Origin of the sequence: Acinetobacter sp. MYb191 (assembly GCF_037572605.1) — a bacterium.
GTDB classification, from domain to species: Bacteria; Pseudomonadota; Gammaproteobacteria; order Pseudomonadales; family Moraxellaceae; genus Acinetobacter; species Acinetobacter johnsonii.
Window position 1 is genome coordinate 176891 of the sequence record NZ_JBBGZP010000021.1, and the last position, 56475, is coordinate 233365.

The following is a 56475-nucleotide window of genomic DNA, read 5'->3' on the forward strand; positions in this document are numbered from 1 at the left end:
TACGTGTGATGTGTGGATCGGTCATTTTGATCACTTGGCCATTCGGTTTTACTGTTGACCCAATACCCTGAGTCACAACGCCACCAGTATCTTTATAAGGCTTTGCCGAATAGCCTTCGTGTATTTCTAAAGACGTAAAAAAAGCAGCCGAAGCTGCCAGTCCATACGCCAGATATTTAGTTTTTGACATCGCATTCCCCATTTCGTTTGCGCTTTTCAAGTTCGTGAATTTCTTGTTCGCGTTTGTCTTTGCGTTTTTGGAATTGCCGATTGGAAAGGAAGTTCATTAAGCTGATAAGCAAGCCAGCTAAACCAATACCCACACCAATTAAAAAACCCCAATCCCATGTTGCTGCCCAAGACAGAAGCGTTACCCCCGTGCCTGTATATGTTGTTACCTTTCCCGCAATTGCCGCTGAAGTTTCAGCTACCACCGCTGTTGTTTCAGACATTTCGCCCCCTAATTTTTGGCAATAAAAAAGCACCTTTCGGTGCTATATACTTTTCTAAACTTAAACTTCGATTTGAATCACTTCACCCAATGGTGCGAGTCGTGTAATATCACCACCAGATACAAATAAGGTTGCTCCTAAGTTGTAAAATGTTTAGCTGGTGACCAGGTTTAAACCTGACCCACCTACTACCAACACTTTATAGTTGGGGTGATCCACACTGGTAATCGTTCCTACAAACTCTGCAGCTGTAGGAAGTAAATCAATTAAACGCTGTAATGCATTACTCACGATTCACACGCTCCACTTTCACGGTTTGATTGACCAGCGCATGGCTGAACGAAACGCTGACACTATCTACAATGCCCCACCATTCAGCATTAAATGCCAACACCTCTCCTGGTACACATTCACCCACTTCAGGTGAAATCGGCATGCTGTAGGTATGGGTTTCGACCATCCCAGCTTTGGCAAGTTTGGCTTTACCATATGCCCCCATGCTGACATGGTTAAACAATGGATTGTTTTCAGGCTGAAGTAAGGTGTCCGCACTGGTTCCAGTACGTTTTACTTGAGAGACTAATGCTTTACGATCATTGGTCAGCGTGATGCCGTTGTAATCAGGATAGATTTGATAATCCGTGGACTGACTCACCACCGCAGACTCAGGCAACAAGCGATCATATTCAGCGATCGACAACACATCCCAAAAGGTCTTTTTATAAAGCGGTTTAATGGTGAGGGTATTGCTGCCCTTTTCGCTATAGATAAACCCACCGCCACTTTCAACCACCATCTTGATGGCATCCATCGGTGCTAAGTTGGAGTAGCTCAAACATTCACGCTCAACGATCCAGCCCAGCGCATCGATCAACTGCCAATTGAGTTCTGTATCGCTAAACACGCGATCCAGCTCTGCCTGACATAACTGGACAGAGGTTCGATCATTTTCTTGTAAGAATGAACGTAAAGGCGCAGTCGGTGCAGCAAGGAGTGCGGTTTGACTGCGACCAATCAAGGTGTAGGTGTCTTGGGCAAACCTGCGAGAACGTCGGCGGTTCTCAAGCAACATTTGATGCTCGGTACCATTCACTGTAATTTTTAAAATCACAGGTTGGCCATTGATCGGTTCGAGTTTGCCAATCTCAGATGCAGGTACGGTCAAACTATAAGACCAACACCAGCAGCTGCGATCGGTACTGTAATTCCCATCATAAACTTCAATCGCTACGCCATTGTCGAGGCGTGTCACAGATAAACTATTCAATATGTACCACCAATTACGATTTGGTATGCCAGGTATGCAATCGTCTGCACCGAAGTTGAGAACAACATTGTGCACATCCGGCTCATGACACAGGCATACAAACTCAAGATCGCCCGTACCTTCATATTGAGGAATTTCAGGCTCTGGCCATGGTTCAATCGGATGCTTGCGATAATGAATGGCTTTGGCTTTATCCCAAGGGATCTCATCCTGTGTGACCAGCTCTAAGCCTTTGTCCCAATCAAAGCTAAAGCGCTTTTCAAAGACATGCGCGACCTCATGTGAAAATGAGATGTTGCGGCGTTTACGGATCATCTCCTGATGAGTCAGTTCACGGTTCAATCGAAGCTTGATCGATTCATCAAAATACAAATCACGTGCAATCTGGATCTTCAGATTTTCTTGCCAGCGCACACTTTGGTTTCGACTGAGCTTCGCGCCCTGGTCAAGCGCCGCATGGATGGATTCAGATAAAGTTCGTCCACGATGAAATCCCATGTCATTGCCATGGTTCACCACCAATCCACGGTCGTAAAAAAAGGTGTCATTTGACACCCTGAGTACTGGTTTCGCCCATGGTATTTCTGTAGATCCGAGCTGTGTGATTGCACGCTCAAAGACAGTACTGAATCTCAGTTCAACGCCGAGCTGATGGTTGATATCAAACAAGGCCTCAAAGGCGGGATTGAATGACGTATTGATCACTGCATCAAGTGCACAATACGCATTAATCCCCACCACGTTCAGCTCAGGGATAAAACCTGTATTGATGGTGGCTTCAAGCTGCGCAGTTTGCCCTGATACGGCATGAAACTCAGCTTGAAATAAAACCTCAATTTCTACTTCAAGTGCATTGAAATCTAAACGCTGTGCCTGAAACAAAGCCCAAAACGTGGTATCAATCGTGGCTTCTAGTGATGCGAGATTTTGTTCATCCGCACCAAAGTTAAGATCGGTAGAGCCCGTTACAATGTCTTTAAAATTAAGATTTACATGATGTGCATCAGGTGGAATATAGTTCGCCACATGTCCACCTCTTTTATGTAGATGGTTTGAGGATCAATGAGTTCATCATTAAGGTGCTGCCTAAAACCAATTCAGGATTGGCCAGCTCTATATCCGTACCCACGGTAAAGTCAGCAACAGCTTCACCGGCACCATTGAGTAATCGTGCCCAAGTTGCAATACCCGCTTTCGTTACTGTTGCAGCATCAGTTTGATTGAGCTCCATTCGGTCAGCATGCATCGTCTTTATGCATGGCTTTGGTAAAGTCAGGATCACCAGTTTTGCGGCATTGTTCGCTGCCACTGAGACCGAGGCGGGTTTCGTATCATCATAAAAAATAAAGGAAGCATTTGCGCTTCCTTGATCGAGGTATGTGGCCAGTGCTTGGAGTTGTGCAAGACTGGCTTTTAAGGAGGGTTGAATCATTTGGCCACCAATTTATCTGAGATGACTGCGTTATATTGTCCATTAGGATCAAAGGCCACCACAAAGCACTCCAGTCCCACCGCAATATTCCGAAACGAATAAGTGCCATCTGGCTTTGAAACTGTTTCCCAAAGCAACTGCCGAGTACTTCGCTTAAAACAACATACAGGCACAGGTGAGTAGTTTTGACCGAGCTTTTTTGTTGTTCCCTTGATCACTCCAAAGCCCTGATTAGTTCCAATAGGTGTAATTAATGATTTGTTTATTCTAATTTTTAAATAACCCATATCCTGTAGTTTGATGTTATCTGGCTGATACCCTCCACTAAAAACTCTTAAAATCTTAAGCAATTTTAATCTCCTCAATGGGTACAGCAAAATGTGTAGAACCAGTCCCAACGTAACCAGCTGACATATAATGCATGAAAGTCAATGATGTAAGATCAATGTCATATGTAAATGATGGCGATGTGCTGTGAGTAGCTGGAGGATAATTTACACTATCGTAATTGCATATATACATTCCATAAGCCACACCAAGAATTTGCCTTGTTGTGTATTCATAGATTTGAATATTGGATGCTGTCGTTGTATTAAATGAATCAATGGATGAAGGTAAAAATGATTGCGGGGCATATGGAAACGTAATCAATTGATTATTATTGGATATATTATGTAAAATCACACGAATATTACCAAGATAGGCTTGAGCTTGATTTAATTGATAAGAATATAAATCTGAAGTTACAGAAAAAGATTCACCAACCAACATTGGATAATTAATCTGGTTATAATTTAACGTAGATGCTGGCAAAAACCCACATATCCGACCGATACCATTTGTATTTAAAGCATTATGCAAAGATAGAAAATGGTACAAACTCCCGATAATTATACCCTTACCAAATTGACTATAGCCTTGCGCATAAGTGTAGTTATCAAAAGTAGCTCCTGTAGGATAACCAAATTCCCATTTAAAACCATTGTGTGGTGTTGTAACTTGCCTAGTTTCTGAAAGTGATAACGTGTCTGTAATAAAACCTGTAGCTAAATCGAATGACTTTCCTATACATGGTGAAATACAGTTTCTTCGCCCCAACTGGTTTTGGAAACATAACCGTAAGAATAGATCGGACTCATCCAAGGCTTTAAATTTATAAACATGCACATTGCCTTGTTCATAAACCAATGAATAGCCCAGTGAAGCAATCTTGGTCGTAAACCCACCAGTAATTGATGTCGGTGCATTATCAATGGTCAAAGTGACTGAATTTGCTGTAACAACATCAATCCAAAACTCTCCACCATTAATCGCAGCTAATATCCCAGAGTTCACCTTTAACACGCGATCAGCTGTATAGCCATGTGTTACACCATAATTCAGCGTCACTTGATTCCCTGATACGGAAACGCTAGCTACAGTCTGTTCGTTATAGCCTTGTGACAGCATTTTCTTAAAGCGATCAGGAAACAGGTTTTTAGAACCTGAACAAAAGTCCAAGCCTACATCTGCAAAATCAAAAAGCTTGGTCTGTGTTTGCTTCATTGCCATTATGTTTTACCCATAAAAAAGACCGCCGAAGCAGTCATATTTGAATTAAAAGTTAAGCAGCTAAACTTTGAATAATGCGGTCAATATCACCGCGTAGCATGATTTGGAATGAATCAGACAATACGGTAGGTTCCGATTGCTTGACTGTACGAATTACCCAGATCGGATGATTGGCTGCAACGGTATTGAAACGCAGTACGTTGCCACTCGCCCAGCCATTGCCCCAACCTTCTTTTTTGATGGTGAAGTAAGGCGCATTGGTGTCTGGATTCATGGGGGAGCAATCATCCGTCGTCACGCCCGTTCCAATCTGGCCAGAAGTTTCACCAATGATTCGAAATGAAGTATTACCTGTAAAAACAATCGCCCAACGTTCTTGCATGTTGCCCTTATTAGTGACAGCAATCGGATACAGGGTGTCGTTGTAATTCGCTGAGATCGCTGCACCCACCGCCTCATCCTTCCAAATGCTATCCCACGTCGACTGTACAAACTTACGTGTATAGCGAGCTCGCATATCACCAATCACCAGTGCTGAACCGACAATGGTATGCGCTGGATCATAGTTGTGCGTCAGAGGCTTAGTGAAGGTCACTTGGCCATTGATTTTGACATCACGCACTAAACCCATGTCCTGATAGCGGTACTTGGCAGCAAGTGGTCCAGTCAAATTACCCAAGGCAAAATCACCATTCAAAGTCACTTTACCGTAGTCATAATCAACCACATACATATCAAATGGAATTTTAATGCCATCGGCATCTTCAAGTTCACACCAGGAGATCCGTGCATCATTCAATGGGTAGGTCTGGCCAGAAATATAATCAGGTAATTCCTGCGACTTACTTGCACTCACAATCCCAATCTCTCCTGATCTAAAAATCGGGACTCGGCCATCAATCGGCAAACGCACTGCAGACAATCCAAGCAACTCTGCATCAATCGGGATATAGCTATAACCGACTGCACTGTATTTGATGGTTTCAGGCAAGACCATAATGGGCTTGTGAATCCACTGCTTGGCGTCTTTGGTGTATTCCAGCTCTGCTACATACCAATCCTGTGCCATAATTTCAGCACGGTTAGCAGAAGTCACTTCAATCTTTTGACGAAAAACAAACTGGCCATAGCCTTGATCAAAGTTAAAGAAGCCATCGCACTCTGCTGTATCGATCGTACCCGAACCATCAGGCGTGATATTTAATACCCCGCCCTCCACCTTGGTTGCTGATAAGGTTAAGGACTGTGCCCGGATCGGGATCATTGGTGCACGGTATGACACTTGGTTGGTTTGCACGCTTTCCAGTTGCGTCACCAAAGTCTCCAAGTCTGGATTATTCGCCCCACCTACATCCCAAGCGGATAACTCTACGGCTCCATTTCCATAATGGATCTGGCCAGCTACCGTTCCCGCACCCGTAGTTATTGATGGGTTACGATACAGCGATCCTAGTTTATCGACATAGGTTGAGCTGGCTAAGGTAAAGCGAACCGAACCTGCAAGAATCTGCTCAGCAAAACCTTCGGTTAAATCCGTTTTAAGCACAGAGCCAATGATGGTATCCGACCACGACTGAGCCGCTGAACTATCACGATACGAGACACTCACCGTCACCGCAGTTGCTACTTCATTCAGGCTTAGAGTATGCGTCTCACTGGTATTTTCATACTTAATGGTCATCCCTAACATGCCTGCAGCAATCGCTTCTTGATCGGTATTATATTTGCCATAAAACGGCTGCATAATCTTCTCGCGTTCGATCGCTTCAAGTGTGGTGCTTGGGGTGATACTCATGGTCCGAGATGCATAATTGATGGTGCCTTGTTGCTGGCCTGCACCATTGATTAAACGCCCTGTGATGGCATCAATCGGCATATCGCGCAGCTCAACCTCACCTAAGTAGCTCATATACTTGACAGGTACACGGACTTTCACAGACTTGGGGATCAACGCAGCAGATCCATTGTCCAATTCAATTGAGATCGCACCGCTGCTGGGTACCGCAGTCACTTGAATTGAAGACTTAGTCCCTTTCTGACCTGATACATTAAACGTGGTACCGCCATTGGGTAATAAGGTCGGCATCAACTTCGCTACACCATCTGCATAATCAATCGTACCTGTAGCATCACCTGTAAATTGCCCTTGGCCGTTATCGGTTGCAGACTTGGTGAGCCCATTCAATAACCAGTCAACGGTTAAGGTACCTGCCACAATCGAATCATTTACAGGGATTTCGACATAGGCTTGATTGATGGTTAATCCTGAACGCTCCTGAGCCGTGATCATATTGCTCCACGTCATCAGGATCGCACTGCCGACATCGGCGAGTTCACCTGTCGTGAGTGCCATGGTACCCGTGTCGTAATCAATACTGCCTGAGCCAAAGGAAGAATCAGCACCGCGTAATTGCCCTGCACCATTGTCTCGAAGCGTGTAGACCTGATTCTGTACCAAGTATGAGACTTGCAAACTGCCCGGTGATGGCAACGGAACCAAGTTACGGATCCAGTTAAAACCGATGTTCTCTTGATTAACATAGATCAGTTCAGATTCAACAGGTGCTGTTACGGCTGCCGCCGGCATAAAGTTAATCGTGAGGTTGGTGGTACCTGTCCCCGCGCTTGCATTCCAAGCTATAGAGCCGTTTTGATAGTTGATGGTGCCAATGGATGTACCGGCGGCATTTTTAAGTTAACCGCCGACATCGGTGATCGCGGAGCCAAATAATGTGAACTCTACCGATTTCGGCATGACCGATGAGCCGAGATATAAGCTCGACACAGTATTGATCGTGACATTGTTAAAAGTCTTGGACAGAACCCCATCTTTAGCTTTAACAAACGCCACAGAGTCACCTGCAGCATTGATATTCACCATAGGGGTTTCAGTCTGTGCAGAGGGAACCAGCTGCGTATAAACATCCTCCGCAACCACCGAATAATCACCGACTTGTGCAGCTTCTTTGAGATTGGCACTGGAGTAATACTTACCCGTATCCGCTACAATGGTGTCACGAATAATGGTGGTACTCTTTTCACCGCTATACCATTGCTTCGCAGATAGCCCCACAAAATCGGCTTTTAACGCATCACTCAGGCCATAAGTGGCAATCTTATATTCCACTTGCTTTTGATCAACAACCATAAATGCTGTACGTGTAGACACTTCAGTGATCCGCAGGTATTGCTCAATTTCTAAGTCTTTGCCTTCATTCGAGATCAATACAATTGACTTACCGATCGATGTTTCAGACTCTTGGGGAAACATGGCCACTTGTAGTGACTTCATGCCTTTCCAATGTGTATCGAGTGGTGTGCCGGCAATCTGTGCACCTTTGGCATTATAGTTTTCAATACGGTTCTGCGCTTCCTTACGCTCGTCCGTCCAGCTATCGGTACTGAATAACACGGCGGAGACATTCGGATCTTGTGCATTTTGAGAGATAAATACTGTCGCACCCATCAATGCATCGGTATCTGCTGTATCGACTGCAGCATATATCTTTTGAATAGAAGTACGACCGGTAGTGCGGTCCATCTCAGAAATATCATTGAACAGGTTATTGCTTTGACCGTCGACAATTTCACGGCCTGAGTATTTTCCCCCGCCATCTTCAGCATCTGTACGAATGCGTTCTGACTCAAGGAGCTTTAAATTATGAGTTTCAATTGTCATCGCTTACCTCTGTAAAACGCATGGTGACCACGTAATAGTCGTCCTCGGAAACGGTTGGAAATTCCTTAACAGGCTTAGCTTCAATCGCACCCGCTTCATGATTGAAAATCACATTAAAGCGGCGTTGATCATGAAGGTATTCAAATTCAATCGTGAATTGCTCGCCTAATGCTGACCATTCCAAAATGGTCCGTAGATGCTTTCGCTTAATCCAACCTTGACCCGATGAAGGTGGAACTAAAGTGATTGGTCGACCTGAAAGTTTTTTGCCTTCTTGAATAATCAAAGCACCACTAATTGAACGCTCTTGCTTTTGCTCAACTGGCTTCCAATCAAATTCATCTGTCCATAAAAAACCGTCCTCAAGTGGGACGGTTTCTGATGTCAGTTTTCGTATAAGTTTCATTACATGCTCCGCTTAAGCGTCTCAAATTTTTGAAGCATCTCTTCAACACTATCCACCGCTTCTGGCGTGCCCTGTAGTTCGGCTGACTTGCCTCCAGATTGAATCTCTAGAATTTTCTTTTCAGTTGGCTGCATAGTTTCAATCCCCTCTATATCAAATGAGCTTGCAATCATTGGAGCCTCGGGGGCAACAGGGATTTGCTGAGCCAATTGGCTATTACCAGACAATAACGATCCAACACCACCACCTGTACCACGTGCTTGTGATTTCGCATTCATTGCATCAGTACGCGCTTTCATCTTGGACTTGAAGTCATCCCAATGATCGTTTGTGGCTTGTTGTTCAGCACTTACTTCAGGTTGAGTTGAAGATGTTACTGAGCTTTGACCTACCTGACTCACAGTACGTTGAGTAGCAACAGCGGCTTGCTGGATCTCACCCAGTTTAGTGACTGTGGCTTTGCCAGTAGAATCAACCTGAACATCAAGATCAAGCATATAGGCTTGTGTTGTAATAGTGCTATCCGCAATACCTTTATTTGCTGCAATGGCTTTTTCGGCATATTGCTTGAAAGCTTCTTGCTGCTGGTGAAGTGTGGCTTGACCACTATTCTTCATTTCAGTAAAGGCTTGTTTGTACTGCTCAGCAACACCTTTAAGCTGCTCAGGAGTTTTCATGCCAAAAAGTGAAAAGGCCTCAGCAGTGGAGTTGATTCCAGATCGAGCCTCATCAGCTTTATTTTTGACATCAATTAGCTGCTGCCCTGCTTGTTGCAACAATCCATCAGCCACTTTACTTCCAAGTACTCCGCGCAAGCCTTCAATCTTAAGTTTTAGCGCATCTAATTCTTGCTGATTGGTGGCTGTATTGATTGCATTTGAAATACTTGCATCTAAAGCGCGACCAACATCTACCCCTTTATTCTTCAGCTCATCCATATTATTAGCAACAATACTCACATCACTAGATGCTTTCTCAAATGCCTTGGTGGATTTACCTTGTAATTCCTCATAGCTCAAACCAGTACGACGGATCGCTTCATCAAGCACGGCGCCCTGGACCATGGCGGCAGACTTTACTGAATTGGCGTATTGAACATTCAGGGCGGTTGCTTCGGCCTGTAGCTTGCTGATATCACCCTGAAACTTACCGACCTCCTTGATCCAAGCCTGATATTCCATATCCTGATTAGCTTTCTTCCATGCATCTAGTTCAAGTTGCTTAGCTTTAATCTTGGCATTAGTTGCCTCAAGTTGCTTATCAATATTGACTGAGATAGCTGCTAAACGACCTTGAAACTTAATTAGATCCTCATCAGAAAGTATACCCGTTAGGGCTTTTCTAATCTCTTCTGCGGTGGCTTTACCTTGAGTCTGAAGCGCCAGTAAAGCGGTGAGCCCATCATTAATTCCTGTAGTGGCACTAAAATTAAAAGATTTTGCAATTTGCCCCAAAACATCTGAAACCTTGGCACCTTCCTTGACAAGTTTCTCAAATTCCACAACTGTTGCTTTGGATGCCTCGTTAAGACCAAGAGAGGCATTTTTAAGCATTTCAGTGCGTTCGGCATTTTTTGCTTTTGCGGCCGCAACCTCCTCCTGCTTCTTACGTGAAGCCTCTTCAGCTGCAATAAATTCCTTTTCTTGATCTACTAAAGACTTAGTACCAGTATATCTAGATACAGCCCAATCAATGAAATCAGACCCTTGCTTTAATAGCCACTCATCTGTTTTCTTAAATCCATCAACAATTAAATCACTAGCTAAAATAACCCCCGCTGCTGCTGCTCCATATGCACCAAATCGAGATAGAACCCCTGCAATACTCCCCTTTAAACCATTTGCAGCAGTCGATACTCTTCCAATAACCCCCGATGCCGCTACATTCGCTGTATTGCATGCATTTGTAGCGGCTGTGAGTTGATTTTTTGCAACAATTGCTATCTGAGTTGCTCGGGTATTTACTAACTGTGCTTGGGTGTTTGTAACGATGGACGCTGTTTCTGTGGCAATAGCGGCTTGCGCAATTTTCACAGCATTTGCTTTTTCTAGAAAGCTTGCTGCAATACCAAGTGCTTTATAGGCAACATACGCTTGAGCCACTGTTGTGAGAGTTGAAACTAAAACTTCGAGGTTCTCAGCTACAAATTTGATTGCTTCAGCTACTTTTGTGCTTGCCCCGGTAGCAGCATCTACCTCCCCGATATACAAAGTCCAAGCTGTTTTGAGATTTTCAATCGACTGCCCAATAGTAATAGGCATTTTAGAAAACTCATCATTTAGTGCTTTAGATTGACTTTCTAATGCCTTAACAATGACACTCGATGTAAGCTGTCCCGTGTTGGCCATTTCACGCAACTTACCAATATTCACACCCAAGCCATCTGCAAGAGCTCTGGCTAGCCTTGGAGCTTGTTCCATGACGCTATTGAATTCCTCGCCACGAAGAACACCGGACTGCAAAGCTTGGTTAAATTGATAAATTGCTGCTTCGTTTGAAGCTGCTAAACCACCACCTACAATTAATGACTTGTTAACCAAATCCGTTAAATTTAATGCCCGTTCTTGCGAATATCCAAGCTGATCGGTTGCAGTTTTTACTCGAGTAAATAATTCAGCTGTAGCTGTAAGATTGGATCTTGTTTCAATCGCAATCTTTTTAACACCCTCAAAAGCTTGGGTAAAATTACCACTTTTAGATGTAACGAGCCCAATCCTTGCTTCTAAAACTTTGAACTCATCCGCAGTTCGAGAAATTTCAGTTGCAGATGCGCCAATACCTAACGCAGCCATCGCACTCGTTAGTGCCGTGTATCCAGTTTTTAAACCCTGAATTTCACCACTTGCTTGCTTGGCAAATGTCTCATTTTTCTGAAGTTCTGCATTCGTTTTACCAAGCTCTGTGTCTAGTTTGGCTACTTCTGGAGTAATTAGGCTTAGTTCGGATTTAAAAGCACCAAATGCTAAATCTGCCTGCTGCACCTCTTTTTCCAAAGCATCAATTTGTTGCTGTGCTTTAACAATATTCTCTGGCGCGGCATTAGTTTTTGAGAATTCATCTAGTTTAGTTTTTGCAGTAGCAAGGTTTGCCTTAAGAAGATTTAACGATCGTACAGAGTCGACACCAAACTTCTCAAAACTATCTGAAGCACCTACAACACTTGTACCAGTGCTCTTAATAATCTCGGTTGTTTCATTAAGCGATTTAATTAAAGTTGCTGCGCGTTCACTGGCATTTTTTGGAATGATGTTTCCAATTTCTGCACCAGTATTTTTGGCAGTATTTGCAACATCCTGTAGCTCACTACCAAGTTCGCCCAACTCACCTTTTACTTGTTCAGCTTTTTTTGGCAGGTCTGTTGGTATGATTTTACCAATCTCTTTTGCGGTTTCAGCGCTTGTTTGCTTTAATCTTTCAGCTTCACTTCCAATGGTTTCAAATAGTTTTTTACTAACATCTTTGGATTGTTTAGCTGCGGCAACAAGGCCTTTACTATCGCCATCCATGATTAATTTGAAAGTTAAATTTTTACCAGACATGGCGACCTCAAATTTCAGGCATTAAAAAACCCACCAATAGGTGGGCTTGAAGTGCTTATTTAAATCATTTTTGAACTATTCGATTCACAACATAAAATCGCTTACCATTTTTACAATCAATAAATGATGCTATTTGATCTGGGTAATTGCTTTTCGTGTTTGAGTGTCCGACATACTCAACTAAATCACACTCAGGGAGTTGTGAGACAAGCTTGGCTGAATCCATATCATGTTTTTGTATTTCAACTAAGCTTTGTGCGCCAACCTGCTTAAATAACTGAGGGTACGACTCGGATGTGTAGTTCTCAATAGCATTCATATCAATTTTAGGATTGCTCATTAATTTTACCTCGATAAAAAAGCACCACAAGGTGCTTTTAGCTTACAGTTTATGATGGCTTACAGTAGTCCAGGAGAAAAGTTGCATCACTCATAGATGAAGAGCTAAGCCTTGTGTTTACACCAGACTCAGTCTCATTTTGTTTCATAAACTCCAAAAAACCATCTATTGTGTAGTTATAGGAATTTAATAAGTTACTTCTCATCATGTCCTCACAAACTGTTTTTGGTTGGCGCGCATCGAGATCCCTTTTCAATTTCTGCAGTTCCTGAACTGGGCTAGATAGATCAATCCTTGGTGTAGCTCCAGCAACTTTCAGAGCGTCATTCCATTTTGCACTTAAACCAGTATAGAAGCTTACATCCTCGGGGCTCATCTTAGGTGATTCAATTAATTTAAGGGCATCCGACTCCCTTAAGTCGGGTAGACTCTTCTGTAGCTCAACAACCTTGACTGTTTTATTCTGTTGCTCTGTGTAGGCTTGACCGCTTGCTGCAACCCTTGCAGCATCTTCCTTGTTGCTTTTGTGCATAAAATAAAAAAGACCAACAATAATAACAATAACCCCAATCAATCCGTATTTCATTTCTAATCCTCAGCGACGTTCCCAAGTAATTTTAGATATGCGACCTTCACGAACGGTTACGGTATAAATCTCGTTTCCAACTTCATAAATGTAATCTGTCACTGAGATTGTAGTATTGTTGCCAGTATCAACTGTATAAGATTGTTGGTGAATAGGCTTTCCCGCTTTAATTACCAATGAACCAACCGAATCGCCAACTTGAACAATATCACCGCCTACACGGAAACTGCGAGTTTCAGCAGCTATGACCGAAAATGATGTGACTAATAACAAGCCAGCCAGTAATTTTTTCATTATTTATCCAAGTTTATAAAGCATTTGGAGATAATAACGTGATCAATTTCACATCACAACTCAATCGTCATTTGACTTTAGTTCGTCGGTCAATTTGGCATAAGCTTTATCCTTGGCATGCTGAGCAGCACGCATTAGGTTTGTGTTAGTGAGTAAGCTTTGTGATCGTTGTTTCTGAGCTGCCTCTAGATAACCAATAAAAGCCCCATAACTCATCTGCATGATGTCGTCGTTGCGATGCCCTGCTTTTGTTAGATATTGAAAGGTCTCAAACCAACTAGGCTGTTTTGGTTGTTTAGTATTTCGTGAACGCTTGTGTTTTTTCTTCGGCTTGGGTTCTCTAAAGAAAGCTTCATTCACTTTTATCGCAGCATCAAGCAATAGGATATTGAGCTTGCTCTCTCGCTTAAATAAATCTACAGCCTGCTCACTACTGCATTTTAGAGAATAAGCGATCAACTGTGTCGATTCAAAAGGATGTTCATCAAAGATCTTTTGTACGGTCTCATCTGGGTGATTATCCAAATAGTCTTTAATAACCCGCCCTACACCCAACCACTCATCAAAATTGTGCATTTGCAGCTGGTGCACCGATAGCTCACCAATACTGACAGATCGGTTTGAGGCCACAAAGAATTCATTCATGATGGAATCTCAAAAAAATAGGCACAAAAAAAGACGCTAATGCGCCTAAGGCTCTTTGTGCCTAATGGGTTTATGCTGCTACAGAGAAGCGCTCAATGTGACCAAAAATACTTAATTCAGCATCGTTCGCTTTAGTGATGTCTGCAAGACATTCACCTTCAAAGCTATAACTCGCAAAGTCTTCATGAATTAAGTCAAATTCCGTTTCAGGAGAGAGCTCTAGACGCCAAAGTGTCACTGCAACTTTATCGCCTTGGTATGTATCGACCCCTTTAAAGAAGAAACGATATTCTTCGCCTAGATTAGTGGCGATCGTTGTGCGCGTAATAGCTCCAGCTTTGCCAGACCACTTCACATCAGTAATAGGCTCATTAAAGATTACCGTTCCAAACACGGCGTCTAGGGTATATTTATCTGCAGTAATTGCTGCATCTGCGGGCCCCTTAAAAGCCACATCGGACAAGTTGCGGATCCCTAGATCAATCATTTCACCAGCTTTAACTGCACCTAATGTTGTTTCAGGAATTGTTGCTTCTGGGATTTCTAGTGTTTTACCACTGAGTACCATAGCTAGGTTTTCTTTGGTGACCTCTTCCAAAGTTCCGCTAACCGATACACCGGTTTGCTTACGCAGTACTGCATCCTTTGCACGCAGACCTGTTTTAGATTCATAGTGATCTGTTGATTCAGAAGTAATCTGAAGCTGTAGCTCTGGCGTGTTGCCAATCGATAATAGTGCAGCAGGCTGGCCATTAATCATTTTTGCTAAAAACAACTCACCTTGGAGCGAGATTAAATCTGGTTTATTCGCCATCGGTTTTCACCTCTTCTTTTTTGGCTGGTGCAGGCTTCTGTTTTGAGGCAGGCTCAGCCAACTCAATTACACCGCGCTGTAATAAATCTTGAATTTGAGATTCGCTTAAACCGCCGACGATATCCCCTGAATGAAATCGCCCGACAGATTGCCGGGCTTTGTATTGCTTCTGCATATGATTTCCTAAACAAACATTTTTGATTCAAACACCAATGTGATGTACACACACGTTGGTGAATAGTCCTCTTCAACCGCCACCATTTCTAAAGGGCGCTTACTGGATGCAGGTTGCCAGCCTGATAAAAGTTTTAAAGCTTTAATCGTCAGCAAACCCACTCGATCCAGTACCGCAGACCCATCATTGAGTTGTGATGCTGCATGACGTTCGCAAATCGTAACCTCCCACTGCTGAGTAAGCATATTTACTGACGATCGCACAGCTTCATCAGATTTACGAATGCGGCGGTAATAGATTTGGGCGTTTGGTGTAACCTGAGAAAGTTCCGTAATTTTTGCAGAGTTGGCTGGTGTGTAAATCTTTTTAAAATCTGCAATTTCAGTTAGCTTTTCAGCTATCTCACCACGTACAGCAAAGAAGTTATCTTCATTACTCATCTGTCAAATGCTCCACAATTAAATCCAATACTTCCTGCTCATCTGTTTCAGTCAATCCCAAGAATGGACGACGAGGCATGTTTACTTTGTACGCTTTCCCTTGGGTTTCCTGCATGAAGTTAGATCGAGCCTAGCGTACAAATTTATTACCCACCAAACCTGTACGCAGATCCTGCCGAAAGTAGGTACGACGCATGCGTGCTTCATACTTAATTTCGCCACCGAAGTGGTGAATAGCCGCGTACTCAACATCCGTTCCAATCTCCACACTATTTGGTAGTGCGTTATAGGTCATGGAGTTGATAGCTCTGGAAGTATCACGCATGGTGGTACCACCTTCACGCAAAACTCGACCTGACAAACGCCATTTACCTTCAAGCCCCTCACCATTTATCCATCGAGAGCGAATATTCGATACAACCGATTGACCTATCGCATTAAAGAGCTTCAGCTTTCCTTGATCAAAACTAGATAAGCGCTCCAGAGCTTGCATCACAGCAGATTCGCCATCCGCTTCAATCGTAATTGCTACGCCTGACATATCAGCCTCACTTGATGCTAGGCATCATATTTAAGATATCGTCACCAAAAACACCGCCACGATATGTAGTCCCGATTGGCATTGTGGCTGGTGTTCTTGCGGGCTTCTCTTCTGTGACTTCATTTTGAGGGTTTAGGATATTCAATGTTGCTTTACCATCAGCAACCCGTTTCAAGAAGTCAATTTCCGCCTTATAGCGGTTTTCAACCTCCTCAATTGGCTGCTGAAAATAAAGCCGGTAGCGCGCAATGTTGCACGCAATCCGTTTCAACGTACTGGGCGTATTTGGCAAAGGCAGGACATATCGAACAGCGATATAGCTGTCAATTTCCTCAGATGCATCCTGTAAGGCTTCTTCAATCGAATTGCCTACAGTTTGCATTGATTCCAATTGTTGAAGCTCACCTTCACCAAAACGCGCCTCTAAGTCATTTCGAGTCGCGTACATGGATCACCCTACTTATCAGCAGTAGCTTTCTTGGCTTCGGTGGTGGCTTTCTTTAAAGCGGCTTCGGATGTAGCTAAAGCCTTTTCAAGTTCAGCAACTTTCGTTTCAAGCCCATCTTTTTCCTGATCAGACTTCGCTTTCTCTTCAGTCATGAGCTTGATAGTTCCTGCTTGTTCAGCATTTTCCTTTTCAAGTTCAGCTAAACGTGCAGCGGTACCATCAGCCTTAGGTTGTTCTGCAGCTTTTTCTTCTTCAATAGCTCCAGATGCTAAAAGGGCCTGAAGTTGTTTATCTTCAAGCCCTTTGATTTCATCACCTGGCATAAAATGCCCGATGGATTGTTTTGCGATGTACTTCGGCATGTCTTACTCCTTATAGGGTGATAAAGCCGGTACCACCGACTACACCATTTTTGTTAGAAGGCACGACCAATGGAGCAGATTCTGTCATCAACATGATGCCGCTTGGATCTTCACAGTACCATTGACGGTCAAAGTATTGCTGAGCAACACCGTTGGCCAACATATTTTTGATCTTACAATGTGCCACTGAGCCGTTGGTATCAGAAATCAAAGAGAAATAATCTTTTGGAATAAAGCGCTTCACCTGACCTTTATTACGGTAAGTTGCGTCATATACCCAGAATTCGATTCCATCAAATGTCCCCTTGAGGGTCGCAGACTCTTTGACACCAAAGCTTGGTGTAACAGGAACAGAAATACCAGCGTACGGTGTGATGAATTCTTTCTTGAATTCTTCGTTATTCCATAAAGCAGCCCATACCAAGCCAGACATGATTGATTTTTTGGCTTCACCGCCATCAGCTGCCAACTGACGCTCGAGCATGGTTCGGATATCTAAAACGGGTTTAGCACCTGCTTCATTCCATTTGATCAACGGCGTATATGTCAGAGAAGCATCACGACGGTAATCAACCAAGTTGTATTCATAGTCATCTGAATGAAGGGCATATTTACCATTTTTCAGAAGATCAATCGCCATCATCAGGACTGAGTTATCGATCGCATCATGGTTGCGTTTCATCACCGCAATCTGGGAAATAACCATTTGCTCTTGGATAGACAACTGCTGATTTCCAGTTGAGATAATCCCAGCGGTGCGTAAACGCTCAAGTAATGAGATTTCAAATGTATCGGCCGGACTAACCTGATTTTTTGGCTTGTAGTAGGCCGGTTTCACATGGCGTACTTCACCCGATTGAGTGGTATCAAATGGCTTACCGGGTTGTTGTGGTGAAACCAGTGGTGCTAGATCATGTTCAGCTGACAATTCAGCCAAAGGTACATCATCACGTGTGAATAATGGGCGATTTGGAAATAGTTGGTCTAATAGCCAAGTATCCATCGGGCGATAGTTTGAGTGGATTAGTGCTAACTCACCCACATCCAGCAGTTCTAGTGGGGTACCTTCAATATTAAAAGCTTGTGGCATGTCATTTACACCTTAGAAAGTTCGATTTTGTTTTTGGTTGCTTTGGCGCGTGCTGCATCGTATTGAGCAGTGGTAAGTAAAGTGCCATCAAGTGATACAGCTTCAACGTTAAATACGCCGCCGTAATACATCGGGATTTCAATGCCATCAGCTGCTTTGATTGTTGCTTCTGCTGCAGTAACATCCTGACCACAGATCACATCCCAAGTAGATTCGTCTGTAGCATGAGTCAGCACATTGGCAGCGGATAGTGTTAGCAAATCACCGTATTTATATGCTGTGGCAGTCGTTACTTTTGCATTGGCACGACGTAACTTTTCATTATCCAAAATCAGTCGTTTTGACGTGACCGAGATAGGCGGTACATAGTGAGTAACCATGAATTATTTCCCCTTTTGTTCTGCGAATGCTTGAGCACCAGCTGTGAATTTGTGTTTATCACCAGCGCCTTGATTGCCACCTTGCCCTTGCCCACCCTGACCACCTGTGGCTTGGTGAGTAAACAAATGCTGAAAATGTGATGGAATTTGTTGCTGCTGTTGTTGACCAGCTGGTGGCTGATTACCTGCTGAGAATTGACGAAGTTGTTTAGCTGAAAATGCAAATGCAGAGTCATCTAGCATTTTCATTTCCGTAATATCTTCTGCACTAAATTCCTTACCAAGATCTTTACCTAAAGCGGTAATTTCTGCTTCACGCTTTGCTGCAGCAAACTGCTTGTTTTGGGTTTCAAGCTCAGAGTTTTTAGTCTCCAGCTCTTTGATACGGGCTTGCGCCTTTTCTAATTCGGTCACGTCTGTGTCCTCTGGTTGGGTTTGTGGTTTACCTGAGAAGGCTTCGATAGTGGTTTGAGTATCCGCACCCACCCCACAAATAGTGATTTCATGAACACGCACATTTCGAAAGACATGCAGTGGTCCTGTAAATGTTTGACCATTTACGTTTACTGTTTTACCTGGTGCAATTTCCTCAATACTCTCGGGATCTGCCCACCATGACATTTGAAATGGATACTCTTCATCAATGTCTTGAACAATCTCCGTTGCTCGCGGATTACTTAGAAAATGACCTTTAGCCTTAAAACCGCCATTAACATCATATGAAGTAGCAACCCCAACACGAGTACCACCAAAATGATCTTCAACTAACCCCGTTTTAGGCTTAAGTTTCAGACCCTCTAAGTCAATTACCACACCTGTACGCCCCCAGTACCAGTGGTTATCAATCAAACCACCGCTATAGACTTCAGCATCAAAATTTCGTCGCTTTTTAGCGTCATCGTTATTCACGCTGATAGGGGTACTTATCGCGGTAAATTGATGTTTAAGGTATTCTTTATTTTCCTCTGGCATTTTCATGCTCCATAAAAAAACCGCCCATTGGGCGGCTTCAGTTAATTTCTACTCATGGTTTCTTTGGTGGTCGAGATAAAGCGCAGCACATAGCGCGAACAAGATTATTCACTCTTGATGGGCTACCAATCACAACTACTCTTTTCCCGCAGCCGCATGGCGAATAACCATTACCATTTCGACCATTCAAACCACGTCGACACGATTCACATTTTTCAGTCATTAATTCACCAATGCTTTAACTGTGTAAATCATCTTGCCATTCAGCATTTCAATCGAAACCACTTCAAACGACAAACCAATTGGCATCAATACACCATGACCAGCATTCAATTCGTTTAGATCAATGCCTAGACCTTTCGCATTCTCAATTTGCAACACCACATCGGAAGCATTCTCGGCTAACAGTAATGGCGAATTAAATTGAATCGTTTGCCCAACCTCATAAGCCACTACATGCTGCAAGGTCACACCGCCTGTCACGATTGCAGCTGAGTTACTCGCCACGGCGTTTAAGGCTTGCATGTCCTGTCTGAGCCACTGTTTTAAAACATCGTCCGCTTTCAAGCTCACAGATGCATTTAGGTAGTTCGTGATTGCTGCATCATTTCCCTGCACGTAATCCAAGAATGTCTTAATCGCACTCGGCCTAATGGATGGATCTAAAGGAATAACCGTATTGGCCACCGTGTTGAATAGATCCCTCGATTTATCATCCATCGGGGCTAAAAGACTGGTGAGCTTTTTAGAAGCAGCCCATTCGGCTTTAATTACCTCTTTCTGCTCCAGTAGATATTCCTTATCAAGTAATGACTTGGAAATCTTCTGATCCACCAATGCCTCAAATTCTCCAAATTGCAAAGGATGTGAGCTCCAATCCAAAGCTTCGGCAACCTCTGGCAACTTATCATCAGGGGTAATGCCGTATTTAAGCGCCTGTTTCTCTGTGAAGGCAATCACAGTACAACGACAGCGAAAACCCAATGGAGGGTAATGCGTTAGCCAAAAAGGGTGATCAATCGGTAAAACAATTCGATTCAATGCTAAATGTGCAGGACGCACACGTGAGTCATTGATAGCCGAATACATCAGATACTGACGTTTATCTTTATTCCGTTGCTGTTGCTGCCAACGTCCATGACCATATGCACTTTGGATATTGGTCCGAAATACATTGTCTAAGTAGTGCTTAGGTAAAATGATTTCAGATTCAGCTATGAGCTTTTGAAAATCGTTGAAGGTGCCACCTGATGCTAAGGTTTTGTTAAGTGACTTAATCACCGACTCAGCTTGCTCAAGACTCGACAAAAAGCTAACCGTAGTCGCCATCTGCCGTGTCTTAAGATCCATTGAGTAGAACTCATCAGGCAGCACCACTTTCTTACTATGCGCATACTTGAGCGCTTCAAGAAACGTGACTGGTTGCATATCTCCCATCCATAAAAAAGCAGCTTATTAAAGCTGCTGAATTCAATCTATTTAACCAATCTTTTTAGATCCACAAGCGTCAGATGTAGCGTAACAATAAAGAAAATAAGGCCCACTATGACTAGGGTTAAAAGAATATATACAATTCCAACGATTGACTGACTAATATAAAAATTAGTTGAGAAATAGTTGATCATTGAATTACTTGCTATAAAGAAATACAAACTCGCAAAAATTAAAAGACAGATTGTAGCTTTTAAATTGCGACTTTCCTTCTTATACGCAACTGGATCAATTTCCAACTTAACCAAGTCTAAATTTTGATCATAAGTCTTAATAAGCGCATCATCCCAAAAAGCTACCAACGGAGCAATTACATCAAAATTATTAAAATCTGGATGTTTGCTGTAATAATCAACTAGTGCAAAATTGACTAGCATACTACCTGTAAGTTTCTGAGCCGCTGAGTTTTTGAATGCTTTCTTCTGATTAATGGGAATCTCAGTGTTTCCATCTATTTCAGAAATTTCCTTGAAGTAAGCTTTACGTCTTTCGGCTCTTTCTTCAACTTTTTTGAATTTGTCTTTTCTATTTAGATAGAGCTCCAGTAATTTTAAAAAGTCCATCATCCCCCCTTTATAATATTAACTAAATTTATAGCAATATTATAGACTTATTAAAAATATGGATAGACTACTTCTCATTACTAGCTAAAACATAACCCAACACATCACCTGCATACAAAGCCTGATCTAAATTCGCTTTAAATTGAGCCTTAGATGCCAGTGGGATGAGTTGCATTAAATTGCTTGCTAGATCTTGTGGATCCGTCGATTCAGCCACCAGTTGCTTAATCTGATCTTGATTCAATAGCTCAAGATCCTCTTGGGCATCTGTCAGTTCATCCACCTCTTGCTGCTCAGGTGACTGCTTTTGCACTGACGCCTTAAAGCTGAATGCTTGATGAGGTAGTGCTGAGAATTTGGTGGTAGGGAGTGAATCACCGGTATTCATCTTGAAATGCTCAGCCTTAATGCCGTATGTCTCAATCACATACTGGTCATTAAATTCAACACCTAATGTTTTTAGCTTAATATCACGATCAACCACAGCGACCTTAAGATCCTGCTCACCGCCCAGGACAATTGTGTGCTTCTCAAAGTTATTCAGCAGACAGAGTGCATCAATAAGCTCTTGAATCGTAGGTGTGATCATGCGTAGGTCTGAATTACGCTTATCTAAGCGAACATCGTTATGCACTTCACCCAAAGCTCGACTTCCAACCCCATCAGTCCCACTTGTGAGCGTTTGGCCTAAGACCACCTTTTGAATACGGCGGGTTAATACATTATCAAAGGCTTCAAATGCTGTGCTGCCACCATTAGAAGAACTTCCACCTATAGTTTCTACCGAATCCTCTGCGCCAATAGACATAACTGATTGTGCATGAGCATTCAGTAAAGCCGCAGTCATCGCATCAATATCATCCTGTTTACGATCTTTACCCCCAACTTTCCCTAATAAGATTGGTGTGCCAAAGCGTTCTAAAAACTTGACCCAAAACTTTGTTGTATTGGTACGGAAGAACCATAGCCAATAAAGCTTCGACAGTAATGGATCACCATAAGGCTGTTTGAATGTAGGTTTACGGCGTGTCAAAAAGAACTTGAGTGGATATTTGGCATTCACATCAACTTCGGTAGCATTTTGTCGGTAGATTAAGCGTCCATCATTCTTAGGTTCAAACCATTCTAGAGGCTTAACTACAATCTCATTTAAGGTAAATTTACTGTCACTGGTAAGCGCATAGTTAGCCTCCATAACCGAATAACCGTAAGGGCAAGCTTCCCATGCACCTGAGATGATCTCAGCATGCCAACGAGTGAATAAATCCTTTAGAAAAACCGTTTGCTCCCCATGATCTTCAACAAATCGCCACGGCGCATTGAGAACTGCATCAAGACGCGTCTCCATGGCCTGTGAAATCTCATCATCCACCATAAGGACTGATAATCGTTGCCGGGTTAGCCCAGCCTGACGAAGTACTTCGTCAATATCGGCTTTACGACCCAAAGTGAATGCAAGGTTCTCAACAGCAACCTCTGTCATCAGGCCGGCTGATTTAGGCTTTGTTTTCTTACTTTCTGACTTCTTTGCCATCTTAAAAACCTTTTAGAAACTTCGTGAACCTCCACCTCCTGGTCTTAATCGTGCAGGTGGTTTGATATCACTAAAACAGATCATGACGCTATCAGCCCGGTTCGGTGACAAGGCACCATCAGGTTGCTTATTTACAAGGATTTTGCCAGCACCGTTTTTACTGTAGGTCGGCTGTGATAACTCACGCTTAAGTTGCTCTAGTTCGCGCTTATCCAAATCTTCAGTCGATAGCGAGATAAGTGCATCAGGATCGTATTGCATGCCCTGTAGTGCTCTGTACGTGTTCTGGAAGCGCATGCGCAAACTCCACCACATTTGAGCTTTTAGATTTGCGAAGAAATCGATATTCTTCCTAGCTTCTACCATCTCAAGTTCTGGGTTATGTACTGCACCCGAGCCCCTGAACGGATCTGCTTGAATCTCATCAATTCCCTTAGCACTGTTCTGCTCATTAATGACTCGGGCATCACCGCGCACACCAGCTCCCAAGCCATCTGCATCGTAAAAGAACAAATTCAGTTTTTGCTCCAGGCAGATATCGATCGCCTTTTGGGTTGTTCCAAAGATGTCATCGCCAATGCCTGACCATGTATCCAAATACTGCAGAACAATGCCGTGACGTGAGGCAAAGGAGTTTTTATCCTTACCCTCATCCGCCACATCAAGTGCACCATTACGCTCACCTGATGGCTGAATCTCGAGTTTTATATGCGAATCTATAGCAGCCTCAACCCATGCTGATGGAATCAATACACCTTCAACTGAAGCGGCGTAATCAATATCAACCTCTTGAGCTAAGACAATGTCGTCAAGCGTCGCAATTTGCTTTTCATACCACGGATGAATCTGCTTCCCATGGAGTGAGACAGTCCAGTTTTTATCTGGGTTGTCCCGCCACGCCATCGTAAACACGGCGTAACGTCCGCTGAATCGATCTTGATGAAACTTGTCCCCGATACCGTTTGGAGTTGATCCCTTGATATGAACGTTGGTGTTCTGCGATATAGCTGCATCTACAGCTTCTTGACGCTCTACGAATGCCCATTCATCAAGAAAGTACATTGTGGTACGTCCACCACGGCCAATGTTGTCTCCAGCCTCACCTGTAACGGTCGCACCATTATCAGGATTGATAATACGCATGTAGTTGTCGTGGACCTTTTCGACAAAACTTTTCGGCTTCATCCAATCAGGAAGTTTTGAGAACATATCTCGGAACTTATGCAGCAGCGTTTTAGGGTCACCCTTTTTATCAACTAGATCCTCTTTACGACTACCCACACCACCAGCAAAGCCCTCTACAAATAGCCATCGGTGCAGATAAAACCCCAGCACAACATAGCTCATACCTTCATCACGACTCTTCTCAATTAAGCCATGGGTTTGAGTGCTTTCACGTTCAAGTAACCAGTCGACCAATTCAACTTGACCAGGGCGAAGTACAAACGGAATATTTGCCGGTAATCCAAAAGGCATCCCCCTTGGATCGTAGGTCCACACCCAATGATTAAACCAATGTGCTGGATCATTCTTACACTTATATATCTCAGCCTGAATGCTGAGCTCGCTTTGCTCTATTACTGCTCGGTAATAGTAGCGTCTGGTCATCTCAGCAATGACTTCAGGCAAACGTGTGTTAATCGTCCACTCTTTGATGAGGGGCGCTATTTCTTCAATTGCGTAACTCATAATTTGCCATTAATTGCTAAGCGAGATAGCTCTTGTGCTGACATCCCAGCAAGCTGCTCAGGAGTATACATAGGGGGTTGAGTTTGTTCATTCTCAGTTTTTATAGGTCCACCATCAGCTCCAGTAATTTCTTTACGATTTGTATAGAGCCCACCCACTTCTTTTGCAGCTTGCTCTAATAAATCAGGAACAATCACGGCGTTGTCTTTGTAGCGGTCATGATCGATAAAGTTTTGGAGCCGCCTTAAGCGATAGGCAATATTTGCAATTGGAATTGAATTCACGTTCTTATTCATATCCTCTCGTATTCGATAAAATTCCTTTTTGAATTCTTCGCTTAAATCCTGCCCAGTCTTTTTGGTTGGGTCGTATGCTTCACACTGTTGCTTCGTTACCGTAATGCCAAATTCTTCTTGGACGCACTTAGCTGTTTCAGTGGGTGTCTCATAGGTTGCTAATGACCGAACTATATAGAGTTTCACCCGTTTATTAAGTCTTGCCATTTATCTAAATCCGTCCAAGTACGTCCAAGTAAAATGGCAAAAAAATTTAAGCCAATTTTAAAAGACAGGTACCACAAGCATGTGCAATTTTAGCTTTTCCAATTGTTGGTCCATCGTTAGCAAGGTCTACCATCTTCTGTACATCATCTGATGCACCATAGCGTTGAACCACACCATGAAACTCTTCGACATCGTGTGGTCTTAAATAGTATTTATATTCACCCGTTGAAGGGCTAATTAAGTAATTCCCGTCTTCATCCCGCTTAGCACCCAAGTGGTATAACTCGTGCTCGATCAATGCGCAAAATTCTATATCACTTGCCTGTGAGGCAAACTTTGCATCAATGGTGATAATAAAGTCAGGCACACAGCCGAACCAATCAATCATTTGTTTTTCTTGTCGCAGTTTTCGCCATCCACCCGCCATTGGTGCGAACTTCTCAGTTTGCCCCAATACAACCCTGTCAGCTTTGATGAATGCTGAAGACGCCCAAAGAACTTTAAATAAGGTACTAGACCACGGCGATATATGTACATGGTCTGGATTATAGAGCTTTCCATAACTGGAAATGAAAGTATCGATAATCCACTCTTCAAGCTCTTTTGCAGGCTCAAAATCAACATTATCTAAAGGGTCAATATTTAGAAATTGTTCTGGTGGTTGTGGTCTTTTCATAAATTGCACCCATTAAAAAACCACCCGAAGGTGGTCTATGTAAAACTTAATTAGCATTTTTTTCAATATATCGGGTTAGGCCTTTTTCTAATTCCTCAACCTCTGTCCCGTCAATCTTACCGTTATAGTAAATTAGATAACGTACGTCATCGCGATCAATATGATGCAAATAGAATATTTCCTTCTCTACCTCACCTGTGACTTGATTCAATTTAGTTCTTGTAAAATTTAAAGGACTTAAATCAGCGTCCTTTGGTTTTTCTTCAAAGACTAATTGGAATTGACCATTACTTTCTTTAAATGCCTCAAGAATTATAGCTTCCACAGACCCACCCTACGCCTAGCGATTTTCTAAAGTATTAATTATGAAATTCATACTTTGGGATTAATCCATACTATTCAAGAGTTCTGTGGAATAAATCAGATATATAGGGTCTGCTGTGAATTCTTAATCCGCTCTTTCAAGAGAATCATGATGCTGTCTATTACCAGCATCTCAATGCGGGTTATCAGAAGGTCAGCTCGGTTCGATCGATGTAGATGTCGGTTGCACAGTAAGCATGGAAATTCATCTGAGCATTAGGTTTATCTGAACGGTGTGTTTCTAGCCAAAGGTAGAAAAGGTCGCATGCCTGCCGTTCAGTTGCACACTATTACGATTGAGGAATACATCTCTAAAATTCTAAAGAAATGGGGATATGACCTCTAAAGAAAAGCCCGCGAAATCAGCGGGCTTGTTGTTTGTCTCTAATCTCTTGAATGCGTGACTGGTAGGTTTTAATGAAATCAAAAAAGCCAATCATGTCTTTAGCTGTAAGTGCCCCAACGCAATTACCAAGCTGCAAAACTTGCACAAATGTATATGTGGTTTTGCTTCGAATATCAACATAGGATTTCTTTTTCAGACCAGCCTGTTGCCAGTCTTTAATTTCGTAATATTGCGCTTTTATATACTCTGATTTTTCATCGTACTGACTTGTAATTGAGCTCATTGAAACACCAATTTCTATCTGCGTCTTTCCAAGCTGTACTACATATCGTTCTTTTCCATCATTACTATTTTTATCATAAGCTACGTAAATCTTGTAAACATCACCAGCCGCCACACTTCATTCCTTACGTGTTTGGTCTAAAAATGCCATCAGCGCCTGCGCTCATGTGAACCGTTGGAGTTTCGTCAAAGTCCTCAAAGTCGCTTAGCGCCGCTAATTCGTCTTCGATCATTTGCCCCATCTTCTCACGGAAAAGACTCAAGTCGGTCATGTCTTGCTCGTACTTTTTCGCCTCAACGATCTTATGCACCGCAGGGTCAAAAGCAGACAGTGGTGACATCATACGCCTTGGCGCAGATAAGGTATCGCCAATGCTTTCCCACAAATTCTTACGCCTACCAAAAGTCGATGCCCTTCTTGCGAGCCCCACTGTTTTATGCTGCGTTACAGCCGCTTTAATAGCGTCCACTTGGGTTTGATAAATTATCACGTGCGGAGTTTCGAGGATGGTGTATTTCCATTCGTCTTTGCTGAATGTAATTCTCGAATTAGTAACGGCTCGTTCGTCGACACAAACGGCATCACCGTCATTGTCGTGCGTCGCTTGGCTACCTCGTTTGCCGACGTGTTGGTCAGACGCTATAAAGCTCATTAATCCTGCTTTCATAGTTCTCAAAATTATGCTTTAACAAGTAATGATCGCATTATAGCAGAATTTTTATACTTTAAAGTATTGTTCGATAAGCAGCCTCAGTCGTTGCCTAGCGTCAGTCCTAGACAGTCGTCAAAAAAGAGGTTGGCTTACCACTGTGACCGCCAGTGGCAGCGGCTACTCACTCACTTAAAAACCACTGGATAGGCACAGTATTTTTAGTCTTCAGCTTTCGTATTCAATTTTCATGCGGGGCATCACTCCCAATTCTGATTCTTACTTTCCTGCATATCCTATCCATGCTCGATGAACTACATGGGTTGTACCCGCTTTCGTAGGGCTTATACGTGCTTACTCAGACAGTCTTTAGCTAACCAGTAAGCTTTAGTGTGTAGGCATGGCTTTTTTACAGATAATAAAAACCACCCGAAGGTGGTCTAATTAATCTTTCCAATCTTTAGACATATACCAAGTTTTAAGTCCAGCTTCATCTTTTTCATATTCAAAAAAAGCTTTTTTACCGCCAATATTTACATTTGCGCTACATTCGCCCTTATTTTCAGATATGTTCTTAGTGAATTTTTCGCCTTTTGAAATTTCATCGGCATAAACTTTTTGTATAGCTTCCTCAAGAGAATTTTCCAAATAATCAGGGATATTAGACATTTTTAAATCCTAAAAGTTAACAATCAAATATTAAAAATACCATTTTTACGCAAAATAAGTATTTAGAAATTGGATTAGATATGAACCATATCCCCATAATATTGTTCCAAAAATCATAAAATATATTCCATACACTTCATCTTTCTCAATTTCCTCCACTTTTGTCCGTTTTACATCATCATTATCACTTGATGCGAAAACTCCCCCTGTTCCAGTTCCTAAAATGTATTTACTAGTAATATTTAGAGGTATTTTTTTTCCGTTTGACATTTGATATAAATGAAATATAGCGGAAAGCTTGATACTCAATAGCAAACCGGAAACTGTAAACAAAGTTCCAGACGCACTAAAAAAGTTTTCAACTTTGAAAAACAACTCAATCCAAAGAGAAAAAAACATAAAACTTATGCAAAATATCAATGCCCTAATACGAATAAAAAAAATAAGATTCATGATTAATATTAAAAATTTTTTTAGCATACATCCAACTTTTCACTCACGCACATCAAAGAACTGTTAACTTCGATTTATAATTTTATTAAACTTATTTTTTATTAATAATATTTAATCTAAATTTCTCAAAACAGCATACTCTCCAGCATCATTAAGGCGTTTGATTTCCCCAATTAATGCATTTAATGTTTCCACAATAAACCCATCGACACTTTCAATATGGTAATAAAAATAGCCATTTTCAAAAATTTTGAATTTTCTAGATGGAAGTTCATGCGCGCTATTCATTAAAAAGCTATTAATTTCATCATACGCTTTTGAAGAGCATGATATTACGATAGTGTATTTAGACATATTATCTAACCAATATTTGATATATCAATCTTTTAACATGACTCATCGAACGAAACCTATCTTTTAATTCTCTTGATAGAAAAAAGCCCATCAAATGATGAGCTTTTTGAACAAACTAAATCAAAGTTGCTGAATTTCTGATTTTAGAAAATCATACCCTTTACTTGCGATAGCGCTAGCCACTACATTAGCTAACGATTGGTCTTGATTTAGCTCATTCTGAATACTTTCATATACATTATCCACTGCGAGATTAAGACTGTATTTGATAATATTTTCAAAAAATTGTTCCATATGAAATTCCTTTTAAATGGTGATTTAAACAAATGCACATCCTGTGCAAATTACACTTGGTCTCGGATAAACCGTAATACGACCAGTGTAGAAAAATATACCCTCTTTTTTGTACCTATGCAATTATAAATCGTACTCTTCCGCGACTTTATAGAAATACCCCCTTAAGTGGGTATCAAGGTCTATACGCCAATCACCAAGTCTTTCCAATGCAAACTTCTCATATTTATCGTATATTTTTAAATAATTTTTGCGGGAAATCCCTAAATTAGAGAGTTTGTGTCGTTCAGATTGATTATACGAGTTCTCTTTTTTGCCTTCGCATTTACTACACTCAATATGTTTTAACTCCGAATTTATGTAAACAGAACCTTTCCCATTACACTTAGTGCAAACTCCACGCTTGAATAGGAATTGTATTAATGCAGAGCGCGCTACACCTTTTGCAACCTCTTTTGTCGAAATTTGCTTTGTCTTAAAACCATCCTCTCTAAACTTCAATCGGATCTCACTTGTTAACAAGTTGTGTAATAAAGCGAAGTGACGGTCCATAGGTGCAATTGATCTTACCAATGCCCACAATATTGCATATTGCTCAGTAGACATATCTTGCATCATTAAAGCAGCACTATTGACCTTGCTTCCGCACACAGATGGCCCGCCTACTCCATCTTTAAATCCATCCATTGTTTTCTGCGCTAAATCCAATAGTGTGAAATCTACTCTTGATGTACTAGGCGTATACAATAAGCGCTGTAAATCATGGATTATATTTAGATCCCTGTGTTTCTCAAGGTTTGCTGTTGCTGTCATGCTCCTACCCTACCATCTTCTCTATTTGCTCAATCGCTTTGCCGCTTTTCACTTGCTCAGTACTAAACCGTACTACCTGATAACCCATCATTGTTGCTGCGTTGTATTTATCTAAGTCCCCTAAATAACCCTTACCCCTTGTATGCCTACCATTACTCCAGATCCCGCCCTCCACCTCAATTAATATCTTTCTGACCTTTAAGTGGAAATCAGCTCTCCATTTTCGTACAGGATGAAACTTAAACTCCTGCTCAAACTCAATCTTTAAAGCTCTCATTGCAGTGGCCAATATCACCTCACCCTCACTCTGCACCTTTTCACCTTTAACTTTTGGGCGCTTAGATCCTCTTTTGGCCTTATTCGCACCGATCATCTTTTTGTATTCAGCAATGGAGTAGCTGCTACTCACTGGCACCTCGGAGGGCTTTATCCAAGTCATATGCCCACAGAGCTGTAGCATTAGTGGCAGCTGCCATTTTTGATGTAATCTTTAATGCTGAATCAATCCGCTTTTGCAACTCATCAATTATGACTTGTTGTTCCACCTGAACCTCCCACGACCATTTCCCAACTTCTTCGAATTCGCTCATACACCACCCGCAATACTTACTTTTTTAAACGCCATATCTAATGAGTAATATCGAACGCCTCGCTCATCCGCTGCTGTTACAATCGTTTCTTTAGACCGTTTACCAATACGTATTGAAATAACCTTCAAATCACCTTTAGGATTCCAGTTTGCTTGCTTTTTAGCTTCAGCCTCGTCATAAGGAACAACCAAATCACCAACTTTTAATTTCATCCCTTTACCTCAAACAACTGCTTTGCCTTATCCGTTAAAAAGAATCGTGATTCATCAGTAAAACCTGCATCTTTTCGTTTGATATACCCGGCTTGCTCTAAACCCTTCAGGTATCTCTGTGCTGTTCTTAAACTGAGATTGTTTAAGGCTGTTTTACGAAGCTCAGATACCGTTGCTATCGGGGTTGTTTCAATTGTTTTGAGCGCATGAATCACACGCTCAAATATTGCAATCTGATTCACTGGAGTACTTGATGTTTTCATGCTGTAGTCCCCATAAGCGTTCCAGTAAACCCAACTTGCTTGAGGTATGGCTCCCATTTCTTCGCCTGTGTTGGGTTCATCAACTTGATTTTTATTCGTGATGCCAATTGTTCGTATGAGTCACCCGGAGCGCTGTGCTTGCTGGCGAACTCAGGTAGGTGTGCAAGTTTCTGAGCGAACGCTGAGATTTGTTTGTCAGTGAGCTGCTTCGGTTCACGTTTGGTATTCGTAGAGCCACTTGCTGTAGATCCATCCACCATCGTTTTTGCAGCAGCTTGTTTTTCGTATTTGAAATACGCACGAATCAACCAATCAGCAAACAGGTAGGTCAAGAATTGCGGATTATGATTTTTGCCTTCATTGAAATTTTCAAATGCTGAAAGCTCTCGAGTAAACCAAGTCGCATCTGTGATTTTCTCAACAGGAATTGAATCATTTGCCAAAGCAATTTCATCTTTCAAAGTTTTTAAAACAAACCAGCTCTCTTTTTTATTTTGATAGTGTTTTTTGATAGTGTTAGTTTGTGGGTTAAAATTCTTTACCACTTGCGGTAAAAATTCTTTACCACCTGTGGTTAAAATATTTGACCACTTGGTGTTTAAGGTGGTTAAAAATATTGACCACATTGGGAATTTATCCACAGTAGTAAGGTGGTTAAAATTTTTAACCAGTACAGATTTCTGATTACCAAGATTTAAATAAAATTCGCCTGCATTTTGAGCTGTATTTTCTCCATATCCGAAGTGGTAAAAATTTTTAACCACCTCTTTTTTGAACAAAATTAAAGTCTTCACTAGTACTTTTTTAGATGGGAATTTAATGATATTCCCGATGTCATAGTTATCGACTGGCGAAAATACATTTCCATATTTTGATTGGTGGTGCTTCTTGATCAGCCCTACTTCTTCAAGCTCAGTTAAGCACTTAATGACTGTAGGACGACTTTTCCTAGATAGGCTTTCCAGCTGGCGTAAAGAAAGTGCATCACTCTCCTTCGTCCAACCACGAGTTTTACGGATAATCAGGAGATAGATCTTCACAGATGCATCGCTGATCTTATTCATTGCTTCATCCACAAACGCATTAGCGACCATGAATGAGTTCGGTATAAATTTATTACTCACTCTTCACCCGCCTCTTCAATGGATTTAATGAAACGCCCAAACATAAAAATCTGTCCTGCTCGATGCAAGCTTGAAATGATTTCACCTGCATACCAAGCCGATACACGATGTTCATTGATCAGCATTTCCATAAACTCGTCTCGCGTTACGGCAGCATTCTTTTCATCGCCTTTGATCTTGCGTAGGTTTGCTCTACGGATCTCCAGCAATCCATCCAATGTGCGAAGCGCTGGCTCGTACCATGATTGAAGTTCCATGGCCTGCTTATGCTCAGGCTTCTTTTGAATGGCCTTGTTAGTAATCATGGAACCTCCGCTAAAGCTTGTTCAGCTTTGGTGAGACGGCGTTTTAATTTCAGCTCCAATGTTGTTGCATGACGGACCTCTGTTGGATCTACAACAACAACGATCACACCATTCGTTGTAACACCAATACCACCCAGTGAGGTTGTGTACTCAACGGAAAGTAAATGAGCCGTATCAAAAGTACGATTCACTAGAGTCACTGGAGCGATTAGCACCACCGTATCCCCTTGTAAGAAATCGTTATTTACATTGTCTTGGATTGCTTGTTGTGCTAAATTTGTTCTCATATTCATTGGTTCCGATAATTAATGAATCACAACCACTTTCTGTTCGTGCAGGAAGTGGTTTTTTAATATCCGAGTTCTGATAATCGTTGCGATAAATCGCTGTGTTGATAATCATTAATGTCAGAAGCTCGAGCCATTGATAGGCGTGCTAGAAAGAAAATGGATTCAACGAATTGACGGTCATAACACTCATAGTTTTCTGGAATTACTTTCAGTCCAAGTACATCCAATAGAGCGCAAGCATTTTCAATCTCACTCAACCCATTGCTTTTCTTGTCATTTTTCATTCTTGACAATGTGCTTGCATCAATCCCTAGATTTTCAGCAATCTCACCATTATTTTTTGATGCAAGGCCTTGCATTACTAAAGCTCTGGTATTTCTAGCTCTTGCAGATAGTTCAGACGATACTTTGCTCATTAGTGGTCCTTAATGGGTAGTTGGTGGTTTTTTACGACTCATAGGCGTTTGGGTCTCAACATTTAAAAAACGCTGATAACCATCTGGCACCCCATTGCTACGCCATAAAGAAACTGTTCCTTTTGTGCAGCCCAGCAACCCTGCCAACTCAGTATCAGATTTGCATCCATATCGGGTTCGTAGGTCATCAACTGTGAATTGATAAACACCCATAATATTAAACCTTATCTCATTAATGTTTAATGTATTAAACAATAAAGTTTAAGACTCTGTCAAACGAAATGTTTAATATTCTAAACATCAACAACAGGGACAAAAGTCATGATCGAATCTGTAGCGGATCGAATAGATAAGCGCATGAAAGAGCTTAAAATTAAGCAGGTAGATCTAATAAATAAGAAAGTAGCAAGTAAGGGAACTATTTCCCTGTGGTTGTCAGGCGGATCAATCCCAAGTGGTGATCGTCTTGTAAAGTTATCTAATGAATTAAAAGTTGATGCGGCTTGGATCCTGACAGGTCAGGGCGACATTAATAGTCGCTTTGATAATAATGTTGAATTAAACCAAGTTGTAACAGTGACTTACGCACCTGTAATATCGTGGGTACAAGCTGGGAGCTTTACCGACATGGATTCAATAAACAACTTAGCAGAATGTGAAAAATTACCTCTAGTACCTGGCGCAGGAAAGAAAAGCTTTTATTTGGAGGTGCGTGGTTTGAGTAATGCGCCTTACTTTGAGGAAGGTGAGAAAATTTGCATTGATCCAGATTATCAACTGGAAGACATACAGACTGGGGAAATGGTGGTTGTTAAATGTAATAACACTGCAACTTTTAAAGCACTCATATCAGAGCCAGATGGTTATTATTTAAAACCCCTTAATCCTAGCTGGGCAGAACAAGTAATACCCTTAAATGAAGACTGTATTTTGGTTGGAAAGTATGTTGGCTCGTTCAAGCCAGCAAGAAAATTTAGTCTGTCTTAATTTCATATTTATTCTGACCCGCTTAGGCGGGTTTTTTTATTGCTGGTTTTATACACCAAACAATAAAAAGAACTTTTTGTTTAATTTATCAAACTTTATTATTGACATGAAAGTTTAATTGTTTAAACTAAATCTCGTAAACAACAAAAAAGCCCAGCTACTTTAGACGGGAACTGGGCTTTTGCAAACTTTGCGAGATCAATTATGAACAAAACCTTATCCCCTTTCAAGACCATCAAGATAACTCTTGGTGTAGCTGCTGTAACAATGGGCGTGCTGAGCTGCGGCTTTAAAACTGCACCGCAAGCAGCACAACCTATTGTTGCCAACGTAGCCCCTTCTGAATATCAACTCCTTGCATTACGCATGACTGGAGATAACCACGGCGAAGCGATTATTCGTTTAGATGGTTTCCGCGTTACTGCACGTTTTGAAGTTGAAGCATTTCAAGACAGCTACGGCGTACCGGGTAGTGAATTTACCTCTGTTGATGTAACTAACCTTGATGAAGTAACTGTCTCTGATGCCTTAGGCAATCCATACAACGACTTCACAAATCACATCGACCATCAGAACTTCAATGCCCTCATCAAAGGCTATATCGAAAAACATCGTTTAGTGGAGGCAGGCTAATGACTACTTCTACTCAAAATAGTTTCTCTAAGCGTCTTGATGACGATGCTCAAGGCAATACACGTTTAAGCCTTGGGACTAAGCACCCTGTCGTTTATGTGGCAAAAGGAAAAGACATTTTCAAGGAAACAGCAAACGGTCTTGTAAAAGTCACTCTTGAAGAGCAAGTGGCTAAACCTTGGATCCGTGAAAACTTTGAACGTGAACGAGCTTTCCAACAAAGAAAAACCATGGCTATTCGCCTTCAAAAGTCACTTACACGTTCTTATCCAAAATCATATAAACGAGCTAAAGGCTCACTGTTCTGGGCATAAGGGGCTTTAATCATGACTGTATTTTTTAAGAAAGCTCAACGTAAAAATGCAAAATTACGTCTTGCTATAGCTGGTCCTACAGGATCTGGAAAAACCATGGGTGCTCTGCTTATTGCCAAAGGTATTGGTGGGCGTATTGCTGTTGCAGATACAGAAAATAGTAGTGCTGAACTCTATGATGATGTTGTTCTGTTTGAACATGCAAACTTGCAACCTCCCTACACTCCTGAAAAATTCATAGGTGCGATTAAAGCCGCAGAAGACGCAGGTTTTGACACACTTATCTTAGATAGCATCACTCATGAATGGTCTGGTGTCGGTGGTTGTCTTGAGATTGTAGATAAGCTTGCTGGCACTACGTTCAGAGGAAATAGCTGGGGTGCATGGAGTGAAGTGACACCTCGCCACCGTAAGTTTATCGATGCAATGCTGCAGTCTAGTATCAATATTATCGTGACGCTGCGCTCGAAAATGGAAACCGTTCAAGTTACAGATGGCAAAGGCAAGAAGAAAGTTGAAAAGGTTGGGATGAAGGCTGAACAACGTGACGGTATTGAATATGAGTTCACAACAGTCTTGGACATTACACACGACAACTTCGCTATAAAAACCAAAGACCGTACGCGTATTTTTGAAGAACCGCGCATCCTAAGTGAAAACGATGGAATCCAGCTTAAGCAATGGCTTCTATCAGGTTCTGCTGATTCTTGTATTGATGGTAACCAATACCTAGAGCTTGAAGAGTTAATGAAGAATGCGGGTGTTGATATTGAGAAATTCTGCACAAAACGTGGCTTAAACAGTTTGCATGATGTTCAACAGCAAAAGTTTGATGAAACCTGTAAATCACTCAACGAGATGATTAAACGGAATGCTGAGGCACAGCAAGCAAATGAAGAACAGTTTCAGCAGGAACAAGATGCCTTGCTGGAACAAGATTACCAACAAGCATTAGCTGTGATTCAAAAGGCACAAAGTGTTAATGAGCTTCAATACCCAGCTGATTTTTTCAAAGGGACAAAATACGAACAACAAATTCTAAATTCTTGCCAAGCAAAGTCAGATATGGAGGGATGGACAGCATGAACATTTTAAATGGTACTGAAGCTTTTGAAGCAATGATGGCTGGGCGAAATATCATGTGCCGTATAGCTGGTGAGTTCATTGAGTTTGATGATTTGGACCAGTTCCCTGCCACTGTTTTTGCTAAACCGGGTTATGAGTTTTGCATCAAGATCGACACTATCGAAGTTGCAGGCATTGCTTTTACAAAACCTTTGACTATTGATGAGTATCAAGAAGGCCAAGATGTATTTGTCATCAATACATACTCTCCATCTATTTATGTAGTTAATTTTAAAACTGCTGCGCTTGTTCAATCCATTAACAGTGGCTTTGTCCAGCGTGATGCTGAGAATGCCGAACTTCAATTAAAAGCTCTATCTAAATCGCTTGGACGAGATATTGATAGTACTCCAAGTATAGTCCGCCTTGGTGAAGAGCCAAAGAAACAACGCGCTCCTCGTAAAAAGAGAGAGGATCCAATAGAACAAGTTGAACCGGCTCAAGTTTCAAGTGAAAAGCTGGGTGATGTTTCCAGTGATGAAATTGAAACAGATCCAGTGAAAATTGTTGAGTCATTCACCACTCAAATCAATGAATGTGTAAAAGTTGAATCTGTTTTATCACTACGCTACTCATTCTCTGCAAACGGCTATCTTGAACGAGAACATGTTCAGCATTTATTTGAACTGGTAGAAGCTAAGTTGATTGAGTTAGATCCAGAGCAATATACGCCAAAAGCGGAAACTGAAGACCTAACTATAGATGCACTCAAAAAGTTACAGCAGGATGCGGAAGATCAAATTAAAGGTGTTAATGAACAAGTACAAGCAGATGAAAATCATATAACACTTTTGAACGACTTGCTTGAACGTGCCTCGAATTCCCAAACACCGGCGGAAGCAAATGCACTTATTAAATACACCAGTGAATGGACTGAAGAACAACGTAAGCCGCTGCTTAATGCTATTCACAATCGCTTGAAGGATCTCAGTGCATTCACAACCACTGAAACACAACCACCTTCATTGATGGCGCAAATCCAAAATGCCAAAGATTTAAATGAGTTGGAGTGTTTGGAGGTCGAAGTATTCAATCGCCATCCTGATATCCAGCCCAAGTTAATGGACTTTGTAAAGCGACGTCGCTTTGAGTTGAAAAATGGGGCTGGTCCAGTGGGAGCACCTCTATGAGATACACCTACTCTTCTATCACCCGTGTGCTGTTAATTCAGCACAACGGGCGGGTAAGAACCTACAGAAACATCAACCTCTTTGGGATTGAGGACTGTATTCAAAACTTTGTTAATACGTGGGGGTATAGATGATCTTCAGAATTAAAAACAAGCATGCCCTTGCCTTCATGATTTGGCTTGAATTACTGGGCTACGTAAAGAAAGTTCTGGCTGATGGCAGCTGCACGTTCTCAGGCAAAGGAACAAAGAAATCGTTGAGCTATGTGTTTGTAAAGAATGATTTAACAGGTAATGCAGCATGTCAGTCACTGTATGAAGAATACGTGAATTACCAAGAGTCTAATTATATCGAAATGAAGGTGGCGGGATGAACAATACACCAATGGATCTTAATGCTGTTCTATTTGCTCAGCTCGATCGCCTAAGTAATCCTAATCTAAAAGGTGGGGAGCTTGAGGCTGAAATTCAAAAGGCAGAAGCCATTGAGAAAATCAGTGAGCAGGTCATCAAGAACAATAATATGCGTTTAAACGCTGCAAAATTGGTTGCTGAATATCGTGGGCTTAAGAATGCCGATTCAGTAGAAATTCCACAAAACTTAATTGGGTGATTTATGGCTAAAGGTAGCGCTATCCATTACAGCCAAGAGCAACTGGACTTTATTAAAGCCAACTGCACATTAAGCCGCAAAGATCTCACTGAAAAGGTTAATGGTGTATTTGGAAGTGAATTTTCTGTTGATCAGATTAAATCCCTGTGCACCAGGAACAAATGGAAATCTGGACGAACTGGTTGTTTTGAAAAAGGCTCAAAACCATGGAATACAGGCACCAAAGGTGTCTGCAAACCAAACTCAGGAAACTTTAAAAAAGGCCAAATATCCTGGAATAAAAAACCTGTTGGTTACGAGCGGATCTGTTCTAAAGATGGATATGTTCTGGTCAAAACAGCTGAGCCGAATGTCTTTGAGTTGAAACACCGGGTAATTTGGGAAAAAGAAAATGGCCCCGTTCCCATGAACCAAGTATTGGCATTTAAAAATCAGGATAAAACAGATTGCCGATTAGAAAACTTAATTCTTATGAGTAGAACCGACATGGTTCGATACAACCAGAGTTATCAAAAATTGGCTAATCCTGAAAATAATGAGTCTTGTTTGTTAATGGCCAAAGTCAAAAACATGAAGCATCAGCTTCTCAGGAAGGTGTCTTGATGGATCTCCAACACATCGCCCAGGACCTCGCTGAAGAATTTGCACCACTCGTCATAGGCCAGTCAGTTACTACAAAAACATTCACGGCGGAGCAAGCCTCTGCCCTTTATCACATCCTTGTGGGTTTTGGGTATAAGGATGAATGCACAGGCTTAGACACCAAATTGCCGTTTGAGCTAATTGATATTAAGAAGGAGGTATCTTAAATGGGAGTTGCAATTGATTTAACAAATACAGAGCGACGAGTTTCCACAGCTGAATTTGCCTTGAGAATGAATATTTCAGAAAAGGAGCTATACGCAAGAATTAACGATGGCCGTATTAGATCGCCGATGAAAGATGGTCGAAAGAACTATTGGCTGAACAGTTATGTTTTGGAACGTATTGTGAATCCAGATGATGATGATAATATTGCATTGCTGAATGCATAAAAGTGTCGTAACTTACAGGTCGCATCTAGCGACCTTTTTTTACAATAAAAATAAATGTGAGTAATATTGTGAGTAACGTTTTAATAATAAAAATATAATATTATTATTTTCAATAACTTAATGCATTAATGTTGAATAGCATCCATTGTAAGTATGGTGGCTGAACGTAATACCTCGCCTGCTATACGACAGATTTCATAAAGTGCAGCAACAAAAATAACCTGCCCATCCTGTCGTCTGACACCCCATCTCTGCGGCTTTTGTTCTATATATTTTGACTCATAAAATTCAAAAACTGGGATCACCCCAAACTGATATTTGGAAGTGGCCTCAATAAAACTGGCCTTTTGCAGAAGTGTCTCACTTCGAGCATTATAGGTTTTCGTTGCAATACTCTTATCTTCTGCCCATTTTGGTATTAAGCCAAAATGTACCTTTCGCCACTCAAAACCTATATTTGATTTGAACAATAAAGGCAGCTCATAACCAGGATAGACTTCTTCGACATAATCAAACGGAATTTCAGGTAGACCAAACTGTTGTACTTGAGCAAGGGTTAGAGGTTTAAAATTAGCGCACATGGATTTTCATCCAACTTGATGATTAACAATAGTATGAAGAGCTTTATATAGTGAATTGTATAAGGCTTTTATCCGCAGCGTCTAGTTGAGATACTGATTTAGCCATACGCTTAAAACCATTCATAGTCTTGAGCAAGTCCAATCTATAGATCACTATTACCCAAAATTAAATTTGTCTTATTCATTTCCTATATAAACGCAGTACGACTTATTTCAGCCAATAAAAAAAGCCTCCGAAGAGGCTTTTTTAGCTTTACAGATTAGTCACCTGTATAACCTTTTAACTTCAAACGTGCAGCATGCAGAAGTGGCTCTGTATAACCTGATGGCTGCTCACCACCTTTAAACACAAGGTCATAAGCTGCTTTGTATGCATAACCATCGAAGCTTGGCGCCATAGGGGTGTAAAGCGGATCGTTTGCGTTTTGCTCATCTACGATTTTCGCCATACGCTGCATCACTTCTTCAACTTGCGCCGCAGATACGATGCCGTGACGCAACCAGTTTGCAACGTGTTGAGATGAAATACGTAAAGTTGCACGGTCTTCCATTAAACCAACGTTGTTGATGTCTGGAACTTTCGAACAACCTACACCCAAGTCAACCCAACGCACAACATAACCCAAGATCCCTTGAAGGTTATTTTCAAGCTCTTTGGTTTTCTCTTCTTCAGTCCAGTTGGTATCTGTCGCTAAAGGTGGTGTTAACAAATCATCTAAAGATAAAGGCTCTGTATTCAATAATTCTTTTTGACGCTCAGACACGTTGCACTGGTGGTAGTGAATCGCGTGAATAACAGCACCTGATGGAGATGGAACCCATGCACAGCTTGCGCCCGCTTCTGGATGTTCGATCTTGGTTTTATACATGTCTAAAAGCATATCTGGTTTTGGCCACATGCCTTTACCAATTTGTGCTTTACCACGTAAGCCGGCTTGAAGACCAATCATCACGTTACGGTTTTCATATGCTGGGAACCAAATTTGTGATTTCACCTCGCCCTTACGAACGAATGGACCTGCTTCCATAAAGGTATGGATTTCATCACCTGTACGGTCCATGAAACCCGTATTAATGAAGATGGTACGGTCTTTCGCTTGAGCAATACAGTTTTTCAAGTTTACAGAAGTACGACGCTCTTCATCCATGATACCGATTTTTAAAGTTTTTGTAGGCAAGCCAAGCGCTTGTTCTGAACGCTCAAACAGCTCAACCGCAAAAGCAACTTCTTCAGGGCCATGCATTTTAGGTTTTACGATGTACATTGAACCTTTACGAGAGTTCTTGTTTTCGTTTTCACCTTTAATGTCTGCAAAAGACAAAAGCGGAGTGATTAATGCATCCATGATACCTTCGTAGATTTCAGCACCATCTACAAGAATCGCAGGGTTGGTCATGAGATGACCCACGTTACGAAGAAGCATCAATGAACGGCCATGAAGTTTCGTTTCACCACCGATCAAGTTTTTGTGTGTACGGTCTTTATTCAAAGTACGCGTAACAGTTTTACCATTTTTCTCGATAGACTCTGAAAGCGTACCTTTCATCAAACCTAACCAGTTACGGTAGCCTTCAACTTTCTCTTCTGCATCTACAGCAGCGATCGAGTCTTCTAAGTCTTGAATTGTGGTTAAAGCAGACTCAAGTACTAAATCTTTAACGCCAGCCGCATCTGTTTTACCAATTGGGCTGTTTGCATCAACTTCAATCACAACGTGTAAGCCGTTGTTTAAAAGTACGATTTCTGTTGGTGCAGCTTCCTCACCATTGAAACCAACAAATTGTGCTTCTTTAACCAAAGTCGATGTTGAACCGTCTTTTAACGTCACAACTAACTTTTTGCTTTCAACTGCATATTTTGTCGCATCAGCATGCGAACCATTCGCTAATGGGAAGGTTTCATTTAAAAAGTTTTTAGCAAATGCAATAACTTTGTCGCCACGTACAGGGTTATAGCCTTTACCTTTTTCCGCGCCACCGTCTTCAGGGATCACATCAAAACCGTAAAGTGCGTCGTATAAAGAGCCCCAACGTGCGTTTGCAGCATTTAAGCAGTAACGTGCATTACGCACAGGTACCACCAATTGCGCACCAGCCAATAATGCGATTTCTTCATCTACATTTTCTGTGCTGATTTGGAAATCTTCTACTTCTGGTACTAAGTAGCCAATTTCAGTAAGGAAAGCTTTGTAAGCTCCAAGTTCAAATTTGTTGTTGCGGTGCCATTCATCGATCTTCGCTTGAATGTCGTCACGCTTAGCCAATAGTGCTTTGTTCTTTGGGCTAAGATCGACAACGACTTGTTCAAAGTTTTTCCAGTAAGTTTCACTGTCCAAACCTGAACCTGGAAGTGCTTCATTTTCGATGAAATCGTAAAGTTCTTTAGCAATCGCTAACTTGCCTTTTTGAATACGTGCAGTCATTGTCTTTCCTGATATTGCTACTTTTTATACAAGAGATTCTAGTATACCGATTTAAACTTGGCTGAATAGTAATATCACAGTGCGAAATAGTGATCATTTTTTATTTAATAAAGTATACAAACTACCAAATAAAATACTGCTCAAGGCACAAGCATTATCAATTTACAAAATGCTCTTTAGTAGTTTATTAAGTTTTTGAAATGCCGAAATTAGACTTAAGTGCAGTTTTGTATATTTTTTACACTTAAAACCAATATTCTCCCTATTTTCAATCCTGATTAAGCCATGATTATTCAAAAAAGTCGATAAATTAATCGATGAAAATGCACATAAAAAAAGCACCCTTTTGGGTGCTTATATTTTTAAATTTCTTCTTGTTGTTTACTTGCTTCAGCTTGTATTTGTCGATGCGCTTCATTCAAGTAATCATCTGATTGCATTTCCAATAAACGTGAACGCGTGCGTTCAATTTCAAAGGCTAATTTATCACCAGAGTACAAATCAATAATTGTATCTTCTGAGGTTAAAAAACATTTTTACCCCACGATAAAAAAACTCATCGACCATATAAAAAAAACGACGCGTCCCTTCAGAAAGATAATCGGTCAAATGCGGAACATTACTTACCAACACCGTATTATAAATATTTGCAATTTCGATAAAGTCAGCAGGACTACGTGGTTTTAAACACAGCTCTGAATACTCACACCATAAAACATCTTCAGTATGCCCGACCGTTTCTACAATACGATTATTAATAATAATCGGCTCATCTGAAATGGTTTGAGTTTGTGTTAATGCGCTAAAACGCTGTGCGATCCAACGTTGGTGCTCATGTGTTAAAGGAGATTTAAAGAGTTGCGCTTGTTTTAAAACACGTAAACGGTAGTCCACGCCTGCATCTACATTTAAAATCACACACTGCTGTTTCACCATTTCAATGGTTGGAATGAAACGATCGCGGTGAATGCCGTTTTTATATAAACCATCTGGCGCAATGTTTGAGGTTGCCACCAAGGTAATGCCACGTGCAAAAAGCTTTTGGAACAAATCACTAAGAATCATGGCATCCGTCACATTCGAGACGAAGAACTCATCGAAACAAATAACCACTGCTTCTTTATAAATTTGATCCGCAACCGCATCTAAAGGGTTACGCTGACCTGAAAGCTTGTTGAGCTCACGATGTACATGTTGCATAAAATGGTGAAAGTGCATCCGTGTTTTACGACGAAATGGAATTGAGTCATAAAACTGATCCATCAACCATGTTTTACCACGGCCTACACCGCCCCACATATATACACCACGTGGAGAAGTTTGACGGCGGAAACGACGGAATGCTTTTTTAGATGCCTTAAAACGTTGAATTAATTCATGCCAAACGCGATCCAACTCATGAACGGCCTGAGCTTGTGCCTCATCAGACATGAACTGCCCGGATGCTAAGGCTTGCGCATAGCGCTCTGCAGGAGATAAAGGACTGAATGCGGTAGGTGAATTAAAATCTGACATATCATTTAATACTGTTTTTAGGCTATATCAATTATAGCGGAGTGGAAAAGTTAATATATAACACTTTGGCATAATTATGCTTAGGCTATTTCCCATATTGTCGTGGACTGTAACCAAACCACCGTTTAAATGCATGATTAAAGGCTGCAGGCTCCGAGTAACCCAATAACTCTGCAATCATTTCAATGGAATATTCCTGATATTCCATCAAATGAAGTGCACGGTCTTTCATTAATTGCTCACGAATTTGTTTATAACTGCTATTTAACTGTTGCAACTGGTGTCTTAAAGTTCGCTCTGGCAAATTCAACGCTTGCGCGGTTTCAGCCATGGTCGGCAGTAAACCACGTTGCAACTCCAAATAATCCTGCACCCGCTGAATCAAGCTCGGCTGCTCTGCCGTTTCTTCCAAACGCTGCAATTCCGCCTGACATTTGCCTGCATAAACGTTAAATGTCATCAAATCTGCTGAAGGAATTGGTACATTTAAAACCCATTCATCAAACCAAAATTCAGCTTGCTGCGTACCAAAACTGACTTGCTGGCCATAAACCTGCTGGTAGAGCGCCAGTTTTTTCGCATCATCAGGTCGTGCAACAGGTAAAGTAATTCGAATCTCAGGCATTTCCAGCCCAATCATCTTATAAATATCTTGTAAAAACTTATAGGTTCCCGCTATCTCAGAATGTGCACGCAACTGTCCCACAGACGTTTGTAGGTCTCGCGGTAGATAACATAGTGCAACTTGATCATTTTGTTTTTTCAAACCCAATAAGCCACTCAAATGCGTCAAACTTTGATAGCGAATACCCTGTTCTAATGCGGTATGTGTCGTTGGACTGGTCATCAATAACATCAGTAAAGGGCCATATCCTGCCAAGACATAATGCTGACCAATGAACAAGCCTTGCTCAGGCTCAATATCCTCTGCAATGATTTTCAAAATATCCCACTCTAGAGCAGGATGGATGATCGCATTCGGATCAAGCGACTCCACACGTAAGCCAATGCTTTGTAACTTTTGATCGACTGCGACTCCTGCTTTACGCATTCCTTGAATCAAATACATCAAGCCAAGTACAGAACGTTTCATAATCAATTAAAAGCAAAATATTGGCCTATGTTTTACTACAGCCACCTAGCGTACAACAATTGCCGAATCTATCAATTTTCTTGTCAGGGCTATCATAGACCTTCTGGATAGTTGCTCTACAATAAAGTAAAACAAAAAGGAAAAACAAATGCAGGCAGCAAATTCAACAACCCCTCAGGTAAAAATCGCCATTATTGGTGCAGGCTTTGGTGGTTTAGCTATGGCTATTCGCCTTTTGCAAAACAATATTCGTGATTTTGTCATTTTGGAAAAGGCCAGTGAAATAGGTGGCACATGGCGTGAAAACCAATATCCGGGCGCTGCTTGTGATGTACAGTCACATCTCTACTCCTTGTCTTTTTCACCCAAGACCGACTGGTCTAAACGTTATGCTGAAGCACCTGAAATTTATCAATACATCCAAACACTTACCGCTGAACATCAATTACAGCCTTATATCCACTTTAACACCGAAGTCAGTGCTGCACATTACTTAGAAAATCAGTGTTTATGGCAACTCACCCTTAATCAAAATGAAACTCTGCCCGCCCAATTTGTCATTTTCGCATCTGGTCCACTGCATGTACCGCAAATTCCGCGTATTTCGGGTATCGAGAAATTTAAAGGCAAAGTTTTCCATTCATCACAGTGGGATCATGACTATGACCTCAGCAATAAAAATGTTGCCTCTATTGGCACTGGGGGTAGTGCGATTCAATATATTCCTGAAATTGCAGAAAAAGTGAAGCAACTCTACGTACTACAAAGGACAGCTGCATGGGTTATTCCTCGGGATGAACGTCGTTATTTACCCATTGAAAAAACACTGTTTAATCGATTTGATTGGTTTCGAAAAATTCATCGAGCTCGTCTGTATTGGACAAATGAATCTCGTGTAGTTCCCATTATGAAACCACAGGTCATGAAATATGCACAAAAACTAGCAGAAGCCTATATTCGCCATCAAGTCAAAGACCCTGTAACCGCAGATAAGTTAATTCCCAACTATATTATGGGTTGTAAACGCATTTTGGTCTCCAACAAGTATTACCAAAGCTTTAACCGTAAAAATGTTGAATTGGTTACCGATGATATTTTGGAATTAACTAAGGACAGTATCATCACCAAAGATGGGAAAAAGCGTAAAATTGACTGCTTAATCTATGGCACAGGTTTTGTGACTGACCCACGTATTTATCTTAAATCCTTTAGCTGTACAGGACTGAATCATGTCGAGCTTACAGACGCATGGAAAGATGGGGCCGAAAGTTACTATGGAATTAGCACCAAAGGTTTCCCAAACTTATTTCAGCTTTTAGGGCCTAATACGGTCTTAGGTCATAACTCGGTTATTTTTATGATTGAGTCACAAGTCAATTACATTTTACAGCTCATCGAGATGGCAGAAAAAACCCAATCTCAAGCAATCGTTGTAAAAGCAGATATTCAAGACCAATTTAATCACCATTTACAAAGTCAATTTACAGATACCATTTGGCAATCTGGCTGCGTCAGCTGGTATCAACAAGCGGATGGGAAGAATTTCTCTTTATGGCCCAGCTATACATGGAAGTATTGGCTAAAAACACGAACAGTCAATCCAGCAGACTATCGTTTTTTAAATTCCAAGCAAGATAGTCAAGCAATAAATTAAGATCGCGGTCATAATAAGTCAGTATTTTTTCACACTTTATTTGACATGCAATCGTTTTGGTTGATTTTTCAGCTTCTTATTTGTTTAGCACTTGGATTTGTTTTGGCTCGTCGTTTACCCAAATGGCTTGAACGACTTGCCTTTCAAATCCTGCCCTATTTTACTTATATTCTCTTAATCGCAATTGCGATTGAGTTTTCAACGACTTTACATAGCATTGCCGAACCTTGGCAGATACTCAATCATGCAGCACTTTTAGCAGTTATGACCAGTATCGGTGCTTTTGTCTGTTGTTACATATTATTTAAACTTTTGGGCTATCAACCGAGTCATGGCAAAGTATCCATGAGCCTTGTGAGCAAGTCATTAATCAATATCAGTTATGCATTTATCGCACTGGCCTTGGGTTATGGCTTGGCAGAGCTATCTTCAAGTTTCGGCTATACCCTTCATATTAGTACATGGAACTTGTTACTGGTTTTCATGTTTCTGATCGGGCTTGATTTAGCTTATTCGCCACTAGATCGCTCATGGTTGAACTGGCAAATACTGCTCGTTCCACTTGGTTGTATCCTGGGTTCAATTATTGGGGCGTTTGTAACTGCTTATTTTGTGCCGAGCATTCAATTAAAAGACCTGATTATGTTGTCTCAAGGTTATGGTTTCTACTCTATGACTGGCATTGTGGTCACGGAGTTAAAGAATGCACATTTAGGCAGTATTGCACTAATGAATGATTTGTTCAGAGAAATCTTTGCGATTGTGTTTATGTATATCATTGGCTGGCGTTACCCTCGCTCTGCGATTTCATCCGCAGGAGCTACAGCAATGGATGTTACACTACCGATGGTCAAACAAGCCTGTGGGAATGACTTTATTCCACATGCTATGGTGAGTGGTTTCATCCTGTCAGTTTTGGCGCCGATTGTTGTGAGTGTCTTGGCTGCTCTGTAAAGCATAGCGCTCTATTCGATGCCGTCTTTTTATTTTGCTATTGCCACTTCGCTCACCAACAATTCTTTTTAAAATTTAATCCATAAAAAAGCCTTTCGAATGAAAGGCTTTTTAGATTTCTAGTCGCTCAAAGCGTCGCTAAAATATCTTTGAGCATCTGACACGGGTTTGCAGACTGTGTAATTGGTCGACCAATCACTAGATGTGTTGCACCGTCTAACATTGCTTGTTTTGGCGTTACGATACGCTTTTGGTCATCCGCACTTGAGCCCTCAGGGCGAATGCCCGGTGTTACCAATGCAAACTCTGAACCCAAAGCCTCACGCAGCATTTTTGCTTCTTGCGCTGAACATACCACACCGTCTAAACCACTATCTTTAGTCAGTTTTGCTAGACGTTTGACTTGTTCAAATGGTTCAATATCCAGACCAATATCGGCTAAATCTTCACGGCCCATTGAAGTTAACACCGTTACTGCAATCAGTTGAGTATTATAATTGCCAGCCTTTAAGCGCTCAACACAGGTTTCCATCATTTTACGGCCACCTGAAGCATGGACATTTACCATCCAAACCCCCATATCTGCAGCAGCACATACCGCTTGCGCAGTCGTATTTGGAATATCGTGAAATTTTAGATCTAGAAAGACTTCAAAGCCTTCACCATGTAAAGCTTTAACAATAGATGAGCCTTCATGGGTAAATAATTCTTTACCGACTTTTACACGGCATAATTGAGGGTCTAATTGCCCAGCAATCGTCATTGCGTCATAATGACTTTTTGCATCTAAGGCAACAATAATACTCATGGGGAGACCCTTCAAACTCACAAAATTATGGCATTATACGGATTAAGCCTAAAACGACCAAGACTATTTTTCTAAAAACCATTTAAAATTCAAACTAAGTTCTTTATTCATATACTTTTTATATAGTTATCAATATTTTAAAGCACAATAAAAAACGCCTTTGGCTATATATCCAAAGGCGTTTAAATCAAACTTGCTTCAATACTTCCTAAGATAGAAATCTTACTTCATATTGTGGCTTAAAGCGGTGTAGATGGACGATCATTAGGATTGATGTCTAACACCGTTTTCTCATGTCTTGTATGTGCTGCAGCTTCAGCAGCAGCCAGCTGAGCAGATTGAATCTGCTCTTTACGAAGGTGATCAATGTCTTTACGTAGTCGCTTAATTTCCCAACCTTTCTGGAATACACGAAATACCTGAACACCAATTAACAAACCCAACACAATCCCTAAAGCCATTGTTAATAATAACAATAGACCTAAACGCATTGCTGGAACCTGTATAAACAACAGATCAACGGTTAGCTCAGTTCCGTTTTGTAGCACCAAAGCTAGGCAGTAGCCAAACAGTACAATTAATAATGCGAATAATACGTAACGCATAAGCACCCCAATAAATTTTATTCGCCTGCAGTCTCGTTTACTGCATCACGTAATGCTTTACCTGGTTTGAAATGTGGAACAGCTTTAGCAGCCACTTCTACCGACTTACCCGTTTTAGGATTACGCCCAACACGAGGCTCACGGTGATGGAGTGCAAAACTACCAAAACCACGAATTTCAATACGATTATCTGAAGACAAAGATGCAATCATTTGATCAATCATAATCTTAACAGCTTCTTCCACTAATGGCTCTGCTAAGTGCGGGTTTTTAAGAGAAATACGCTCTATTAAGTCAGACTTATTAAGTGCTTCAGTAGTCATCTGCGACCTCTTTAATTATCAAGCTATCTTGTAGATAGATTGATAATAACCTGTTTAAATACAAAACGGTAGCGTAATAAGTGAATACTACGCTACCGTTTATTGTATTTGTGTAAAAAGTATTAGTTAACTTACATTAACAATACAATTCAAACATCTACTTAGTTGCCCATTTGAGCTTTGATCAAATCACCAATAGTCTTAGGACCATTGTCTTGACCAGTAGTTGCTGTCTTCAAGTTAGCAACTGCTTCTTTCTCTTCAGCTTCGTCTTTCGCTTTGATAGACAAGTTGATATAGCGAGATTTACGATCTACATTGATGATTTTCGCTTCAACTTCTTGACCAACTTCAAGGAACTTAGTTGCATCTTCAACGCGGTCGCGGTTGATTTCAGATGCTTTAAGAGTCGCTTCAACTTCGTCAGCTAACTTAAGTGTTGCACCACGAGCGTCAACAGCAGTTACAGTACCTTTTACAAGTGCACCGCGTTCGTTAGCAGCTAAGAAATCGTTGAACGGATCGCTGTTCATTTGCTTGATGCCAAGGCTGATACGGTTGCCTTCAGCGTCTACAGACAAGATAACCGCTTCAACTGTGTCGCCTTTCTTGTAACGACGGATAGCTTCTTCGCCTTGTTCGTTCCAAGAAATATCAGACAAGTGAACTAGACCATCGATACCGCCTGGTAAACCGATGAAGATACCGAAGTCAGTGATTGACTTGATAGTACCAGAAACTTTTTCACCTTTGTCGTGGTTCTTAGCAAACTCTTCCCATGGGTTAGCACGAGTTTGTTTGATACCAAGAGAAATACGACGACGCTCTTCGTCAACTTCAAGAACCATAACATCAACTTCATCACCAATCTGAACAACTTTAGATGGGTGGATGTTTTTGTTAGTGTGATCCATTTCAGAAACGTGTACTAAACCTTCAACGCCTTCAGCGATTTCTGCGAAACAGCCGTAGTCAGTTAAGTTAGTTACGCGAGCTTTAACGATTGAACCTTTAGGGTAACGGTTCATGATCGCTAACCATGGATCTTCACCTAATTGCTTAAGACCTAAAGATACGCGGTTACGTTCTTTGTCAAACTTAAGTACTTTAACAGTAACTTCTTGACCAACTTCAACAACTTCTGATGGGTGCTTGATACGCTTCCAAGCCATGTCAGTGATGTGAAGAAGACCATCAATACCGCCAAGGTCAACGAATGCGCCGTAGTCAGTAAGATTTTTGATAGTACCAGTAACTGTTTGACCTTCTTCAAGCTGAGCAAGAAGAGCTTCACGGTCAGCTGAAGATTCAGCTTCCATAACAGCACGACGAGATACAACAACGTTGTTACGTTTAGCATCAAGTTTGATTACTTTAAATTCTAACTCTTTACCTTCTAAGTGAGTAGTATCACGAATAGGACGAGTATCAACTAAAGAACCTGGAAGGAACGCACGAACTGGACCGATGTCAACAGTGAAACCGCCTTTAACTTTACCAGAGATAACACCAGTAACGATTTCGCCGTCTTCAAAGATTTTTTCAAGTTTAGTCCAAGTTTCAGCACGTTTTGCTTTTTCACGTGATAAAACTGTTTGACCCATGCCGTTGTCAAGCGCTTCAACAACAACATCAACAGTGTCGCCAACTTGAACTTCAAGTTCGCGTTGTTCATTTAAGAATTCAGCGCGGTCAACAATACCTTCTGATTTAAGGCCAGTGTCAACTGTTACCCAATCAGAATCGATGTTTACTACAACGCCTTGGATGACAGCACCCTTTTCAACGTTGAGGTTTAATTCGCTTTCTTCAAAGAGGGCTGCAAAAGATTCGGTCATGATATACCTGATAAAGTCAGCGGTCTTGGATCAGACAAGGCCGGTTTAGTTAAGCGTCTACATAGTCCATTTTGAACTGATCAAGCTATGCTTCTGCTGAATATAAAAATTCGTTAGTTTGCTAATTGCTTATCGATATAAGCCGTCATAAGCTGAAATACCTCATCAATGTTCAATTCAGAACTATCAATGATGTAGGCATCAGCTGCTGGTCTGAGTGGAGCAACTTCGCGCTCCATGTCACGTTTATCACGCGCCTCAATATTAGCTAAAATATCGTTTATTTTAGCATCCAGCCCCATACCCTGCAACTGCTTTACTCTGCGTTCAGCACGAGATTGGGCTGAAGCGGTTAAATAAATCTTGGCTTGAGCCTCTGGAAAGATAGATGTTGCCATGTCTCGGCCATCTGCAACCAAGCCTGGTGCTTGTGCAAAAGCATGCTGACGGTCGACTAACGCAGCTCTAAGCTCAGGAATTGTTGCAACTTTTGATGCAAACTCACCAACTCGCTCAGTTCGAATGGTTTGACTAACATCCTCACCATTGAGCAAGACTTGTGTGCCTTGTGCAGAACTTAAAAATTGTATGTCCAAATGTTTAGCAATTTCGACACACTGACTCAGTTCACTTGACAAAGCATCCAACAAATCCTGTTGATGCAATGACAGACCCAACAAGCGATATAACGCTCCCGAATCAAGTAAATGAAATTGATAATGGGCTGCTATTTTTGCAGCCAGTGTGCCCTTACCCGAACCACTTGGACCATCAATTGTGATTATTTGAACTGTCATTGCTTACCCAAAGTTTGTTATACAGATTTAGCGAGTTTTGAAAAACCTAGTTTAATCGCAGATTTAAGCTGTGCAAGGATTAATTTACTTACAAAAGGTGCACGTGCCTGTAATTCAATCGTATAGGTCACTAACGTTTTATTCGAGTCAATCGGCTCAAACTCAATAATACCCAAATGATGTTTGATGAGTGGATTTTTAATAATCTTGTATTCAATACGTTCATTCACATTCATTAATGTGATTTGCTCTTGCAAAGGTTTAATTGGACCAAAACCCATACGACGCACAGAACCAAGTCCATCCGGACGTTCTGGATCTGCTGAATCTTTCACTCGCACCACTTGAACTGGTGCAAAAGCGACGTTATAGGTTGAGTGTTTAGAAAGTAAATCAAACACCTGTTCTACAGGTGCATTAAATTCTTTTTTAATCTGAATATTGTTCATGGTGATTCCAACGCCTTATTTGACAATAATTATTGTCATTTTATTTTACATGAAATTATTATTTTACGAATTCATTCATCCCTTTTCTTGTAGACGGGATAGTCGCTTTTGTTCGCGGCGCATTTTAAAAAAGTGGCTGAGCTGCTGTGAACATTGCTCATGTAAACAACCTGACTCAACCAAGAACTGATGATTATAATAACCCGTTTCAAATAATTTACGTGCACTTATAAGAGAGCCCGCTTTCGGCTCTGTTGCACCAAATACCACTTTTGAAACGCGTGCATGCACCAAAGCGCCCACACACATGGTACAAGGCTCAAGTGTCACATACATGACCGAATCATCAGGTAAACGATAGTTTTGTGTATTTTGGCAAGCATCGCGAAGTGCTTGAACCTCAGCATGCGCGGTAGGGTCATTTAGCGTAATAGGCGCATTAAAGCCCGAACCAATAATTTTATTTTGACTCACAATGACTGCCCCGACTGGGACTTCACCTTTTGACGCTGCAATAGCAGCCTGCTCTAAAGCAAGCTGCATCCATTCACTATCTATTTTTAAAACATCAGTCATAAAGATTAGATTACATCATAATGTTTAAGAAGTTCATTCCAGCTTTCAATACTCGTTGTTGGTGGATTACCAGCGAAAATACCCTTTAAGCTGTTATTGGCCCCTTGTTTCCATGCTGGTGACAAGTCTTTATCTACTAAACGGGCACGCACACCCTCAACAAAGTCTGCATGGCGGATTTTCCAGTCCGAAATTTGGGTTTCAAGCTCAAACACTTCATTCCAAGAATGAACCTGCTTGCCCCACTGCCATAGCAACCATGTTAATGCAGCAGTTGTTGGTGAGCCTTTTTGCAAGTTCTCACTGGCTTGACGGAGCCAATCACTACGTGCATCACTTAAACCAACAATAGCATCATAATCATGCTCGAAGTTCACACCACGACATACACTATGAATAACATCCAAAGAGTTCTGTAATGGACCTGGGCCTACCGGACGATGCATACTGTTTAATGTGTCATCAATGGCTCTAAAATCACCTGCTGGATAATGACTCCAGTCTATATTGATGACTTTCTCAAGCACCGTATTACGCTGCGCATCACAGATGTGTGTTGCCCAACCAATACCATATGCGCCCGCAGCCGTCATGATTGAACCCGTTAAGCCCGTGAACAAACCAATTGCCCCACGGTCCGCCAAGAAACGCGTTGCACCCACATCTGGGTACAAACCAATATTAATTTCAGGCATCGCTAAACGTGAATGCGGCGTCACTAAACGGAATGGTGCTGCCATAAACAGACCTAAACCACCGCCCATGACATAACCTTCACCCCATACCAAGACAGGCTTAGCATAGTTGTGTAGTAATAAATCTAAAGCATATTCTTGCTCAAAGAACTGATTGGCTGTTTCAACTTCATCGTTAATCACCAGTTGACGAAGTTTACGTACATCACCACCCGCACAGAATGCTTTTGGTGTGGTTGAATCCAACCAAATGGCTTTTACTGCGTCATCACTATGAAAATCTTGAAACACTTCAAATAAAGCTGAAACAATCGTTTCATCTAAAGCGTGAAGTGATTTTGGTCTATTCAGACGAACAATGCGCCAACCATTTTTTGCTTCTTCTACAATCAAATCTGGATGGTAGTTTTTAGAAACGGGAGAATATGTCATGCGTCCAGCTGCCAATCTATAGGCTCAATGCCATGTTGTTTAAGATAATTATTGGATTTTGAAAAAACTTTACAACCGAAGAATCCACCACGGTTTGCTGCCAAAGGTGACGGATGCGCCGCCTTTAACACCAAATGCTTTTCTTGATCAATCCGTTGTCCTTTCCGCTGCGCATATGCTCCCCAAAGAATAAAAACAATATGCTCGCGCTGTTCATTTAAAACATCAATCACGTGATCGGTAAAATCTTCCCAACCTTGTTTTTGATGTGATGTGGGTTGACCAGCTTCAACGGTTAATACACTGTTCAACAGCAAAACACCTTGCTGCGCCCAACGAGTTAAATCCCCATGTTTAGGAATATCAATTCCTAAATCTTTATTTAACTCATGGAAAATATTACGTAAAGATGGTGGTAAAGCAAGCCCCTTTTGCACAGAGAAACTGAGCCCATGTGCTTGATTCGGCCCATGATATGGGTCTTGTCCGAGTATTACCACTTTTACATTCGCCAAAGGCGTCGTATTAAATGCATTAAAAATCAGCGCATTTGGCGGATAAATCACTTTATTCGCTTTTATTTCTGTAACAAGAAACTGCTTTAACGCATCCATCTTAGTACTAAGCAAAAAGTCACTTAATCCATGCTTCCAACTGGCATCCAGCTGAATTTTATCAAGCTTGGTTTGCTGTTGTTCTGTTAAAGACATACTTGCGCCTTATTCCCTTACTGTATATTCCGTGACAAATTTCACAGTTTGACTTGCAATTCTACATTCGGATTGTGAAATTGGATACCTTCTTTTAATTTGGTATACATTTCAGTGTCCGCCCATTCCGCTTGGATTTGTTCTGAAAACTCGATCTGGCTTAAATCTAAAAGCCCCATCTGTGTATTTTCAATATCTTCAATAAAACTCTGCGCATAGCCCGTATCGGTCTCATGCACAATCACAGAGTACACTTCTACATCGCCCTCACCGTTTTGAGTCACGGTCGACGCGAGTACTTGCTGTGCAAGATAAAAGAAAATACGTGAAAATTGTTCAGCCGATGGCGAAACAGGCAGCGACACCCAACGTGCACTAAATGTTTTACATGCTTGGATATATTCTGGATCATCGTTTTGCCAAAAACAAATCGCATGATCAAAAGAGTCATAAAGGTCTTTAATCACCCCTTTCAGCAAGCCAAAGTCATAAACCATTTGACCATGATCTAATTTCGATGCTTTGAGGAGTAATTCAACTTTATAACTATGACCATGAATAGAGCGTTTACAACGATCCGATGTACAGTTGCGTACAATATGGGCATTTTCAAACTTAAATAACTTACGAATTAACATATGCCGTAATGCAATCAAACTTTCTGAGAATTGACTTTAATTATAAAGCAAAAGTAAACCTATGCTCATTTATTTTATTGTTCAATCCAATTGGTAAATCATATCAGTCTTATATTTACCCTTTAAAAAGGCGACATGCTCCGATAAGCCACATATATCGCTTGATCTTTTCGCACCAAATCACTACTAAACTGACGCTTACGCTCATTCAACAAGACTTCAATTCTGGCTTTAAAATAGTTCGATTGAACTCCTAGAAAATCATTAACAGCAGCCCGCTGAGCTTCGTCCACTTGTTTAAACGGATCTACCTCCCACAGTTCATTAACATTGGAAAAATGCTCCAAATTGGCCTGTCTTTGTTTTTGTAAATTTTGAATGGCAGATACATCCAACTTAGGATCAATGCTGGCCAACACCAGTGTAGGTGCAGTATTTACATTCACCTTTAATTCATTGCTCGGTAAAGCACTCACATAAGGTGCAATCAGTTGATAGTTGCGCCCCTCAAAACCCCGTACCAACTTCAACTGTTCAACATTATAAAAAGCACGATTTGGCGCCAAGTAACCCTGAGCTAAACTTTGATAATAAGCAGATTCAGCACCCATCGGCCCACTGACTTCATCATCTTCATCTTGCCAATCAATCACTGCTTCTGAAAGTTGCGCAGGCAACCCCACACGTACCAACAGCTTTTCAAACCAAAGTTTTGCAGCCTCATTCGGCTTTTTATCCGACTTAACTAAAGCATTTAAATTAAATTTACCCGATTCATCTTCTAAACGCCCAGAAACAAAACCATCTTCCACTGGAAAAGCAGGCATGGGCTTCGCCCAGGTTTCTTGTAGATGATCGACCTCTGCTGCATTTTGAGCATCATCCACCAACAACTCAGAAAAAAAAGCTTCTGCACTTTTTGCGTATAACAGAGCTTGGTTTTGTCGCATTAAATAACCCGTACTCTCTGCGGTATTGCGCTGATGTTTCGCAATCGTAGCCGCAAGGATAGTTGCTAAAGCCACCATCACCAAAATGGTGATCAATGCAATGCCATGCTGAGAGCGCTTCAAAACATCCACCTATTTACAACGAATACATTTAAGGAAAAATGGTTTTGCATAGAGTCCGTGAGTTTCATATCCTGCAACTTAATTTTTTTGTTTTAAAAAGTCTGTATTTAATAAACTAAACACCCATTCATAACTCACCTCATTGACAGTGAGGTTTATTTTTAAACCGCGCGGTAGTATTTT

The 56475-nt window shown here is 41.3% G+C and carries 71 protein-coding genes and 4 pseudogenes (2 of these 75 only partly in view); 12 read left to right on the forward strand and 63 right to left on the reverse strand.

Going from position 1 to position 56475, the window contains the following annotated elements:
• From WH214_RS14500 to WH214_RS14725, 47 genes and pseudogenes are all read right to left on the reverse strand, one after another.
• Window positions 1-190, reverse strand: the 5' portion of a protein-coding gene (locus WH214_RS14500; protein WP_339422664.1) for a lysozyme. It extends 314 nt beyond the left edge of the window; the window shows 190 of its 504 coding nt (coding positions 1-190); it begins with the start codon at window positions 188-190; the stop codon falls past the left edge of the window.
• Window positions 177-452 carry a hypothetical protein gene (locus WH214_RS14505; RefSeq protein ID WP_339422663.1) on the reverse strand — a complete coding sequence of 92 codons (276 nt, stop codon included), beginning with the start codon at window positions 450-452 and terminating at the stop codon, window positions 177-179. The genes WH214_RS14500 and WH214_RS14505 overlap by 14 nt, the downstream gene beginning before the upstream one ends.
• A gap of 60 nt (window positions 453-512) precedes the next feature.
• A pseudogene (locus WH214_RS14510) lies at window positions 513-743 on the reverse strand (hypothetical protein).
• Window positions 736-2745, reverse strand: coding sequence for a hypothetical protein (locus tag WH214_RS14515; protein ID WP_339422661.1), 2010 nt, complete (start codon window positions 2743-2745; stop codon window positions 736-738). Before WH214_RS14515 ends, WH214_RS14510 begins: the two are co-directional and overlap by 8 nt.
• 13 nt (window positions 2746-2758) lie before the next feature.
• Window positions 2759-3151 (reverse strand): hypothetical protein, encoded by a 393-nt coding sequence (locus WH214_RS14520; protein WP_339422660.1) that lies wholly within the window; start codon window positions 3149-3151, stop codon window positions 2759-2761.
• A complete protein-coding gene (locus WH214_RS14525) occupies window positions 3148-3501 on the reverse strand; it encodes a carboxypeptidase regulatory-like domain-containing protein (protein ID WP_339422659.1) in 354 nt (117 codons plus the stop codon). Before WH214_RS14525 ends, WH214_RS14520 begins: the two co-directional genes overlap by 4 nt.
• On the reverse strand, window positions 3494-4702 hold the full coding sequence (locus tag WH214_RS14530; protein ID WP_339422658.1) for a hypothetical protein: 1209 nt from the start codon (window positions 4700-4702) through the stop codon (window positions 3494-3496). Before WH214_RS14530 ends, WH214_RS14525 begins: the two co-directional genes overlap by 8 nt.
• A gap of 52 nt (window positions 4703-4754) precedes the next feature.
• Window positions 4755-7289: a hypothetical protein gene (locus tag WH214_RS14535; protein WP_445206372.1), complete on the reverse strand. Its 2535-nt coding sequence runs from the start codon at window positions 7287-7289 to the stop codon at window positions 4755-4757.
• A 108-nt stretch (window positions 7290-7397) separates the two neighbouring features.
• Complete coding sequence (locus WH214_RS17005) at window positions 7398-8381, reverse strand: hypothetical protein (protein ID WP_445206373.1); 984 nt, start codon at window positions 8379-8381, stop codon at window positions 7398-7400.
• Entirely contained in the window at window positions 8371-8787 is a 417-nt protein-coding gene (locus WH214_RS14540) for a hypothetical protein (protein ID WP_339422656.1), read from the reverse strand. The genes WH214_RS17005 and WH214_RS14540 overlap by 11 nt, the downstream gene beginning before the upstream one ends.
• Window positions 8787-12326 (reverse strand): tape measure protein, encoded by a 3540-nt coding sequence (locus WH214_RS14545; protein WP_339422655.1) that lies wholly within the window; start codon window positions 12324-12326, stop codon window positions 8787-8789. The genes WH214_RS14540 and WH214_RS14545 overlap by 1 nt, the downstream gene beginning before the upstream one ends.
• A 64-nt stretch (window positions 12327-12390) precedes the next feature.
• The gene (locus WH214_RS14550) at window positions 12391-12666 is read right to left on the reverse strand and encodes a hypothetical protein (RefSeq protein ID WP_339422654.1); all 276 of its coding nucleotides are present in this window, start codon (window positions 12664-12666) and stop codon (window positions 12391-12393) included.
• Between the two features lie 49 nt (window positions 12667-12715).
• Window positions 12716-13252 (reverse strand): hypothetical protein, encoded by a 537-nt coding sequence (locus WH214_RS14555; protein ID WP_159151728.1) that lies wholly within the window; start codon window positions 13250-13252, stop codon window positions 12716-12718.
• A gap of 9 nt (window positions 13253-13261) precedes the next feature.
• Entirely contained in the window at window positions 13262-13546 is a 285-nt protein-coding gene (locus WH214_RS14560; protein WP_339422653.1) for a hypothetical protein, read from the reverse strand.
• Between the two features lie 60 nt (window positions 13547-13606).
• Entirely contained in the window at window positions 13607-14191 is a 585-nt protein-coding gene (locus WH214_RS14565; protein ID WP_339422652.1) for a hypothetical protein, read from the reverse strand.
• Between the two features lie 70 nt (window positions 14192-14261).
• The gene (locus WH214_RS14570) at window positions 14262-15005 is read right to left on the reverse strand and encodes a phage tail tube protein (protein ID WP_339422651.1); all 744 of its coding nucleotides are present in this window, start codon (window positions 15003-15005) and stop codon (window positions 14262-14264) included.
• Window positions 14995-15180, reverse strand: a complete 186-nt coding sequence (locus WH214_RS14575; RefSeq protein WP_195728968.1) for a hypothetical protein — start codon at window positions 15178-15180, stop codon at window positions 14995-14997. The genes WH214_RS14570 and WH214_RS14575 overlap by 11 nt, the downstream gene beginning before the upstream one ends.
• Before the next feature lie 8 nt (window positions 15181-15188).
• Window positions 15189-15620, reverse strand: a complete 432-nt coding sequence (locus tag WH214_RS14580; RefSeq protein WP_339422650.1) for a phage tail terminator protein — start codon at window positions 15618-15620, stop codon at window positions 15189-15191.
• Window positions 15613-16161 (reverse strand): annotated as a pseudogene (locus tag WH214_RS14585) (phage virion morphogenesis protein). The gene WH214_RS14580 and the pseudogene WH214_RS14585 overlap by 8 nt, the downstream one beginning before the upstream one ends.
• Before the next feature lie 7 nt (window positions 16162-16168).
• Window positions 16169-16609, reverse strand: a complete 441-nt coding sequence (locus WH214_RS14590) for a gp436 family protein (RefSeq protein WP_159151735.1) — start codon at window positions 16607-16609, stop codon at window positions 16169-16171.
• An 8-nt stretch (window positions 16610-16617) separates the two neighbouring features.
• Window positions 16618-16971: a hypothetical protein gene (locus WH214_RS14595; protein WP_339422648.1), complete on the reverse strand. Its 354-nt coding sequence runs from the start codon at window positions 16969-16971 to the stop codon at window positions 16618-16620.
• 10 nt (window positions 16972-16981) lie between these two features.
• Complete coding sequence (locus WH214_RS14600) at window positions 16982-18061, reverse strand: major capsid protein (protein ID WP_339422647.1); 1080 nt, start codon at window positions 18059-18061, stop codon at window positions 16982-16984.
• 5 nt (window positions 18062-18066) lie between these two features.
• On the reverse strand, window positions 18067-18441 hold the full coding sequence (locus WH214_RS14605) for a hypothetical protein (RefSeq protein WP_339422646.1): 375 nt from the start codon (window positions 18439-18441) through the stop codon (window positions 18067-18069).
• A gap of 3 nt (window positions 18442-18444) precedes the next feature.
• Complete coding sequence (locus WH214_RS14610) at window positions 18445-19413, reverse strand: hypothetical protein (protein WP_339422645.1); 969 nt, start codon at window positions 19411-19413, stop codon at window positions 18445-18447.
• A gap of 222 nt (window positions 19414-19635) precedes the next feature.
• The gene (locus WH214_RS14615) at window positions 19636-20841 is read right to left on the reverse strand and encodes a phage head morphogenesis protein (RefSeq protein ID WP_339422644.1); all 1206 of its coding nucleotides are present in this window, start codon (window positions 20839-20841) and stop codon (window positions 19636-19638) included.
• A gap of 47 nt (window positions 20842-20888) precedes the next feature.
• Window positions 20889-21467 (reverse strand): hypothetical protein, encoded by a 579-nt coding sequence (locus tag WH214_RS14620; RefSeq protein ID WP_339422643.1) that lies wholly within the window; start codon window positions 21465-21467, stop codon window positions 20889-20891.
• 67 nt (window positions 21468-21534) lie between these two features.
• Window positions 21535-23001: a phage portal protein family protein gene (locus WH214_RS14625; RefSeq protein ID WP_339422642.1), complete on the reverse strand. Its 1467-nt coding sequence runs from the start codon at window positions 22999-23001 to the stop codon at window positions 21535-21537.
• Between the two features lie 12 nt (window positions 23002-23013).
• On the reverse strand, window positions 23014-24690 hold the full coding sequence (locus WH214_RS14630) for a terminase (RefSeq protein ID WP_062034627.1): 1677 nt from the start codon (window positions 24688-24690) through the stop codon (window positions 23014-23016).
• Window positions 24687-25193, reverse strand: coding sequence for a DUF2280 domain-containing protein (locus WH214_RS14635; RefSeq protein ID WP_339422641.1), 507 nt, complete (start codon window positions 25191-25193; stop codon window positions 24687-24689). Before WH214_RS14635 ends, WH214_RS14630 begins: the two co-directional genes overlap by 4 nt.
• 46 nt (window positions 25194-25239) lie before the next feature.
• The gene (locus WH214_RS14640) at window positions 25240-25869 is read right to left on the reverse strand and encodes a putative metallopeptidase (RefSeq protein WP_339422640.1); all 630 of its coding nucleotides are present in this window, start codon (window positions 25867-25869) and stop codon (window positions 25240-25242) included.
• 46 nt (window positions 25870-25915) lie between these two features.
• On the reverse strand, window positions 25916-26194 hold the full coding sequence (locus WH214_RS14645) for a hypothetical protein (protein ID WP_086165641.1): 279 nt from the start codon (window positions 26192-26194) through the stop codon (window positions 25916-25918).
• Window positions 26195-26594: 400 nt separating this feature from the next.
• The gene (locus WH214_RS14650) at window positions 26595-26975 is read right to left on the reverse strand and encodes a hypothetical protein (RefSeq protein WP_339422639.1); all 381 of its coding nucleotides are present in this window, start codon (window positions 26973-26975) and stop codon (window positions 26595-26597) included.
• Window positions 26976-26985: 10 nt separating this feature from the next.
• On the reverse strand, window positions 26986-27351 hold the full coding sequence (locus WH214_RS14655; protein WP_339422638.1) for a hypothetical protein: 366 nt from the start codon (window positions 27349-27351) through the stop codon (window positions 26986-26988).
• A 603-nt stretch (window positions 27352-27954) separates the two neighbouring features.
• A complete protein-coding gene (locus WH214_RS14660; protein WP_339422637.1) occupies window positions 27955-28179 on the reverse strand; it encodes a hypothetical protein in 225 nt (74 codons plus the stop codon).
• A 45-nt stretch (window positions 28180-28224) separates the two neighbouring features.
• Complete coding sequence (locus WH214_RS14665) at window positions 28225-28578, reverse strand: hypothetical protein (protein ID WP_339422636.1); 354 nt, start codon at window positions 28576-28578, stop codon at window positions 28225-28227.
• 165 nt (window positions 28579-28743) lie between these two features.
• Entirely contained in the window at window positions 28744-28986 is a 243-nt protein-coding gene (locus WH214_RS14670; protein WP_339422635.1) for a hypothetical protein, read from the reverse strand.
• Between the two features lie 120 nt (window positions 28987-29106).
• On the reverse strand, window positions 29107-29280 hold the full coding sequence (locus WH214_RS14675) for a hypothetical protein (protein ID WP_339422634.1): 174 nt from the start codon (window positions 29278-29280) through the stop codon (window positions 29107-29109).
• Between the two features lie 123 nt (window positions 29281-29403).
• Window positions 29404-30093, reverse strand: a complete 690-nt coding sequence (locus tag WH214_RS14680) for a hypothetical protein (RefSeq protein WP_339422633.1) — start codon at window positions 30091-30093, stop codon at window positions 29404-29406.
• Between the two features lie 4 nt (window positions 30094-30097).
• Window positions 30098-30532, reverse strand: a complete 435-nt coding sequence (locus WH214_RS14685; protein ID WP_339422632.1) for a DUF559 domain-containing protein — start codon at window positions 30530-30532, stop codon at window positions 30098-30100.
• A complete protein-coding gene (locus tag WH214_RS14690; RefSeq protein WP_339422631.1) occupies window positions 30495-30683 on the reverse strand; it encodes a hypothetical protein in 189 nt (62 codons plus the stop codon). The genes WH214_RS14685 and WH214_RS14690 overlap by 38 nt, the downstream gene beginning before the upstream one ends.
• Window positions 30680-30895 carry a hypothetical protein gene (locus tag WH214_RS14695; protein WP_339422630.1) on the reverse strand — a complete coding sequence of 72 codons (216 nt, stop codon included), beginning with the start codon at window positions 30893-30895 and terminating at the stop codon, window positions 30680-30682. Before WH214_RS14695 ends, WH214_RS14690 begins: the two co-directional genes overlap by 4 nt.
• Entirely contained in the window at window positions 30892-31158 is a 267-nt protein-coding gene (locus tag WH214_RS14700; RefSeq protein ID WP_339422629.1) for a winged helix-turn-helix domain-containing protein, read from the reverse strand. The genes WH214_RS14695 and WH214_RS14700 overlap by 4 nt, the downstream gene beginning before the upstream one ends.
• Window positions 31155-32252: a replication protein gene (locus WH214_RS14705; RefSeq protein WP_339422990.1), complete on the reverse strand. Its 1098-nt coding sequence runs from the start codon at window positions 32250-32252 to the stop codon at window positions 31155-31157. The genes WH214_RS14700 and WH214_RS14705 overlap by 4 nt, the downstream gene beginning before the upstream one ends.
• A gap of 26 nt (window positions 32253-32278) precedes the next feature.
• Entirely contained in the window at window positions 32279-32587 is a 309-nt protein-coding gene (locus WH214_RS14710) for a hypothetical protein (RefSeq protein WP_339422628.1), read from the reverse strand.
• Window positions 32584-32874 (reverse strand): hypothetical protein, encoded by a 291-nt coding sequence (locus WH214_RS14715; RefSeq protein WP_339422627.1) that lies wholly within the window; start codon window positions 32872-32874, stop codon window positions 32584-32586. Before WH214_RS14715 ends, WH214_RS14710 begins: the two co-directional genes overlap by 4 nt.
• Before the next feature lie 62 nt (window positions 32875-32936).
• Entirely contained in the window at window positions 32937-33293 is a 357-nt protein-coding gene (locus WH214_RS14720) for a hypothetical protein (RefSeq protein WP_291375061.1), read from the reverse strand.
• 9 nt (window positions 33294-33302) lie between these two features.
• The gene (locus tag WH214_RS14725) at window positions 33303-33506 is read right to left on the reverse strand and encodes a helix-turn-helix domain-containing protein (protein ID WP_291375059.1); all 204 of its coding nucleotides are present in this window, start codon (window positions 33504-33506) and stop codon (window positions 33303-33305) included.
• 108 nt (window positions 33507-33614) lie between these two features.
• Here WH214_RS14725 and WH214_RS14730 point away from each other — a divergent pair, with 108 nt between their 5' ends.
• The 10 genes from WH214_RS14730 (at window position 33615) to WH214_RS14775 (ending at window position 39128) form a co-directional block, all read left to right on the forward strand.
• Window positions 33615-34280, forward strand: coding sequence for a S24 family peptidase (locus WH214_RS14730; protein WP_291375057.1), 666 nt, complete (start codon window positions 33615-33617; stop codon window positions 34278-34280).
• Window positions 34281-34484: 204 nt separating this feature from the next.
• Window positions 34485-34913, forward strand: a complete 429-nt coding sequence (locus WH214_RS14735) for a hypothetical protein (protein WP_339422626.1) — start codon at window positions 34485-34487, stop codon at window positions 34911-34913.
• Window positions 34913-35227: a hypothetical protein gene (locus tag WH214_RS14740; protein WP_339422625.1), complete on the forward strand. Its 315-nt coding sequence runs from the start codon at window positions 34913-34915 to the stop codon at window positions 35225-35227. Before WH214_RS14735 ends, WH214_RS14740 begins: the two co-directional genes overlap by 1 nt.
• Before the next feature lie 12 nt (window positions 35228-35239).
• The gene (locus WH214_RS14745; protein WP_339422624.1) at window positions 35240-36313 is read left to right on the forward strand and encodes an ATP-binding protein; all 1074 of its coding nucleotides are present in this window, start codon (window positions 35240-35242) and stop codon (window positions 36311-36313) included.
• Window positions 36310-37482, forward strand: coding sequence for a hypothetical protein (locus tag WH214_RS14750; RefSeq protein ID WP_339422623.1), 1173 nt, complete (start codon window positions 36310-36312; stop codon window positions 37480-37482). Before WH214_RS14745 ends, WH214_RS14750 begins: the two co-directional genes overlap by 4 nt.
• 130 nt (window positions 37483-37612) lie before the next feature.
• Window positions 37613-37855 (forward strand): hypothetical protein, encoded by a 243-nt coding sequence (locus tag WH214_RS14755; protein WP_168159682.1) that lies wholly within the window; start codon window positions 37613-37615, stop codon window positions 37853-37855.
• The gene (locus WH214_RS14760) at window positions 37852-38094 is read left to right on the forward strand and encodes a hypothetical protein (RefSeq protein ID WP_148826331.1); all 243 of its coding nucleotides are present in this window, start codon (window positions 37852-37854) and stop codon (window positions 38092-38094) included. The genes WH214_RS14755 and WH214_RS14760 overlap by 4 nt, the downstream gene beginning before the upstream one ends.
• A gap of 3 nt (window positions 38095-38097) precedes the next feature.
• Window positions 38098-38697 carry an HNH endonuclease signature motif containing protein gene (locus tag WH214_RS14765; RefSeq protein WP_339422622.1) on the forward strand — a complete coding sequence of 200 codons (600 nt, stop codon included), beginning with the start codon at window positions 38098-38100 and terminating at the stop codon, window positions 38695-38697.
• Window positions 38697-38903 carry a hypothetical protein gene (locus WH214_RS14770; protein WP_339422621.1) on the forward strand — a complete coding sequence of 69 codons (207 nt, stop codon included), beginning with the start codon at window positions 38697-38699 and terminating at the stop codon, window positions 38901-38903. The genes WH214_RS14765 and WH214_RS14770 overlap by 1 nt, the downstream gene beginning before the upstream one ends.
• Entirely contained in the window at window positions 38904-39128 is a 225-nt protein-coding gene (locus WH214_RS14775; protein ID WP_339422620.1) for a hypothetical protein, read from the forward strand.
• 128 nt (window positions 39129-39256) lie between these two features.
• On the opposite strand, the pseudogene WH214_RS14780 reads toward WH214_RS14775, so the two are convergent.
• From WH214_RS14780 to WH214_RS14795, 4 genes and pseudogenes are all read right to left on the reverse strand, one after another.
• Window positions 39257-39709, reverse strand: a pseudogene (locus WH214_RS14780) (SOS response-associated peptidase family protein); the annotation flags it as partial.
• A gap of 260 nt (window positions 39710-39969) precedes the next feature.
• Window positions 39970-42132 (reverse strand): malate synthase G, encoded by a 2163-nt coding sequence (locus tag WH214_RS14785; RefSeq protein ID WP_339422619.1) that lies wholly within the window; start codon window positions 42130-42132, stop codon window positions 39970-39972.
• A gap of 362 nt (window positions 42133-42494) precedes the next feature.
• Window positions 42495-43647: pseudogene (gene zapE, locus WH214_RS14790) on the reverse strand (cell division protein ZapE).
• Between the two features lie 85 nt (window positions 43648-43732).
• A complete protein-coding gene (locus tag WH214_RS14795; RefSeq protein WP_339422618.1) occupies window positions 43733-44740 on the reverse strand; it encodes an AraC family transcriptional regulator in 1008 nt (335 codons plus the stop codon).
• Window positions 44741-44888: 148 nt separating this feature from the next.
• On the opposite strand from WH214_RS14795, the gene WH214_RS14800 reads away from it, so the two are divergent.
• Together WH214_RS14800 and WH214_RS14805 are read left to right on the forward strand one after the other, a co-directional pair.
• Window positions 44889-46394: a flavin-containing monooxygenase gene (locus WH214_RS14800; protein ID WP_339422617.1), complete on the forward strand. Its 1506-nt coding sequence runs from the start codon at window positions 44889-44891 to the stop codon at window positions 46392-46394.
• Between the two features lie 45 nt (window positions 46395-46439).
• Window positions 46440-47348, forward strand: a complete 909-nt coding sequence (locus WH214_RS14805) for a lysine exporter LysO family protein (protein ID WP_126036789.1) — start codon at window positions 46440-46442, stop codon at window positions 47346-47348.
• A gap of 127 nt (window positions 47349-47475) precedes the next feature.
• Here the strand turns inward: WH214_RS14805 and pyrF are convergent, their stop codons facing one another.
• From pyrF to gspJ, 12 genes are all read right to left on the reverse strand, one after another.
• On the reverse strand, window positions 47476-48156 hold the full coding sequence (gene pyrF, locus WH214_RS14810) for an orotidine-5'-phosphate decarboxylase (protein ID WP_004984814.1): 681 nt from the start codon (window positions 48154-48156) through the stop codon (window positions 47476-47478).
• A 239-nt stretch (window positions 48157-48395) separates the two neighbouring features.
• Window positions 48396-48761, reverse strand: coding sequence for a lipopolysaccharide assembly protein LapA domain-containing protein (locus tag WH214_RS14815; protein ID WP_004696867.1), 366 nt, complete (start codon window positions 48759-48761; stop codon window positions 48396-48398).
• 17 nt (window positions 48762-48778) lie between these two features.
• Window positions 48779-49084 (reverse strand): integration host factor subunit beta, encoded by a 306-nt coding sequence (locus WH214_RS14820; RefSeq protein WP_004696865.1) that lies wholly within the window; start codon window positions 49082-49084, stop codon window positions 48779-48781.
• A gap of 161 nt (window positions 49085-49245) precedes the next feature.
• Complete coding sequence (gene rpsA / locus WH214_RS14825; protein WP_339993667.1) at window positions 49246-50922, reverse strand: 30S ribosomal protein S1; 1677 nt, start codon at window positions 50920-50922, stop codon at window positions 49246-49248.
• 113 nt (window positions 50923-51035) lie between these two features.
• A complete protein-coding gene (gene cmk, locus WH214_RS14830) occupies window positions 51036-51719 on the reverse strand; it encodes a (d)CMP kinase (RefSeq protein WP_004984817.1) in 684 nt (227 codons plus the stop codon).
• Between the two features lie 17 nt (window positions 51720-51736).
• Window positions 51737-52168 (reverse strand): SRPBCC family protein, encoded by a 432-nt coding sequence (locus WH214_RS14835; protein ID WP_004696860.1) that lies wholly within the window; start codon window positions 52166-52168, stop codon window positions 51737-51739.
• 75 nt (window positions 52169-52243) lie between these two features.
• On the reverse strand, window positions 52244-52744 hold the full coding sequence (gene tadA / locus WH214_RS14840) for a tRNA adenosine(34) deaminase TadA (protein WP_335998228.1): 501 nt from the start codon (window positions 52742-52744) through the stop codon (window positions 52244-52246).
• 5 nt (window positions 52745-52749) lie between these two features.
• Window positions 52750-53871: an enoyl-CoA hydratase/isomerase family protein gene (locus tag WH214_RS14845; RefSeq protein WP_234956118.1), complete on the reverse strand. Its 1122-nt coding sequence runs from the start codon at window positions 53869-53871 to the stop codon at window positions 52750-52752.
• A complete protein-coding gene (gene ung, locus WH214_RS14850) occupies window positions 53868-54581 on the reverse strand; it encodes a uracil-DNA glycosylase (RefSeq protein ID WP_004696856.1) in 714 nt (237 codons plus the stop codon). The genes WH214_RS14845 and ung overlap by 4 nt, the downstream gene beginning before the upstream one ends.
• Before the next feature lie 41 nt (window positions 54582-54622).
• The gene (locus tag WH214_RS14855) at window positions 54623-55219 is read right to left on the reverse strand and encodes a 6-pyruvoyl trahydropterin synthase family protein (protein ID WP_004696854.1); all 597 of its coding nucleotides are present in this window, start codon (window positions 55217-55219) and stop codon (window positions 54623-54625) included.
• 122 nt (window positions 55220-55341) lie between these two features.
• Window positions 55342-56292 carry a type II secretion system minor pseudopilin GspK gene (gene gspK, locus WH214_RS14860; RefSeq protein ID WP_339422616.1) on the reverse strand — a complete coding sequence of 317 codons (951 nt, stop codon included), beginning with the start codon at window positions 56290-56292 and terminating at the stop codon, window positions 55342-55344.
• Window positions 56293-56370: 78 nt separating this feature from the next.
• Window positions 56371-56475 carry the final stretch of a type II secretion system minor pseudopilin GspJ gene (gene gspJ, locus WH214_RS14865; protein ID WP_339422615.1) on the reverse strand. The gene runs 516 nt beyond the window's last position, so only the last 105 of its 621 coding nucleotides appear in the window; its start codon lies beyond the right edge, outside the window — the gene reads right to left on this strand; its stop codon occupies window positions 56371-56373.

Coding starts and splice junctions, on each gene's coding strand:
- WH214_RS14610 (WP_339422645.1), bottom strand. CDS start 19,413: ATGCCAGAGGAAAATAAAGAATACCTTAAACATCAATTTACCGCGATA.
- WH214_RS14590 (WP_159151735.1), bottom strand. CDS start 16,609: ATGTACGCGACTCGAAATGACTTAGAGGCGCGTTTTGGTGAAGGTGAG.
- WH214_RS14705 (WP_339422990.1), bottom strand. CDS start 32,252: ATGGTCGCTAATGCGTTTGTGGATGAAGCAATGAATAAGATCAGCGAT.
- WH214_RS14580 (WP_339422650.1), bottom strand. CDS start 15,620: ATGAGTAATGAAGATAACTTCTTTGCTGTACGTGGTGAGATAGCTGAA.
- WH214_RS14755 (WP_168159682.1), top strand. CDS start 37,613: ATGATCTTCAGAATTAAAAACAAGCATGCCCTTGCCTTCATGATTTGG.
- WH214_RS14660 (WP_339422637.1), bottom strand. CDS start 28,179: ATGTCTAATATCCCTGATTATTTGGAAAATTCTCTTGAGGAAGCTATA.
- WH214_RS14775 (WP_339422620.1), top strand. CDS start 38,904: ATGGGAGTTGCAATTGATTTAACAAATACAGAGCGACGAGTTTCCACA.
- WH214_RS14795 (WP_339422618.1), bottom strand. CDS start 44,740: ATGAAACGTTCTGTACTTGGCTTGATGTATTTGATTCAAGGAATGCGT.
- WH214_RS14770 (WP_339422621.1), top strand. CDS start 38,697: ATGGATCTCCAACACATCGCCCAGGACCTCGCTGAAGAATTTGCACCA.
- WH214_RS14505 (WP_339422663.1), bottom strand. CDS start 452: ATGTCTGAAACAACAGCGGTGGTAGCTGAAACTTCAGCGGCAATTGCG.
- WH214_RS14670 (WP_339422635.1), bottom strand. CDS start 28,986: ATGTCTAAATACACTATCGTAATATCATGCTCTTCAAAAGCGTATGAT.
- WH214_RS14550 (WP_339422654.1), bottom strand. CDS start 12,666: ATGAGCAATCCTAAAATTGATATGAATGCTATTGAGAACTACACATCC.
- WH214_RS14730 (WP_291375057.1), top strand. CDS start 33,615: ATGATCGAATCTGTAGCGGATCGAATAGATAAGCGCATGAAAGAGCTT.
- WH214_RS14630 (WP_062034627.1), bottom strand. CDS start 24,690: ATGAGTTACGCAATTGAAGAAATAGCGCCCCTCATCAAAGAGTGGACG.
- WH214_RS14695 (WP_339422630.1), bottom strand. CDS start 30,895: ATGAAATTAAAAGTTGGTGATTTGGTTGTTCCTTATGACGAGGCTGAA.
- WH214_RS14720 (WP_291375061.1), bottom strand. CDS start 33,293: ATGAGCAAAGTATCGTCTGAACTATCTGCAAGAGCTAGAAATACCAGA.
- WH214_RS14785 (WP_339422619.1), bottom strand. CDS start 42,132: ATGACTGCACGTATTCAAAAAGGCAAGTTAGCGATTGCTAAAGAACTT.
- WH214_RS14725 (WP_291375059.1), bottom strand. CDS start 33,506: ATGGGTGTTTATCAATTCACAGTTGATGACCTACGAACCCGATATGGA.
- WH214_RS14665 (WP_339422636.1), bottom strand. CDS start 28,578: ATGTTTTTTTCTCTTTGGATTGAGTTGTTTTTCAAAGTTGAAAACTTT.
- WH214_RS14575 (WP_195728968.1), bottom strand. CDS start 15,180: ATGCAGAAGCAATACAAAGCCCGGCAATCTGTCGGGCGATTTCATTCA.
- pyrF (WP_004984814.1), bottom strand. CDS start 48,156: ATGAGTATTATTGTTGCCTTAGATGCAAAAAGTCATTATGACGCAATG.
- WH214_RS14710 (WP_339422628.1), bottom strand. CDS start 32,587: ATGATTACTAACAAGGCCATTCAAAAGAAGCCTGAGCATAAGCAGGCC.
- WH214_RS14530 (WP_339422658.1), bottom strand. CDS start 4,702: ATGGCAATGAAGCAAACACAGACCAAGCTTTTTGATTTTGCAGATGTA.
- WH214_RS14835 (WP_004696860.1), bottom strand. CDS start 52,168: ATGAACAATATTCAGATTAAAAAAGAATTTAATGCACCTGTAGAACAG.
- WH214_RS14855 (WP_004696854.1), bottom strand. CDS start 55,219: ATGTTAATTCGTAAGTTATTTAAGTTTGAAAATGCCCATATTGTACGC.
- WH214_RS17005 (WP_445206373.1), bottom strand. CDS start 8,381: ATGACAATTGAAACTCATAATTTAAAGCTCCTTGAGTCAGAACGCATT.
- cmk (WP_004984817.1), bottom strand. CDS start 51,719: ATGACAGTTCAAATAATCACAATTGATGGTCCAAGTGGTTCGGGTAAG.
- WH214_RS14745 (WP_339422624.1), top strand. CDS start 35,240: ATGACTGTATTTTTTAAGAAAGCTCAACGTAAAAATGCAAAATTACGT.
- tadA (WP_335998228.1), bottom strand. CDS start 52,744: ATGACTGATGTTTTAAAAATAGATAGTGAATGGATGCAGCTTGCTTTA.
- WH214_RS14570 (WP_339422651.1), bottom strand. CDS start 15,005: ATGGCGAATAAACCAGATTTAATCTCGCTCCAAGGTGAGTTGTTTTTA.
- WH214_RS14545 (WP_339422655.1), bottom strand. CDS start 12,326: ATGTCTGGTAAAAATTTAACTTTCAAATTAATCATGGATGGCGATAGT.
- WH214_RS14635 (WP_339422641.1), bottom strand. CDS start 25,193: ATGGCAAGACTTAATAAACGGGTGAAACTCTATATAGTTCGGTCATTA.
- WH214_RS14615 (WP_339422644.1), bottom strand. CDS start 20,841: ATGCAACCAGTCACGTTTCTTGAAGCGCTCAAGTATGCGCATAGTAAG.
- WH214_RS14805 (WP_126036789.1), top strand. CDS start 46,440: ATGCAATCGTTTTGGTTGATTTTTCAGCTTCTTATTTGTTTAGCACTT.
- WH214_RS14820 (WP_004696865.1), bottom strand. CDS start 49,084: ATGACTACTGAAGCACTTAATAAGTCTGACTTAATAGAGCGTATTTCT.
- WH214_RS14535 (WP_445206372.1), bottom strand. CDS start 7,289: ATGCCGGCGGCAGCCGTAACAGCACCTGTTGAATCTGAACTGATCTAT.
- WH214_RS14765 (WP_339422622.1), top strand. CDS start 38,098: ATGGCTAAAGGTAGCGCTATCCATTACAGCCAAGAGCAACTGGACTTT.
- WH214_RS14560 (WP_339422653.1), bottom strand. CDS start 13,546: ATGAAAAAATTACTGGCTGGCTTGTTATTAGTCACATCATTTTCGGTC.
- WH214_RS14815 (WP_004696867.1), bottom strand. CDS start 48,761: ATGCGTTACGTATTATTCGCATTATTAATTGTACTGTTTGGCTACTGC.
- WH214_RS14685 (WP_339422632.1), bottom strand. CDS start 30,532: ATGACTTGGATAAAGCCCTCCGAGGTGCCAGTGAGTAGCAGCTACTCC.
- WH214_RS14540 (WP_339422656.1), bottom strand. CDS start 8,787: ATGAAACTTATACGAAAACTGACATCAGAAACCGTCCCACTTGAGGAC.
- WH214_RS14600 (WP_339422647.1), bottom strand. CDS start 18,061: ATGCCACAAGCTTTTAATATTGAAGGTACCCCACTAGAACTGCTGGAT.
- WH214_RS14565 (WP_339422652.1), bottom strand. CDS start 14,191: ATGAATGAATTCTTTGTGGCCTCAAACCGATCTGTCAGTATTGGTGAG.
- WH214_RS14740 (WP_339422625.1), top strand. CDS start 34,913: ATGACTACTTCTACTCAAAATAGTTTCTCTAAGCGTCTTGATGACGAT.
- WH214_RS14690 (WP_339422631.1), bottom strand. CDS start 30,683: ATGAGCGAATTCGAAGAAGTTGGGAAATGGTCGTGGGAGGTTCAGGTG.
- WH214_RS14520 (WP_339422660.1), bottom strand. CDS start 3,151: ATGATTCAACCCTCCTTAAAAGCCAGTCTTGCACAACTCCAAGCACTG.
- WH214_RS14680 (WP_339422633.1), bottom strand. CDS start 30,093: ATGACAGCAACAGCAAACCTTGAGAAACACAGGGATCTAAATATAATC.
- WH214_RS14555 (WP_159151728.1), bottom strand. CDS start 13,252: ATGAAATACGGATTGATTGGGGTTATTGTTATTATTGTTGGTCTTTTT.
- WH214_RS14620 (WP_339422643.1), bottom strand. CDS start 21,467: ATGGACTTTTTAAAATTACTGGAGCTCTATCTAAATAGAAAAGACAAA.
- WH214_RS14760 (WP_148826331.1), top strand. CDS start 37,852: ATGAACAATACACCAATGGATCTTAATGCTGTTCTATTTGCTCAGCTC.
- WH214_RS14700 (WP_339422629.1), bottom strand. CDS start 31,158: ATGAAAACATCAAGTACTCCAGTGAATCAGATTGCAATATTTGAGCGT.
- WH214_RS14675 (WP_339422634.1), bottom strand. CDS start 29,280: ATGGAACAATTTTTTGAAAATATTATCAAATACAGTCTTAATCTCGCA.
- WH214_RS14735 (WP_339422626.1), top strand. CDS start 34,485: ATGAACAAAACCTTATCCCCTTTCAAGACCATCAAGATAACTCTTGGT.
- ung (WP_004696856.1), bottom strand. CDS start 54,581: ATGTCTTTAACAGAACAACAGCAAACCAAGCTTGATAAAATTCAGCTG.
- WH214_RS14640 (WP_339422640.1), bottom strand. CDS start 25,869: ATGAAAAGACCACAACCACCAGAACAATTTCTAAATATTGACCCTTTA.
- WH214_RS14845 (WP_234956118.1), bottom strand. CDS start 53,871: ATGACATATTCTCCCGTTTCTAAAAACTACCATCCAGATTTGATTGTA.
- WH214_RS14625 (WP_339422642.1), bottom strand. CDS start 23,001: ATGGCAAAGAAGTCAGAAAGTAAGAAAACAAAGCCTAAATCAGCCGGC.
- rpsA (WP_339993667.1), bottom strand. CDS start 50,922: ATGACCGAATCTTTTGCAGCCCTCTTTGAAGAAAGCGAATTAAACCTC.
- WH214_RS14605 (WP_339422646.1), bottom strand. CDS start 18,441: ATGGTTACTCACTATGTACCGCCTATCTCGGTCACGTCAAAACGACTG.
- WH214_RS14715 (WP_339422627.1), bottom strand. CDS start 32,874: ATGAGAACAAATTTAGCACAACAAGCAATCCAAGACAATGTAAATAAC.
- WH214_RS14800 (WP_339422617.1), top strand. CDS start 44,889: ATGCAGGCAGCAAATTCAACAACCCCTCAGGTAAAAATCGCCATTATT.
- WH214_RS14595 (WP_339422648.1), bottom strand. CDS start 16,971: ATGCCGAAGTACATCGCAAAACAATCCATCGGGCATTTTATGCCAGGT.
- WH214_RS14750 (WP_339422623.1), top strand. CDS start 36,310: ATGAACATTTTAAATGGTACTGAAGCTTTTGAAGCAATGATGGCTGGG.